The following is a 57,671-nucleotide window of genomic DNA, read 5'->3' as shown; positions in this document are numbered from 1 at the left end:
TAAAGCTATTCAAAATGGTCAATATGGATTAGGATCTGTTTTAGCAAGTTTCATGATTTTAGTAACTGTATCTATAAATCTAATTGCAATTCGTTTACTAAACAAAAATGGAGGTAAATAAATGTTTCTAGAGATAATTAATTTACAAAAATTGTACGACACTAATAATGGTGCAAAAAATATTAATTTGCAGGTTAACAAAGGTGAATTTGTAACATTACTTGGACCTTCTGGATGCGGAAAAACCACCACATTAAATATGATAGGGGGATTTTTAAAAGCAGACAGTGGAAAAATTCTTTTAGATAATATAGATATCACAAATTACCCTGCTGAAGAAAGACCTATTTCAACTGTTTTTCAGAGCTATGCCCTGTTCCCTCATATGAATGTTATTGAAAATGTTAGCTATGGAATTAGATTTTCAAGAAAAAAGAAGAAAAAAGAAGCATTAGAAATTGCAAAGCAATATCTTGAAATTGTTGGACTTTTGGGACATGAAAAAAGTAGAGTCGGTAACTTAAGCGGTGGCCAACAACAGAGAGTTGCTTTAGCTAGGGCAATGGCAACAAATCCTAAAATTCTTTTATTAGATGAACCTTTAAGCAATTTAGATGCTAATTTAAGAGTTAAACTAAGAGAAGAACTTAAAGAATTGCAAAAAAAATTAAATATAACAATGATCTTTGTAACACATGATCAAGAAGAAGCACTTTGTTTATCAGATAAAATTGTAATAATGGATAAAGGAAATATTGTACAAATCGGAACTCCTAAACAGGTATATTTTAATCCGGTAAATACATATATTTCTTCACTTATAGGAAAATCTAATATAATCAAAAAAGGTGAAAAATATATTCTTATTCGACCGGAAGATATTAATATAAAATATGGTAGCACCGCAAACTATAAAATAATTAGTAAAACCTTTATGGGTTCCCATACAGAGTACATAGTCAAAGGAGACGGAAATTCATTACAAGTTAATTTAAGTGGAATAAAAAACAGTCATTTTGAAACTGATGATAGAGTTGAACTTTTGATAAATAATGAAATAGAAATTGACCAATAATAGATGAAAATATATATAATAGAATTAGCAACATATAAGGTTACTAATTCTATTTAAAATTGTATGTAAAATTTGAAATTATAAATTGTAATATCTACTATATATTAATGTCTTCAAAGCCATTAGATTTATGTACAACAGGGCGAAAATTTCTACCTTTTACCGCTTCTATAAAATCTTGTTCATCTCTTATTGTGTTTTCAAAACGAGTAGCAAATTTGCCCAAATTTTGTATTACATGAGCATCACTTGCTCCAAAGCACCCTAAATTTAGTTCCATTGCTAAAGCATAAGCATATAGATTACCAAAAGATGTGGTACTACCATTTAATACCTCTACCCCAATGCTTTGTTCACTTACTTCTCTTATATGCTGACCTAATCCTCTATTATTATTTCTAAAAGGATGAGCACTTATAGCCACTCCTTTTACTTCATTTACCATTTCAAGTAGTTCTGATGCATTTATCATTTCCTTTGGAAGTTTCTCAAGACCAAATACTAAAACATCTCCTTGAAAGGTTAATATCTCAGCCCCCACAATGACTAAAACTCCATCTTGCTTAAAAGAAACACCTCGATCTTTTCTTAGTTCATTTGTATCATGGTCAGTAATGCAAATCCCATCTAACCCTATTTTCTTTGCCCGCTGTAATATTTCTTCTAATGAAATACTGCTATCTGCAGAATATTTACTTTCATGAACATGCGTATCAATTATCATTTTTTCTCCTTTATATTAACCTAAATTTAGTTTTTGTAAAAAATTAATAATCCTACTTTTATAATTATTTTAACACAATTATAGTTTTAGGTACTATAATATAGATTTTTTCGATACTATGAGCATTATCTATTGATAATATGCTATACCATTTAAACTCAAAAATAGCACCAAAGAAAATCTTTGGTGCTACTTTTATATACTAGGATAAATTTAGTCCTAGTTGCCCTTGTTCTATTTTTTTAAATTCAACCTGACTTCTTACTTCCATGACTACTGTCTGTTGCTTATTTCCCATAAGCTTTTTACCTAGTTATCTAAATTAACCTTTAATTCTCTAACAGTCTTTAAATCCTTGTCCAAAGAAGATAATTTATTTCTAGATTTGCACATTCTAGTTCCATATTTTCCATCTGTTAACTGCAAGTTTATGTTGGTCTACTATTTGTTTAAACAAAATTACATCTTAACAAGTAAAGGAATTTTTTTAATATTTGTATCGGTGTCATCTTTATAAGCAAGTTTTAAGAGCATAGGTGTTAAAAGAGTCGTTGTTATGACTACAATAACGACTGGAACAAAATACACTTTATCCATCAAACCAGCCACCTCACCTTTGCCCGCTATTATAAGGGCTACCTCACCTCTTGAAATCATACCAATACCAATTTTAAGAGAATCCTTATTCGTAAACCCGGTGAGTTTAGATCCTAGGCCACAACCAATAATCTTTGATAAAATTGATACTAATAGTAAAACAGCAGTAAAGCTCAAAATGTTACTGGAAATACCAGTAACATGTGTTTTTATCCCTATACTTGCAAAAAATATAGGTGATAGAAGCATATATGATAGAACCTCAAACTTACCTAATATATAATCAGATTGACCTACATTTGAAATAATAATACCAGCTAAATAAGAACCTGTTATATCTGTTATACCGAAGAATTTTTCTGATACATAGGACAATACCAAACAAAATACCATTCCATATATGGGTACTCTTCTCTTTTGTGCATATTTATTACTGAGGTGCTTAAATACATAATTAAACACAATAGCTGTAATAATTGCAAACACAAAAAATAAGAGAATTCTAACTAATACACCCTTTACACCAACAGATTCATCTGCAAAACCTAAAATGATTGTAAAAACGATTATTCCCATAACATCATCAATTACAGCAGCACCCAATATAGCTGTACCCGTTGGTGTTTTCAGTTTTCCCATTTCTCTTAAAGTCTCAACAGTTATACTCACTGAAGTTGCGGTAAGAATGACCCCAATGAAAATATTCTTTAATAATTGCATTTGAGTCATGGCACTTAATGGAGTGTCTGAAAAAGCAATAGCCACAAGAAAACCACCACCCAAAGGCAATAAAACACCCAAAAGTGCAATGACAAAAGATGCTCTCCCACATTTTTTCATTTCATTAACATCTGTTTCTAATCCTGCAATAAACATTAGACCTATAACACCCAGCTCAGCCATTTTATCAATAAATGCTGTTTCATGAACCACGTTTAAAAGTGTAGGACCAAGTATCAAGCCAGCAATTAAAGCCCCAACAACCTGTGGCATCTGAATTTTTTTAGTCAAAAGACCCAATACTTTTGTGCTGATTAAAATAATTGCCAAATCTAATAAAAAATTAATATCTAACAAGTCACTTACCTTCTTTCAAATTTAGTATTTAACTAGAAAATAGACCATCTTATGTAGGTATACGGTTACATATTAGTCTTCTTATATGGTTCTGTCAAACTAAAATTATTATATACGTATGAGGTATAAACTAAGATCAATTAATTGCATTTCCCTCCACACCTTTTACTTGAATTTATGTTATAATTAGCATAAATTTATGTGTTAGCAATCATTTTTATAAAATATATTTACGGATTATACACCAATGAAAGGGGTTAATAAATAATGAGAATGACTAAAATAATATGTACCTTAGGACCAGCAGTAGATGATGAGAATTTATTAGAAGAATTAATGCTAGGAGGTATGGATGTAGCAAGATTAAATTTTTCTCATGGTACTCATGAAGAGCAAAAGGCAAGATTGGACAGAGTAAAAAAAGTTAGAGAAAAATTAAACATCCCAGTTGCATTATTGCTTGATATTAAAGGTCCTAAAATTAGATTAGGTAAATTTGAAAACGATGAAGTAATATTACAAAATGGAAATGAGTTTGTACTTGTAAATGAAAATATTTTAGGAACAGAAGAAAAATCAACTATTACTCACAAGGATTTATATAAAGATGTTAAGGCTGGCACTATAATATTAATAAACGATGGTCTTGTAGAAATAGAAGTCCAAAAGGTGGTAGGCAAAGACATCCATTGTAAAATATTAAATGGTGGAGTTGTAAGTAATAACAAAGGAGTAAACGTTCCCGAAACTGACACACATTTGCCTGCAATAACATCGCAGGATATTGAAGATATAAAGTTTGCTATAGAAAATGAATTTGATTTTATAGCTTGTTCTTTTGTAAGAAAGGCTTCAAATGTAACTGAGATGAGGGAAATATTAAAAAGTTATGGTGGTCAGGATATAATGATAATTTCAAAGATTGAAAATAGAGAAGGGGTAAACAATTTTGATGAAATACTAAATGTTTCAGATGGTATTATGGTAGCTAGAGGGGATTTAGGGGTAGAAATACCTACAGAGGAAGTTCCAATTGTTCAAAAAATGATAATAAAAAAATGCTATCAAAGTGGTAAACCAGTAATAACCGCAACTCAAATGCTAGACTCAATGATTAAGAATCCAAGACCTACTAGAGCTGAAGCTAGCGATGTCGCAAATGCTGTATATGATGGAACCAGTGCAATTATGCTTTCAGGTGAAAGTGCTATTGGTAAATATCCTGTTGAAAGCGTAAAAACTATGGTTAGGATTTCTCAAATGGCTGAAAAGTCTATTTATTTTAGCAATAAACTCTCAATGCAATTTAACCTGGTTGAAACTGTTACCAATGCTATAAGCTATGCCACTTGTGCCATTGCACAGCAGTTAAAGGCAGCTGCAATAATTTCTGCAACTGAATCTGGACAAACCGCTAGAATGATTTCTAGATTCAGATCATATTGTCCCATAATAGCAACTACATCAAATCCAAGAGTTCAAAGACAGTTATGTATTTCCTGGGGTGTAGTTCCATTACTAGTTAAAGAAGCTTTAACTGTTGAAGAAATGTTTGAAATTGGAGTTAAAGAAGCTTTAGAAATTAAATTAGTTAAACAAGGAGATGTTGTTGTAATAACAGCTGGAGGCCCAGTAGGAACAGCTGGAACAACTAATCTATTAAAGGTCCAAACAGTGATTTAATATAGTGCCACCCACGTGGCAAGTGGCATGTTTCACTTGTACTAACACAAATTGAATCTAATTTTTTAATTTCTAATAAAAAAATACCGAGTAGATAGTTATTTTAAACTGTCTACTCGGTATTTATAATACTCTATTTAAATCATTCCTTGTTTTCTCTTTTTATTAAATCTACTTTAGTTACATACAAAGTTAAGTAACCACCTAATACAATTTTACTTGTGAGAGCATTGGATTTCCATCGTTATCTAACAATACTGTGACTCCTCCAGCATAATCTTGAATGTTAATTAAATAGTTTATTCCTGTTTTTGCATTTTCAATTATTTTACATCGCACAGCTAGCAAGTAACCTTCATTCGTTACGATTTTAAATGTTCTATTTTGACTCTTATAATTTTTACTAAACATTTCTTCCTCCTATATTTCTGTGACGTAATATTATACAAATTAGTCTTAAATATTATACCTCAAGATTTAAAACTCTTCTTAAGCATGTCCACGTTTAACAAATTTTAATCACAAGTTTCATAAGTTTCATAAATTTCATAAATTTCATAAGTTTAATTAAATTTGTTTTGCTATTAATGAAAAAGTTATGTATTGTTAATATAATGTTTGATTTATACCCTTAAATTCAAATATGATGATTACAATATACTATTGAATATTCATACAAAGGATGTGATAAAAATGAATACTACAGGACAAAAACCTGGAAAAGGCGATTATAAATGTACTACTTGTGGTGAAATAGTTCATTTAAAGCTTGATTCTGATTTTTTACCTTTATGCCCTAAATGCCGCAGAACTACCTATGAAAAATTGTAGATATCAAAATATGGAGGTGTGCAAATGGATAAAATAAAATTAGGAAGAACAAATTTAATGGTTACACGAAGTGGCTTTGGAGCATTACCTGTGCAGAGGGTTTCTTTTGAACAAGCCAAAAATATTCTACGAAAAGCTTATGATAATGGAATAAACTTCTTTGATACTGCAAGGGCATACTCTGATAGTGAAGAAAAAATAGGGTATTCCTTATCAGATGTGAGAAAGAACATCCTAATTGCTACAAAAAGCCATGCAAAGGACAGAAAAACACTACTTGAACATCTGCAAATAAGTCTTAAAAATCTAAAAACAGATTATATAGATATCCTTCAGTTACATAACCCAGATATTCTTCCAGATCCTGAAGACCCAGAAGGTCTCTATGCCGGTCTTCTTGAAGCTAAGGAAAAAGGACTTGTTCGTTTTATAGGAATTACAAATCACAAAATAAAAAATGCAATGGATGCTTCTGCTTCTGGACTATATGACACTGTACAGTTCCCTTTAAGTTCACTATCTGCTGATATTGATTTAAAGTTAATTGAGGAATGCAAAAGAAGAAATGTAGGACTTATTGCAATGAAGGCACTTTCTGGTGGTCTAATAACTAATGCAGCCTCAGCCTTTTCATTTCTAAGACAATTTGATAATGTTGTGCCTATATGGGGAATACAAAGAGAAACTGAGTTAGACCAATTTATTTCTCTTGAGAAAAACCCACCACTACTAGACAAGCCTATGTGGTCCATTATTAACAAGGATCGTGCTGAGCTTTCTGGAGATTTCTGTCGTGCTTGTGGATATTGTCTTCCATGCCCTGCTGGAATTGATATTCCTACATGTGCAAGAATATCACTTCTTCTTAGAAGAGCTCCCTATGAAGGATTCTTAGAGGATAGCTTTAAAGAAAAGATGGAACTTATAAATAATTGCATAGAATGTGGGCACTGTAAAAATAACTGTCCTTATAAACTTGATACTCCAAATCTTTTAAAAAGAGAACTGAAAAACTATAATGAGTTTTATGTGAAACATAAGAAAGCTTAACTAATTATAAAACTCTAAAGGTATAGCAAAATATTGCTATACCTTTACTAAACTCATTCATCCAAACTTTACCTTCCACAAAGATTATTTAAACTTCTTTAAAACTTGAATAAATGTTTCTGTGGGAACACTCCAAAGAATCCACCGGTATGAATAAATAGAATATTTTCACACTCTTTAAAAGTTCCCCTTTTAATTTCTTCCACCAATCCATACATGGCTTTACCCGTATACACAGGATCTAAAATAATTCCCTCTAATTTTGCAAATTCTTGAATAAAGTGAAGTTCTTCTGGCCTGCTAAGTGCATACCCTCTTCCCACATATCCATCTATAATATTAATTTCATCTTTTGAAAAATTAAACTTCACATCCAAGTATTCCATACTTTCATGTACTATTTTATAAATCTCATTTTTAAAGTGCTTCGCGTCATCACAAACGTTGACCCCATATATTTCACCAGTATACTCTAGTATTTTACTCCCTAGAAATAGCCCTGAGTGAGTTCCACCAGATCCTACTGCCATTACGATTCTATCAAAATGCACCCCTAGTTCCTTTTCCTGACAAATGATTTCCTCCAAAGCATTATAGTATCCAAATCCACCAATTCCATTGGAAGCACCTTCAGGTATAATATAAGGTTTAAATCCCTGTTTCTCTAATTTCGCCTTAATTTGCTCCATAATTTCAGCTTTATTATTTTTATATTCTTCTGGAGTAATAAAATGAATATCCGCCCCCAAAAGCTTATCTATAAACAAGTTACCATCCAATTCTGTTTCTTTATCTCCTCTTAAAACAATCACTGATTTCAATCCAAGCCTTGAAGCCACGGCTACGGTGGCTCTACAGTGATTAGATTGAATTCCTCCACAAGTAATAAGTACATCAGCTCCCTTATCAAGAGCCTCCTTTACAGAAAATTCAAGTTTTCTTATTTTATTACCTGACACTTCTGTTCCTGTTTCATCGTCTCTTTTGATATAGATATTAGGTCCACCAAGTTTTTGAGACAATCTTTCTAATTTTTCTATCTTTGTTGGTAGACTTGCAAACATTATTTTTTCTGGTATTTTAATCATTTATTTATTCCTCCTTTGAATATAATCATATTTTCAAATACACTTGTTTTATAAGCAATAACTATGCCAATGTATAAATAAAAATGCCCTACTTTTAAAAGCAGAGCAACATTTATATGCATATTTTAATTTTTCCTATTCTTCTTTCTTTAACTTCTTCTATTTTAAATGTTACATCACCATATTGAATAGTTTTGTTTTCATTTTTCTTTGGAATGCACCCCAATAGACTAACTAAAAAACCGCCTATTGTATTATAATTTTCTGACACTAAATTCAAATCTAGATTATCATTTAAATCGTCTATTGAAAGTAGTCCATCAACTATATAAGTGTTGTTATCAACTTTTCTTATATCCGGTTCGTCATAATCATATTCATCCTCAATATTTCCCATAACTTCTTCTATAAGATCTTTAGTGGTAACTATCCCTGTAAATCCACCATACTCATCTATAAGTACAGCCATATGGTTTTTAGTTTTCTTTAATTCTCTAAATAATTCATCTATATTTTTACTCTCATTAACAAGGTATGGAGAATGTAATATCTCCTTAATGTTTACATTTTCAAAACCATTTGTACGAGCCGCTATTATAAAATCTTTCATGTGGAGTACTCCTATTATATTATCAACATCACCATCATATACTGGCACTCTAGAATACTTTCCATCTAATAGTTCGTCTAAAAATTGCACAATTGGATCATTTATATCAATCAAAAACACTTCGGTTCTTGGAGTCATAACTTCTGTAGCTGATTTATCATCAAATTCGATAATATTATTTATCATTTTTTTCGCAGTTTCATTTATAGTACCGCGTTCTTGTCCCACTCCTATAAGCGATTTAATTTCTTCTTTTGATATTTCTTGTTCTATTTTCTTACTGCTAAGGCCAGTAATCTTAACTAATAAATTAGTAGATGCTGAAAGTAACCAAATGAAAGGAACAACTAATTTAGATATATAAAGAATAGGAACTACTGAAAACATTGCAATAGCTTCTGATTTTTGCTGCGCTATTCGTTTTGGAAACAATTCACCAAACACAAGCATTACATAAGTTAATCCAATTATTATTAACACTAAAGCAGTTTGCCTACTATAAGGTATATTTAAACTATTTAAAATTCCTGCAAAACTATTAGATATACCCGTAGCGGTAGTAGCAATAGCAAAAAACCCAACAACTGTAATTACAATTTGAATAGTTGATAAAAATTTTGTTGGTTCCTCGATAAGTTTTGCTAATATCTGGGCTTTTCTATTACCTTCCTGCGCAAGCTGTTTAATTTTATTTTTGTTTAATGATACTAATGCCATTTCTGCTGATGCAAAGAATGCATTAATCAGTATCAAAAAACCAATTAGTAAAAATTGCGCCATTATATTGTTGGGCGCGGGGTCTGGGCTTGAATCCATTAATAATTCCTCCTCTTAAATAAAAAAACTTTATATTATATATTATATCACTAAATGTGATTGTTTTATTAATATTATGAAAATTATTATATTATTACATCTAATTAATTCAATATATATGGTAGCAATAATATTGTGATTACAACACCACTTGCTAATAATATACCTTCAGTTATTCCTAAATTAACTGTCCACCCAACACCAAATCTTTTTTCTATAAAAATTGTTGGATCTTCCTTATTTATATAAAAAATTCCAAACCTCCAGTACTTATCATCATTTCGATCTAACATCTTACCATGAGTTGTTATATTATCTTTTATTTTTAATCTAAATCTTTTATTTCTCTCTCTTGATTGTTGTGGATTTGAAGCATTTAACTGTTTACTACAGCACCTTTTCTTCTATCTATTGAAATAAATCCTTCCGCTTTTAGTTCATTATATGTTTTATTTACGGTATGCATGTTAATACCGATATCCTCTGCCATTTGACGTACTGAAGGCAACCTTTCCCCCTGTGAAAACTCACCTTTTGCCATACCAAGAATTATTTGTTTTTTTAATTGAACATATATTGGTATTTCACTTTCAAAATCTATTTTTATAATCATTATTTTCACCTGTCTTTAGTTTATTTGGCAAGATTAGGAGATTTGAAAAATATGCCTTCTACAAGTATTTTACCATCATTTTCTGTAAAACTGGCAGTAATCTGAACATCTTTTTCTTCCTTGGAGTATTTTGAAGTGTATATTACAGTTTTAAATATCTTTTCATCTTTTTTCTTTTCAGCTGCAGCAGTAAATTTCTTAGACTCATACTTTCCTATTTTTTCACTAAAGGAAGTGCAAAGTGTTTTAAAACTTTCCTCTGTAATAGCTTTTTTTAATTCATCACTAAAGTCTTTTGAAAATTGTGCATAATCACCTTTTTCCACTGCCTGAAGAATATTTTCAGTTATTGGTCCAGCATATTCTACTTCTTTTTCAGTTAGCTTTTTAGTGCACCCGGTAAATATAGAAGCAATAACAAATACTGAACATAAAATTACAAATAGTTTTTTAAATTAATTATTCATGATATTTCCCCCTAATTATATATTTATCTTAGTTCTACTGATGGTCGTAACTTTTCCTCAGCTTTAAATTTGTTTTTGAATTTTAAAATTATTGTTATAGATATTAAAGCCATAATCATTACATAAAGCTCAATAAATATAGTATCCACTCTAAAATGCATCACTATCCCCAAAGGACTATCTAATAGAGCATGAAAAAGTATTGCATAAAGCAAATAAATATTTTTTCTATACTTTACGGCATAAAGTACCATTAAGGTCATAGCTATATGAATTATTATAGCAAATACTCTCTCTAATCCTGTGATAAGGAATAAATAGGATTTAGTGTTAACTAAAGATGCTTTCATTTGAACTATGACATTGGATGATATCCCACTTTTAGTTAACATAGCTTCAAACTTACCACTATCTATTGATAGTGAATAAATTAAATTATTTATGCAAACAGGGAGTATAAAAATTATAGCTTCTATCCCACCATGACCAGCACCAAAGGCTATACCGTTGTACCATTGATATTTATTTTTTAAGAAAAACTTAAAACAAATAAATCTAGCTGTTTCCTCAAAAATGCCTGCAGTTATGCCTAAAAAAAGAAAATACAGCATATAATCTTGCACATAAAATAATGCTAATAATAATAAAAGAACAAATTCTCCCTACAGTCGAGTATATATGTTGTCCACAGCAACGTCCGCAATCTGTTTGCTATAACCGTAGTAGCTTGTTTATTAAAAGGAAGCACTGCTGATACACCCTCAAAAGAAATCCGTACTTTTTCTACTCTTTTACCGAATCTTAACACTCTTAGAACATGGCTTGAAGAAGAGCAGTGCACTCATATTGCTATGGAAAGCACAGGGATATATTGGCAACCAATATATGCTGTTCTTGAAGATTTATTTAACAGTACCGTTACATTAGTTGTTACAAAGTGATTTTTTCCGAATGTATCTCAAACATCAGTCATCTCCAAAAGGGTATTTACTGACTAATAAAAAAGGGATTACTCACTTATCTTGTGAGTAATTCTTTATAAATCTAAGTAATCTATATTCAGCATTTTTAGAATCAACCCAGAAGTCAGGTAAAACTCCTAATCCATCTCTCCATTTTAAGTCATTATCTACAAAAGGAGTATTTCCAAAAAAAACATCAATCTTAGAGTTTGGTAAAACATATAGCCCTAAATTTCCAACATTACTCATTCCACTTGTGTTAGTACCTATAAAAAATGTGTTACTACAACTTCTTAATGTCTTTACAAAGCTTTCAGCTGCCGAAGCTGTACTCTTATTCATTAAAACAAAAATTAGCTTTTCATTATTAATATGAATTGATTCTTCATGTTTTACTTGTGACCAACCCATATATTCTGGTTCACTTTTTACCTTCTTATACATATCATTAATCTGCTGTTCAAGCTTAACATAGTCCTCTGATGATTCAGTCATTTTTTTACCTGTGTAAAGTAATGCTTCTTTTGAATTTTTGGTAAGTAATGTAGAACTAAAGCCTGGTGATTTATACTCTTGTTTTGTAAAATTTTTAATCCAATCGAAAGCATAGGCTTCGCTTCCACCAGAATTACCTCTTAAATCAATTATAACCAAGTCTTTCTTTGATACTTTTTTACCGTCTTCAGCAAACTCTTCAAGCTCTTTAGATGTTACAAAAGAATTTAAATCAATTACTGGTATATTATAAATTTCTTCATATGTATAACTGTTACTACTTCCCTTATGCACGTAATTTCTTGATGTATTCTCTAAATTAATGCTTATATTTTCCTCATTATTACCATCTTTAAATTTTATGTTCATCGGCAGTATATCTTCATTTCGCTCCTCTAATGCACACAATCTATATATAATATTTCCATTTTCATTTATAGACGGTTTAATATATTTTTCAGGATGCTCATTATTTATAGTAACAATATATTTCACATTATTTTGCAATTTCAGAAAATATGAATTATCCACTTTTTCCACTTCATATTCTTCAGTAGTGTACATAATATAATCCTTACAAGGCCTACAGGACCCTATTGAAAAATGTCCGTCTTGAATAAATTCTAATTTTTTACATATAACTTGTTCCAATGTATTAATTACAATTCCAAAATTTTCTTCCTTTAACTGCTTAATTTCTTTTAAAATGTTTTCTTTTGCTTTTAGAAATTTTTCATCTCCTCCAAAATAATTGTTTATAACCTTTAGCATACATTTTTACTCCCCACCCCCAATATTTTTCAATTCCTCTATATTAAAATACTTTGGAGATTGCATATGCATATTTAAAAAACAAGGAGTACTTCCTTTATTACCAGATAAATCTTCTGTTAAAACATTCAAAGGAAAACTATAAGCATTGTTTTGCTTTATAAGATTTCCCTTAAAATTAAATCCGTAATTTATATAAACTATTTCACCCTTTTTTAAATTCATAGGAAACTTAATGTCAGAAAGTAATTTATTATTAACTTTAATTTCTAATATATCTTTAACCTCTTTATTAAACTTATCATCTATTCCTATAATCTTTAAATCTTTATCCGCTGTAAAATTAGAACTGCCAGTATTATCACTGGATGATGAGGCACTATAAAATTTAAAATCACTGGCCACTAGCTCATCGCTAAACAGATATATCTTACCCAAATTTACATTCATGGTTTTCTCATCTGAGAATTCAATAATGGCTTTAGTAATAACCTTATTCTTATATTCCTCTGATATAACATTTCCATTGCCATTTAAAATATTAATTCTTATGTTTTTTAACATGTAATATCGCTTATCGCTATTAACATCAGTATCTGTAAAATTCATATGCTGCTTCCCTATTTCAGGAAATATAATACTGGTTATTACACTTTTTGAACTTAGATTTTGAATATAATATAGATCAAAAGTATTCATACCTTGTGGTATATCATAATAATGATTTATAAACAAAGGCTCTTTAATAACTTTATTTTGGTAATAAACAATATTTAAAGTCCAGCACAGCACTAAAATGGCCGACCCAAAAATCATGTATTTTTTATTGAAATTCATACTTATGACCCCTCTAGTTGTAAAACATTCTACTAACTCAATTTAACAAGAATATGCTATTCCCTTTTTTAAAAATGCATAAAAAAGTAAAACCACTTCAATCCAGTTAAAGTGGTTTATTACTTTAATTTTAAAATTACAGTTATAATGCTATGCAAAACTCTTTGCAAATAGTATCTGTATTTTATAATTCAATTAATATCTATAGGTGTACTTGAATTAGCTCTTGCAGCTATTTAATATTCTCCGTATTCACAGCCTGCATTTTTTATTTTGATATGATCAATTAAGGTCATTTTCTTTCTCTGCTTTTGATACAGTTTAATTTCTCCATAGCCTGTACCTCCATTCCATAACCTATTGTGCAGTTTTTGTCCACTAGGTGATTCATAGTTTATTAATAGCATTTCATCTTTAGGACATTCTAGTGTGAGTTCCATAATAGAATCTTTATTACTTGCATTTACTTTCCAAGTGTTTAGCTTTTCGCCCTCACAAAACTCAAAATCCACTTTCGATTTTATCCAAAATTCAGAAAAATTATACTCATACATCTCCCCTTCATAATACATTCCTATTAGAAGCTTTCGACCTAATGATAAACCTAACACCTTAGGTCGCCCACCTCCAACCCCAATAGCCGAATTGTTTAGAATCTTTCCATTGATCAGACTTTGCATATTACAACTGCTAATCCAAAGCCAGGGCGAAGTAAAATCACTGCCCCAGTTTTTATCGGCATACCCATAAGATTTTCCAGGAATAATATCATAGGTTACTCCATCAAAAACAACCGCACCCTGATACTCTGTTTTGATACCTTCTGCGTGCCAAAACATTTCAAATGCATTCATATCACGAAAAAATTCAGATGCTCCATATCCAACATTGTATGCAATTTTTTTATTTATAGCGATTTCCCAGCTCATCTCACCAGCATCACACATATATTCTGGATGCTCTAATTGTTCCTTAGCTGTAATAGCACATTTCCCTTTCATATATGTTTCACTCAATGTGCATTGTCCCATTTTCACATTCATGGCATAACCGCTGCAAGAAAAATCAGTTATTGAATAAAAATTATGAATCTGCTTGGCATTTTTTCCCCATGCACCTACCTTAACAAGTGCATATGATGGCTTTATGTGTTTAGCTTGATTCTCTGGGAGTTGCCCTAGGATAGGCTCATTTCCACCTAAATCAGGATTGCATACAAAATATTCGATAAAAAAGGTCTTTGCCTCTCCAGTTTCCTTGTTATATCCTGTAAAGTTGTGCCACCACCAATCATAGCCTTTTTTAGATAAAGCTCCTTTAAGCATAAACCTGTCACTATCTAAATCACTCTTATTCAACTTTAGCTTCCCCCTAACCTTAATTTATTTACTTCATTTACAATTTCATCAATTTCTTTTCCAGTATTTGTCACCAATTTATAATATATGCTTAGAACTTTCCCGGTCATATACCCCTAGGTCTATTTTAGTATTCATTTTATTCATATGTAGTTATACACTCTTATTAATTTTATCTCTTGATCTTAGTAATTGCAAGGACTCACCTTACTACATATTTCATTTTAAGAGGATGCCCACTTGCCAAGTGGGTGCCACCTATCTAGTAAATAATGATATAATATTATCATTAAACAAAAGAAATGATAATTATGTTAAAAGAAGGAGAACAAGCACCTAACTTCACATTAAAAAGCGAGCAAGGTCAAGATATAACTTTAAGTGATTTCAAAGGTAAAAAGATAGTTCTTTACTTTTACCCCAAGGATGATACCCCTGGCTGCACAAAGGAAGCCTGTAGTTTTAGAGATGTGTACGATGATATCCTTGAAGCCAACGCGATTGTAATTGGCATTAGTAAAGATAATGCTAGCTCACATCTAAAATTCAGAGACAAACATAATTTGCCTTTTTACTTATTAAGTGACCCTGACCATAAAGTTATTGAGTCTTATGGATCATGGCAGGAAAAAAAGATGTTTGGCAAAATATATATGGGAATTACCCGCTTAACCTATGTTGTTGATGAAAATGGCACTATAATTAAGGCTTATCCGAAAGTTAAACCAGATGAACATGGTGAAGAAGTACTGAAAATATTAAGAGGATAATGCTAAAAAAAGAGTCATAGGCTTTATAAGCCTATGACTCTTTAATATTGTTTTAAATTATTTTAGCAAAGATTTTATTGCAATTAATTCTTTACTTAGGTTATCATCCTTCATCATTTCAAGTGCAGAATTAAGTAGTACACGAACATCGTGTTGACCTTTATAAATAGGAGTAAGTCTCTTATTTAGATTTAAGAATTTATAAACAGCAATTTGTGCACCTCTAACAGAATAATCCATAGTAAATACTACATCATCTTTTATTTCACAGAATTGTCCAAGTAATGCTAAATTAGTTGAACCTTCTGGAATATTTTGAGGTCTATCGCCCTTTGCCCTAGTTAAAAACTGTGCTGTTGTAAAAGGTAATATACATGGTATACAAATAGATGTTTCAATAATCTTCTTCATATCTTCCTTAAAGTTTAGGTGATATAATACCTCAGCTAATATTTCCGCGCCGCTACAATCAACCATTCTCTTCTTTATAAAATCACCTTTTGCATATGGGAACAGTGAATAGCCCCATATAATTTCTATATCTTCAGATTGATTAAGAAAATGTGGTTGATTATGCAAAACTATTGTCATAAGCCATGAAGAATCTCTAAATGTCATATGAGCCCCAGTTCCTGGCTGATTCCCTGAGAATTCTATTATTTTCTTATACATTGTTGGATCTTTAAGTGTCACTGTGAAAGACTCCCACATCGACTGCTCAACTCGATCATCAAATACTTGTGGACTCCCAAACTCAGGACGACCGGCTGCAATTTTTTCCCATAAATCCCATGCTCCGCCTACATGTTTATCGTTAATTACTGGAGCTGTAGTCATTGATCCAAGACTTGTACCCGCTGTTAATGAACCGATAGTAGCAAAAGCAAGGTCTCCCTCTCCCACTTCTATTCTAGTTTCTTTTCCATCTTTTATACATCTGAATGCTGTAACTGTAGTTTCGGTATCTGATGGTTTAAATTCTAAATCAGTTACTCTTGTGTTTAATTCAAAATTAACACCTTGTGATTTTAACCATTCTGTCATAGGTAATAACATTGAATCATATTGGTTGTAAGGTGTACGACGTATTCCAGATAAATCTTTAAGTCGTGGTAATTCTTGTATAAACCTATGAAGATATCTCTTAAGTTCAACAGCACTATGCCAAGTCTCAAATGCAAAAAGCGTAGTCCACTGAAGCCAGAAATTTGTTTTAAAGAATGCTTCTGGAAAACAATCTTCAATAGATTTTGTTCCTAGTGAATCTTCAGAATTAATCATTATATCCATTAATGCCATTCTATCTGCACGGTCAAGTCCTAAAGTCGATACATCTAATATGTTAGCATCATTATCTATTAATCTAGCTTTTGCATGAGTATGAATTTTTTTGTTAAAAGCATTAAATTCATCAAGTATTGAAACTTTAGGATCAGTTAATGAGGGAATGCTTTCCATTATTCCAAAAGTACAAGCATATGCTTCTCTATCAAACATTCTTCCACCACGGATTACATAACCATCCTTAGCATTACCATTTCCATCCATACTTCCACCTGTGATGTTTAATTCTTCATATATATGAATATTTTTTCCTGGAACATGTCCATCTCTAATTAAATATATTGCAGCTGCTATTGATGCAAGTCCAGCACCAACCATATAAGCATTTGTTTTTTCTACATCAATTGTTTGATCAAAATTAAATCTCATTTTTAATACCTCCATTTGAAAATATACCATAAGCTATTAACCTACAGAAATTTTATATTTATTAATTTTACTACTTACAATAACTTGCAAGCACTTGCTATATGTATAATATAAATCCAAACGTCGAGAAGGTATACAATCACTTTCATTAAAATGTCTTAAAACCATACATATAGCTTATAATGTATAAATATTTTTACAAATAAATAGCTATCACCCATATGTCCAGTAGCTAGTTGCAAGTTAAAAAAATTTCCCCTAAAGCATGTCCAGTTATGCCTTAGAGGATAATTAAAATATTAATTATACATTCATTGGTCTATTTTTCCTAGTAGGTGCAATCCAAACTTCTCCGGTTCCTTGGAAGGTCTGTAGATATCCTTCGCGTTTTGATTTTTCTATTTTTGTTTCTATTTTACCTCTTATGACAATTGAAAAATTACCATCAATTTTTAATGTCTCATTATTTAGCTCATAAATTAGAACTTCATCAAAGGGAACCTCACTCTCTAAAACTGCGATACCACTTCCACTTAGTTTGGGTTGTCTAAATCCGTCTCCGCTTACTAAACCTGTAGCAATGTTTTTATTTGTATGTACCGAAAGTTCAATGCTGTCTTCACAACAATAAAACATTCCATCATCTAAAATAAGCTCTTCATTAGATAATTCTAAAATATAAAAATACTTATATGAAGGATCTAAATATATTTCACCATATTTACCATAATATTTTGAGGTAAATGAGGCTTCTCCTGTACCAACATTCTTGAAAAATCCCTTAGAGGCAGATGGTGCATTTTTTTGAATCTCAATTTGGATTGGTCCCTTCATAAATTGAAGCTCCCCAGGTTGTACAAGTACTCCTCCACCATTAATATTAATTCTAACTTGACGAAGTTTTTCCCCACCATATTGTGTAGGTATAGTATTTGTCGAAGCAGCATTAAAAACACCACCACTTCTAGGTTTTTTATATTCGAGTACTTCGAATATGGTATTATTATCGCTTGTTGACGTATCTATTATTCTTACTGCATCTGAAAAGTCAGGATTAAACATAATTAATTTCCTCCGCTATTGTATTTATTACTACCGTTATTCTTGTTTATTTTACCATTGCAAACACCATTTTTCAAATTTTAGGCAGCATATGGTATATAATAAGATGGTGTGATTAACAATAATACTGAAAATACCAGCATGTAAATGCCTCTATTTGAATAAGTTTATAAAAAACTTTATAGCAAGAATAATAAGCCTTTCGAAACAAAAACATATATTCTTTTACGAAAGCCTCATAAACATTAGTTTATGGGGCTTAAAGATTGAGGCATGATAATTGGATTATCCATATCATCTACTAAAAAAGAGTTTCTGCTATTTTAGTTAAACTTTGAGATAGATTGTGCAGTTTATCACTGCTAGCTGATAATTCTTGAGCTTGAGCAGCCTGCTGCTGGCTAATTGCGCTTGTATTCTATTAATCTCACTATTCATATTTTGTGAACTGCTAGCTAATTCCTCTGCAGAGGCAGCGAATTGGTTAACAGAATTTGATAATTCTTCTGAAAATGTTTGTAGTCCTTTTGAAGAGTCTACGACAGACCGCTCCTTTGCTTGTGAGATTCCAACCCCCTATGTTTTATTGCATATAATTAAAATCTCATTCCATAAAATTTAAGTCAATGTATATCCACCATCAACTAAAATTGTTTGACCAGTAATAAATCCACCAGCCTCAGAGCAAAGCATATTTGCAATTCCTTTGAAGTCTTCAGGGAATCCCCAACGTCCTACTGGACATTTTGCAGCAACTACTCTATCCATCATTAATTTTTTCATTGGTGGGTTTGCAGTCATTTTAGTAAAAATAGGACCTGGGGCAATTGCATTTACAGTAACTCCATAAGGAGCTAGTTCAAGTCCGAAGGATCTAGTAACTCCTCTTATTGCATGTTTTGTAATTACATAAGGTGACATTCCAGAACGCATTCCTAAATAACCAGCGATTGAAGATACATTCAAAATTCTTCCACCATTGCCGGCTTTAATGAAGTATTTTCCTGCTTCTGCGGTAAGTGCAACAACTTGATTTAAATTTATTTGCAAACAGCGTTGATATTCTTCTTCGCTGTAAGTATCCCCAACAGGATTATGTGATTCTACTCCTGCGCCATTTATTAGTATATCAATTTTTCCATATTCTTTTAAAGCTGCAGGTATAATAGTACCTACTTGTTCTGGTTTTCCTACATTAGCATGTATTGGGAAAAACTTTTGTCCCGCAGCTTCAACAAGAGCTTTTGTTTCTTCATATGATGTACTTGAATATGTGCCGGCAATATCTACCCCCGCTTCTGCTAGGCCTACTGCGATTGCTTGACCAATTCCAGTTGCTGAACCCGTAACTATAGCTACTTTTCCCTTAATATTTGATAGAACGTTTACATTTTTCATAATTTATTACCCCCACTTATAATCTATTATTAATATAGCATAGTGTATCATGATGAAAAATCTGTTGCTATATTAAATAATCCAAAAACTATTGTCTTAGTTGTGCGAAATGCACTATAATAGAATTGAGGTGAATTATGAGTATAGATTTTAATGGCTTACGTGAATATTTTTTTAAAAAAACCAAAGAAGTTTACTTTGATATTGAACCCGAAATCAGTTTTGTTGATACAGAGTTAATTACTGATGAAACAACACTTTATTTGGAAGATTATATATATGTTGGTTGCACTTCTATGTTCAAGGGTAATATATATAAATTAACCAATGCATGCTTTATTTTGATAAATGATGATTGTACAATATTAGAAAAATGTATTAACAATAACTTAAAAATAATTGAGATAAAACCAAATGAAAATATATTAGAAATTTTTAATGAAGTAAAAGCTTTCTTTCGCAGAGACATAAAATATAATCAATTTAAACTATCATTATTAGAAGCCTTTCTTTCAGGTGAAGGCCTATGTAAAATAATAAATATCGCTTCAAAATTAATTGGAAATCCTCTGATTGTTATTGACCTCAGTTTCAAAGTGTTAGCTAGTTCACCAGTAGAAAATATTACTGATTTATTGTGGATGGATAATGTGAAAAAAGGATATTGTTCTTATGAATTTATTGCTGAATTAACAAAATTAGAAACTTTAAAAAAAGGAAGAAAAACAAAACGTCCCTTTGTTGTCACTTGCCCTCTAAGTCCTATCAAAAAAATCGCATTCAAAATACAAATAAACGATAAAACTATAGGAAATATTTTATTACTTGAATGTGAAAAACAAACTGATCCTGATGACTATAATTATTTGATATTAATAAGTGAAATAATATCAAAAGAATTAGGAAAGAAGCAATTCTATAAGAATACGAAAAATGTTCTAAGTGAGGAAATATTATATGATCTATTAGAAAATAACATAAAAAACCGAACACTAATTGAAGAAAGATTGAAAAATTGCACTTTAGTATTTAGTAAGCATATTTTTGTGTTAGTAATTGATATATCCAATTTTGAACTTAAACAATCCGTATATTCCAGGTATTTGAGTTCTACACTATTAACCCTTTTTCCAATGAGCAATTCAATTTATTATAATGGTGCTATTGTAATAATAGATGATAGAGAAGAGTTTGTAGAAAAAGAAAATAAAACCCAACTAGTTAAAAATTTTTTAGTAGAAAACAATTTAAAAATGGGAATTAGTAGTGAATTTTCTTCAATAGAAGATTGTAGTATTTATTATCATCAAGCAATAAGGTCCTTAGAAATAGGAACCATCATTGGCGAAGAACAATATATATATAAGTATGAAGATATTGAGCCTTATAATTTTATTTATATGTCAAAAAATCAAATATTAAAAGAAGACTTTTATAATAATTCAATATACATACTAAAAAGGTTCGATGAAATAAATAGTTCAGAATTGTATAAAACATTATGCACATATTTGAAAAACAATCATAATATGACAAAATCATCAGAAGAATTATTTATACATCGGAATACTCTAAGGTATAGATTACAAAAAATTGTAGACCTTATAGGGCTAGATTTAGATGAAAATGATAATAGCTTTAAACTATATTACGCTTGCAAATCAATAAATTTTTATAAGAAACTTATTAATTCACAGAGTGTTGAAAAATAAATAATTCCACTATAATCTCTGATTTTTCAGGGATTATTTTTATTTATTGCATATAATTTTACTAATAATATGTGCTATAGTGCATAACGCACAATGACTATAATGGTTTTTGGATTTCCATCCATAGTAAGCTATTTTCTACAATGTTATACTTCAATTAATATAAAAGACCAGCAATAATTTATGGGAGGGTAATATACAATGAAATATGGAAAGCTTTTCAGCAAAGGTAATATAGGTAGCTTAGAAATAAAAAATAGAATAGTAATGCCTGCAATGGGAACGAATTTGGCTTCCTATAATGGGGAAGCATCCAATGAAATCATTGCTTATTATGAAGAACGAGCAAAAGGCGGATGTGGTCTCATAATTACTGAAATTACTAGAATAGACGATGAAACAGGAGCAGGAATGCCCAATCAATTGTGTTCAATGAACTTAAAACAAATTCCAAGGCTAGAAATGCTTTCTAGTAGAATGCATAAATATAACACAAAAATATTCTTACAATTACATCATCCAGGTAGAGAAAATCACGCTATGATGATAGATGGTCGTCAGATAGCTGGTCCAAGTCCTATAATGTCATCAGCTATCGGCGAAATGCCTAGAGAAATGACAATAGCCGAAATCGAAGGGTTAGTTGTAAAATTTGTAAAAGGTGCTGTTTTTGCACAAATGGCTGGTATCGATGGAGTAGAAATTCATGCTGCCCATGGATATCTTGTTGCACAGTTTTTGAGCCCACAATCCAATCATAGAGAAGATAAATATGGTGGTAGTTTTGAAAAAAGAATGAGATTCATAACTGAAATAATCATGGGCATACATGCAAAATGTGGTGCTAAATTCCCAATATCAGTAAGAATTGATGGAAATGAATTTGTTAAAGATGGCATAACTTTAGAAGAAGCTATTCAAGAAGCCGTTTATTTAGAAAAATTAGGAATAGATGTTATTAATGTAAGCTCTGGAACCTATGAATCAGTTACTACAATAATAGAACCGATTTCATACCCTCAAGGTTGGAAAAGGCATTTAGCAAAAGCTATAAAAGAAGCAGTTAAAATTCCTGTAATCGCTTGCGATGTAATTAGAAAACCTGATATGGCAGAAACTATATTAACTGAGGATAATTTGGATTTTGTTGCACTGGGTAGAGCACAGTTAGCAGATCCAGAATGGGGCAAAAAAGCAAAAGAAGGTCGCGAAGACGATATCAGACCTTGCATATCATGCCTTAACTGTATAGAAAGTGTTATGAAATGTGAAAACATAAAATGTGCAGTTAACCCAAGGGTTGGACGCGAATTAGAATATCCTGATTTTCCAAAGACGGGAGAAGGTAGGAAAGTTGTAATTGTTGGAGGTGGTCCTGCAGGAATGGAAGCTGCAAGAGTTCTAGCATTAAAACAATTTGTCCCTATAATATTTGAAGAAAAAGAATATTTAGGTGGAAATGTATATCTTGCCACTAAGCCTCCACTAAAAGAGAAGTTGGATTGGTTTCTTGAATATCAAAAATTAGCAATTAAAAAGTTAAATGTTGATATAAGGTTAAATGAAAAAGCAACTTTAGCAAAAATTAATGAAATTAAACCATATGCAGTATTTATTGCAGCTGGATCAAATTCTATAATACCAAATATTCCAGGAATAGACCAAAGCTTTGTATATACATCAACTGATATTTTAGAAGGTAAAGCTGTATTAGAAAATAAAAATATAGTAGTTGCAGGTTCTGGAATGACTGGTCTTGAAATAGCTGAGCTATTAACTTCTAAAGGAAATAAAGTAACTGTAATTGAGATGGCAGATAAAATCGGACCTTCCGGATATCTACCTAATGTAATAGATATAAGTATGAGACTTGCAAAAGCTGGAGTGTCACTTATGCCTTGCAGCAAACTTATAAATATTAAAGATGGCGAAATAGATATTGAAAATACTAAAGATCAAAAATTGACTGTGCTAAAAGCCGATGCAGTAGTCTTATCTTTAGGTGTTAAATCCAATAACGAAATAGTACACGAAATCGAAGAAAATTATGATATTGTTGAATTATTAGGTGATGTTAATAAACCAGGCAGAGTTGTAGATGCAGTTTTAAATGGATTTGAAAAAGCATATGTGCTTTAGTAAGATATAGAATTATATAAAAATAAAACTAATTAATTGAGGGGGCTTATATTATGTATAGTTTTACAAAGACAATGGATCAAATTAAGTCATTACAAGGAAATCAGACAATATTTTACGGGGCAGAAGTATTAAATACAGTTTGGGAAACAAAACCAGAAATTATAGCAAAATTACTTCCAGCTCCACTTAAACCAGTAAAAAACAAACCATTAGTTTCGACTTTTGTAGCAAATTATCCTAAAACAAGCTTTTGTCCTGCATACAAAGAAGCTGGATTGTTTATCCTTGCAGAATTGGACGGAGTAGTAGGTAGGTATTGTTTATCTATGCCAATTACCGATGGAATGGCAATGTCAATGGGAAGAGAAGTATGTGGACTTCCAAAAAAAATGGCAAACATAGATTTTGAAGTAAAAGATGGAAAAGCAGTAGGTAAAATTAGCCGTAATGGAATAGAATTTTTCACAGTTAATGCTGATGTATCAGGAAAATTAAATGAAGGTGGTAAAGTTTCCGAACTCAATGAAGCTATAAGTGAATTTATGTATAATGTAACCTATGCAAAATCAGCAGATGGTTGTGGTTTTTTATTAAGTCCTACTTTAATAAAACAAAAATTAGCAATAGCTGATATAACAGAAGATAAATTAGCTACATCCACTGTAGTTATGACAGATTCTCCACATGACCCTTGGGCAGAACTTGAAGTAGTAAGAATGATAGGTTCTCAATATATGGTTAGTACAAATACATTAGAACCTGGCGAAAATATGTATTTCAACAAAATTGATCCTATGGGATTTGTTCCATACTCATTCACTAAATGGGATTGGTGGTCTAAATAGTAACAAATATCTAAATGATTTTAATATAAAAGGAACCTGTACCACCTACTTGTAGGATTGGTACAAGTTCCTTTTATATTTAAAAAGCTGAAACTTTATCCACATTATAATGTCTTTAGTTATGAGTTATCAACAACCAATCAACTTTCATTAAGATCCTGTAGACTTATAATTTCTAACTCCAAACTTCCATACCCCATAACTAAGCCCCAAAAATACAATAGTATATAAGGGTGTTAACGCTAACCCTATATTATCTGTTTTACCTAACAAATAAAGCAAGGGATAATACTGAACACAAGCTAGAGGCACAATATATGTGAAAAACTTTAATATTGCATTTCCATATATATTCATAGGGTACTTCCCAAATTCTCTACCTCCGTCAGTAAAAATATTGATAAACTCCAATCCCTCTATAGTAAAAAAGCAAAGTGCTGCGTATATTATATATAGTCCCATAAATAGGAACACACCTCCTAATATCATTCCAATATATACAAGTACTTTTTCTAAATTCCACTGGACTACATCCCTTGAAACTGCATAAATCAAAACAAGCAGTGCTTGTATAAATCTCCCAAATGAAGTGAATTCTATGGTTGATACAAATACGAGAAAAATTTCATTACAAGGACGTATCATAATCAGGTCAAACCCACCACTGGATATGGTAGATGAAAATGTTTTAAACCCATAAGCAAAACATTCTGCAATAGAATATGCCATTAAGACTACGGAATAAGAAATCAATACTTCTTCAAAGGTAAAACCTTGCACACTATCAAATCTAGCAAATAAATAATATAATCCTAAAAATGACGTAAAAGATATGAAAAACTGACCTATAGTCGTTAATATAAATGAAATTTTGTATTCCATCGCACTTCTTATATGCATTGATAAAAATTTTAAATATAGTTTCATTTAATTAACCCCCTTGTACCACAGCATTGTTAACTGCACGTTTCATCAAATATTTGCCCAGTATAATAAGTACAATTAGCCAAAATAATTGTAATAAGATACTAAATAGCACTTCCCTTCCCTTAATATTTCCACTATAAATACGAAATGGTGTATTCTGCATAGAGGCAAAAGGCAATAGTTCTACAATATTCTGAATAGACTCTGGTAAAAAAGGAATTGGAATTATTCCTCCAGATAAGAATTCCATAAGTGATAGTGCCACCACTCGAATACCTATAGGCGACAGTGTAAAAAATGTAATTACATAAATTAGCATTGAAAAGGCTACAACTACACCAAATCCTAGAATCATTGAGATTAAAAAGGTGACTGTTAAATTTAAGCTTGTTATCATACTTAAGTTATAAGGTTTTGGTAGTAGCGATGCTACCACTAAAATTGGTACACAACGAATTGCTGTTTTAGAAAAACGACTAGACAAGCTTTTTATGTACCACATATTATACAAATCAAGCGGTCTACAAAGTTCATATGCTATACCTCCTGATGTAATTGACTCTAGAATATCCGCATCCAAAAACCAAGTCATGAACAAATTCATGAAGGCCTGCTGTAGCCAAAAGTAAGAAGATAATTGTGCAAGTCCCATAGGAAATGCTTCTGGGCTAGAAATATAAAATGCTCTATATATTAATATTTGCATTAATCCCCATATAAATTGTGTTACAATCCCCGCCAGTGCAGCAGCACGGTATTGTATCCCACAGTTAAAACGAATCTTAAAAAAGGAAATATATACTTTTCCATCATCAACTTTATTTTTAATCTTATCACCAAAACATGGTTTTAAAACTTCATTTTCTATTTTCATACTGCATATTCCTCATATAAGGATAGGACAATTTCCTCTGCACTTGTTCCAGTTATAGAAATATCCATAACCTCTAACTTACTACATAAGAAACTGATGGCATGTGAAACACTTGTAATCTCTGTATCTACAGTAATAAACAATCTTCCTCGCATATGCTCTAATATTTGAATTCCCTTTAATTCTGCTTTGTTTTTCTGTTGAAAGAGCTTCAGTAAAATTTCCCCCTTATAATACACTTCTATTTTTTTACTTTTAGAATATTTCTGCTTTAGCATATCCATGGTTCCATCTAACAAGACGTTCCCTTTACCAATAAATATAATGCGGTTGGTCATAGCTTCAATATCTTGCATATCATGAGTTGTTAATATAACAGTTGTTTTATATTCTTTATTAATTTCTGAAATAAAATTTCTAACTGCAATTTTAGATACTGCATCAAGTCCTATGGTAGGTTCGTCTAAAAATAGTGTTTTAGGATTATGTAGCAAAGAAGCACCAAGCTCACATTTCATGCGTTGACCTAAGGATAACTGCCTTGCAGGTACCTTTAACAAATCTCCAATATTTATTAATTCTGAAAGTTCATTAACTCTTTTGTTATATTTATTTGTATCAATATGATAAAGCTCTTTTAATAGCAAGAATGTATCACCCACGGGAACATCCCACCACAATTGAGACCGCTGTCCGAATACAACACCAATTTCTCTTACATGATTCACTCTGTCCTCCCAGGGAGTCCTTCCATTAATAACACAGCTTCCACTATCCGGTCTTAAAATCCCGCCCCAACAAGCAAAATAAAATAAAATAAGATATTAACCAATGACATTTTTTTGTTTTGTAATTTAATAGGTTTCATATCTATTCCTCCTTACCCGTTCTTGTAAATACAAACTGAATAATAGTTAGTATTAATATCATAATAAATAAAATAAATGCAGCCGCCGATGCTGTTGCAAATTCCCAGTGGCGATAAAATTTATCAAAAATATAATAAACTATGGTCAAACCACTTTGTAATGGTCCAGGCTTCTGGCTATATAAAATATAAACCTCATCAAATAATTTAAAGGCACCAATAATTGATGTAATAGATAGAAATACCATAGTAGGCTTTATAATAGGAATGGTAATATTCCATATTCTGTGTAATTTAGAGGCTCCGTCCATTCTAGAAGCCAACTCGTAACGTTTATCCACACTTTGAAGCCCAGCTAAAATAATAATAATTTTATAACCAAGACCCTTCCATATACTTAAGGCTACTAAAATAGGTATAGTCATATTAGCATCTGTAAGCCAACTTATCTTAGCCATACCAAACATACCTAAAAATGCATTTGCAAGTCCATAATCTTTATTAAGCATCCATCGCCATACAATTGATACAGCTGTTGTTGAGGTAACAAATGGCAAGAAATATGCACTTAGAAAAAACTTTTTAAATCTAATATTTGTATTTAATATCAATGCAATAATTAATGCTACAATAATTCCAAGTGGAGCGGCGAAAAACGCAAAAATACAAGTATTTCTAAGTGCCAAATGAAAGTCTGGATCCTTTAGAACATAAATGAAATTGTCTAAACCTGTTTTGTATACTGTATCTGTTAAATAGTCAAACTTTGTGTAAAATCCCATGGTAAAAGACTTGAAAATAGGATAAAACTGAAATACCCCAATTATAACTAAGGCTGGCATAAGATAAAGAAGTGCTCTCATATTATTATTCTTTTTCAAATTGAATTTTTTCATATTACACACTCCTTGAATTTAGATACTATATACAACCACCAATAAATATTTAGAGTCTTTTATTTAAATATATGTACACGTTTTATCGTAAAATCTACATGGTCACCAATATCATAATTATTATCCCAACTTACACAAGCGGTTAAAATTATATTCTCTACTGAAAATTTAATATGTACCTCTTTCCCAAGAGGTTGCATACTTACAATTATTCCAGATAAATCACTCTTATCCTCACATAAAATTAAATCCTCTGGTCGAATTCCTAATAGGTGGTTACCGCTGACATAGTTTTTAGAATTATAAATATAATCTGCTTGTATCTCACGTTTTTTATCAACTAGTGTTATGAAGACCTTTTTCTCCACTAACATACCATTTATAAAATTCATTGGTGGATTACCTAAGAAACCTGCTACAAATCTGTTCTTGGGTTCCATATACATTTGTTTTGGTGATGAATACTGCTGTAAGTTGCCCTTATCTAACAACAAAATCTTATCTGAAATGCTAAGGGCCTCTTCTTGGTCATGGGTAACAAATATAGTTGTAATCTTTAGTTTTCGTTGTAAACTCCTAATTTCATCTCTAAGCTCAATACGAAGTCTTGCATCTAGATTGGATAGTGGTTCGTCAAGTAATAGTATTTTAGGATCTTTTACTAAGGCTCTTGCAATTGCCACACGTTGTTGTTGACCTCCAGATAATTTGGAAGGCCTACGGTTTAATAACTCTTCAATTTGCAAAATCTTAACTACTTCTAGAACCTTATCTACTCGGCACTTCTTTTTCCACTTACGCATCTTTAATGGAAATTCGATATTTTCCATAACCGTCATATGAGGATAAAGTGCATAATCCTGAAACACCATTCCAATATCCCTAAGCTCTGCCTCTACATCATTCACGTTTACTCCATCAAAATATATATTGCCTGCTGTGGGCTTATCTAATCCCGCAATCATAGCCAATGTTGTACTTTTACCACAACCACTTGGTCCTAAAAGGCATACTAAGCTTCCATCCTCAATATCAATATTTAACCCGTTAACCGCCAGCACGTCTTTATATTGTTTTGATATATTTTCTAATCGTATTTTCATGGGTTTGCTCCTCTAATCGATTCCAATTATTTTCTGCAATGCATCCTTTAGCCCTACCATCCGTAAATATATTTCATTTTTCTTCATCATTTCTTCTAATACTTCCATAAAAACACCTTTTTCACTTTTTACATTAACCCTTTGTATTACTTCATTAATGTCCTCTAATCCAGAAAACTCTCCTCCCCATTTACCACAGCAAGTAATGTTCACTCCACAACTCGGACTTCCTTCAATGCCGATAATACCAAGGACTTCGAATTTGTCTGTCTCATTTACATATTCCTTCATCTGTAATATGATGGGCTCTAACATTTTTCTGCAGTTATCTCTAAAAAAAGGATTATCAAATTGGTCTTTTGTATGACCCCAACGATTAGAACCATACATTTTAAATTCCGGACAAGGTAACTGAACAAAATGTATATCCTCTTTAATTGCTTCACATAAAAATTTTTTTCTGTCCATTTCTTCTTCCGTAATATCTTTTCTATTATAATAAACGACCTTTGATGCAGTATTTAACACACAATGACTTACAAAAACGATTTTCTTTTTATCCATTATTTTCCCTCCATATATATTAAATTACATTTTAATTTATTACATTAAATCTAAATATACCACATTCTATTTATCATTAAAAATTCAAAATGCTAATAGATATGGCAGCAGCGATAGAAAATAACTATAAGGTAAAATGCTTATTTTCCAAAGTAATTAATAAGCTCACCGTTAATTTATGTATAAATTAATTCTATCTATTATAATGAAATGTAACATATTGCAGTATTATGTAATATATTGTGGTATTATGTTAGAAAGGATAGTTGTATTAAAATTAAAATACAATCAAATTATAATAGAAGTTTTTTGAGAATCGAGGTTAATTATTATGTGTAAAAATAAAAGTAGACGAACTATGGTATTGGGGTATTTTTCTATTGCTTGTTTATCACTAGTTATAATATTATTTAGTATTTATAGTATGAATAAAGTATGTATAGAGTCTGATTTTATTATAAAAAAAATACTTCCAGCAAAAACATTTTCAACAGAAATTCTAACATCATTAATTAACCAAGAAACAGGTATAAGGGCTTATATTATTTCAGAAGACAAAAGTTTTTTAGAGCCATATTATTTAGGACACAATCAATTGCAAGGATATTACAATTCTCTTGGTAATTTGAAACATACGGCAGTAGGAATGGACACTGCTAATCAACTTGATGCTCAGATGAAATCCATCGAAGCATTTTTTAAAGATCAAATATCCTTAGTTGATAATGGAAACTCAGCTCAGGCAAAATCCAACTTAATTAAAGGTAAAAATTTAGTTGATAAGTTTAGAGTCACTGATAATCTACTGATAAACAAAATTAATTTAGAGGTAAATATATCTCGTAACAAAGTTGCAAATACTCAAATAATTCAACGATGCCTATTAGCCTTCTTAGGTTTTATACTTGTTGTGTGTAATCTTCTCTTTGTTAGGTATATATGGAATTACACCTATGAAGAAGTTAAGAAAAAAAATGAAATCAATAAAGAATTACAAAAATTACTTATATCACATGAAGAATTTACTGCAAACATTTCACATGAACTTAAAACACCATTAAATGTAATTTCTTCAGCTATACAACTATTTCAAATGTATTGCAATAATGGTTCATTAGACCAGCGCAAAGACACAATAATTAAATATCTTGACTCAATGAAACTAAATTCTTATAGGTTATCAAAACTTATAAATAATATAGTTGATTCATCAAAAATTCAAGCAGGATTTTTCAAATTAAACTTATCCAATAACAATATAGTGGAAGTTGTAGAGGACATAGTGATGTCCGTAACTGATTTTACTGATAGCAAAGGTTTACATATTGTCTTTGATACAGATACAGAAGAAAAAATTATTGCTTGTGACCCCGAAATGATACAAAGAATATTATTAAATCTTATATCAAATGCCATAAAATTTTCAAAGGTTGGGGATGAAATATTTGTAGAAGTTGTTGATAAAAATGAGTTTGTTGAAATATCCGTTAAGGATGATGGAATCGGTATTGAAAAAAAGAACTTAGATATAATATTTGATAGATTTAAACAAGTAGACAAATCGCTATCAAGAAATGTAGAAGGCACAGGTATTGGCTTAAGTTTAGTTAAGTCTATTGTAGAGTTACATGGTGGTAGTATATGTGCTGAAAGTGAATTTGGAAAAGGAAGTAAGTTTATCGTTTCACTACCTTCAGCCAAGGTAATTGGGGAAAATAATCTATATAATAGCAAAGTAAAAAGTGAAGATGAAAGTATAAAAGTAGAACTTTCAGATGTTTATTCCTAATTGCTTATAAGCTTAATATACACTAATAACGTTAAAAGTGAATATGTTACTATAAATGGAGGATCACGAGTATGATAAATGCATTACATATTAAATTCAAGTGTCTAAATACCATTACTATTTTTTTATTTAGTATTAGTATTGTTGGTTGTAGTTCTGCAAAAATTGTACCTTTAAATAATACTACGCAGCAAACATCAATAAGTGTACAGGTTACGGAGAGTACAGTTATTACATTCCCAGATAAGAATTTAGAACAAACAATAAGAGAGGAAATACAATGCCCCACTGGAGATATTTTAAAGGATGATGTTGATAAGATAACAAAACTTCAAAACACTGAGGGCAAACATATTGCGAATCTTTCAGGTATAGAGCATTTAACTAATTTGTCCTCGTTAGATTTAGGTAATAATCAAATCAGCAACGTAGGTCCTTTAAAAGATTTAACTAGCTTGACTAATTTAAATTTAGCTACTAACCAAATAAGCAACATAGAACCTTTGAAAAATTTAACTAACTTAACTAATTTAGATTTAGGTACTAATCAGATGAGTGACATTGAGCCTTTAAAAGGTTTGACTAACTTGACTAATTTGAATCTAGCTGCTAATAAAATGAGTAACATAGAATCGTTAAAAAATCTAACTAAGTTGACTAATTTGGATTTAGCTACAAATCAAATGAGTAACATAGAGCCTTTAAAAGGACTTACTAACTTGACTAATCTAGATTTAGCCACTAATCAAATCAGCAATATAGAATCTTTAAAGGGTTTAACTAACTTAATTGATTTAGATTTAGCTACTAATCAGATGAATAATATAGATTCCTTAAAAGGTTTAACCAACTTGACTAGTTTAGATTTAGCTACTAATCAAATGAGTAACATAGACCCTATAAAGGAATTAGATAACTTAATTGAGTTAAATTTAGAAACTAATCAAATTAAAGATTACTCTCCGGCTGTAGTTTATTGTAAAAGCATAGTAAATATAGACATTGCCAACACAGACATTGCACCTAAACAAAAGATAATAAGTGGTGGTAATCAAGTTACAGATAGTCCAGTTATTACATATCCAGATGATAATTTTGAAAAATCAGTAAGCGATACAATACAATCTCCTATTGTAGATATTTTGAAGGGTGATGTTGATAAGATAACAATCCCTCAAAGCAATACTAATATTTCAGGCATAGAAAATCATACTGAGTCAGATTTAGATACTAACAATATCAGTAATATAGATCGTTTAAATTAACCTATTATTTAGCCTTACTTAACGCATCCTGAGCTGCACTAATAATTCCTTCACAGCTATAAGTAGCTCCTGATATTGTGTCTACTGAAGTGGATTGAGTTGAAATTATTTCTGAAATTATTCCACTTTCAACCCTTTCATAAAATCTTGGAGTATCTTCATTTGATACTGTTTTAACATTAGTAATTGTATTGTTTTTTATTGTAACTGAGATTTCAGTTGTACCACCTTTAAAACCGGAACCAGTTCCTATATAGGTTCCATCCTTATAATTGTTTTGATTTATTGCAGTTGAGCTGTCGCTGTCACTTATGCTAGTAGTACTTGATTCTTCAGAACTATCAGCTGCATTATTAGAAGTTGAATCTTCAGAAGTGTCAATTGTATTATTAGTAATTGACTCTTCAGAACTTTCAGTTGTACTTGTAGAAGTTGTACTCTGTGATGAACTTGTTTCTGCTTTACTTAACGCATCCTGAGCTGCACTAATAATTCCTTCACAGCTATATGTAGCTCCTGATACTGTATCTACGGTGGTTGATTGAGCTGAAATTATTTCAGAAATCATTTCACTTTCAACCCTATCATAAAAATTTGGAGTATCTTCATTTGATACTGTTTCAACATTAGTAATTATATTATCTTTTATTGTAACTGAGATTTCAGTTGTACCACCTTTAAACCCCGTACCGCTACCTGTATAAGTTCCATCAGTATATTTTTGAGAGGCGCTATTTGTACTAATACTTTCGTTGGTACTAGTTGCTGTACTTAATCCACTTTGAGCTAATGCAGCTCCCCCTAAATTATTAACAGTATAAAGGCCTACCATAGCAGCTATCGCTAAAGAACTAGCAAGTTCAGGATTTATATTTTCTCCAAGAACATTTACCTTAGTATTATTTCTAGGGCACGTTTCAATGCATTTAAAACAGTTAATACAATCTCCACCACGCACACTTTCAACTTCATAAAGTGATAACCCCATTGAACAATTATTTGTACACAATCTACAACTTCCACATTTATCAGTTGGCTTTTTAATCTTTAATATACCTATTCTAGAAAATATATTAAAAACAGCTCCTAAAGGACATAAATATCTGCAGAAAAATCTCTCTACGAAAAACGCTCCTATAGATATTAGAATTAATAATATAACTCCTATAGTATAATCGGATAATACCTGTGGAAAATTCGTTATTTGCGCAAAAGCATCCCAAGGACTACTTGTATCCAAAACTTTGCTTCCCATGGTCCATACAACAATTACAAGTAATAATAACACTATATATTTTACGTATTTTAGAGCAGCATCTACCTTTTTATCTACTTTAAAGTTAATTTTAAATACATTTTTAGATAGCAAATGAAGTAAATCATTATAGGTTCCAAAAGCACAAATCCAGCCGCAGAAAAATCTACCAAGCACAATAGTTATAACAATTGCTGTTATGAATTCAATTAAACTAGGAAAGGCTGCAATAAGATTAAAGTCACCTTTAATAATCATTTCATAAATACTTTTAAGTCCTGAAAAGGCTAATATAAATAAGCCCGGCGATAAAACAAATAGAATAAGTTGTGTTATCAGTCTAAATATTTGTATTTTTTGTATTTTCTTTTTCATCTTTATATCCCCTTAAAAACCATATTTTTAAACGTAAATTCCTTATTATTAAGTGTAATATTTTCTCTAATGCCTGACGTAACATAAATATCTTTATTTTTAGTTATAAATATGGCATCTACACCCTCTATTTCCTCTATTAATTTAATAGCCTTCTGTGTCCCCATAATATACACACCTGTAGATAATCCATCACCGTCAATAGAGTTATCAGAAATTACTGTAGCACTGACAATATCACTTTCTGATGGGAACCCGGTAATTGGATCTATTATATGATGAAATCTTTTACCATCCTCTTCAAAATATCTTTCATAATTACCGGAAGTAACCACTGCTTTATTAATTACATTTATGCTTAAGGCAAATTCACCACGTGTTTTAAATGGATTTTGAATACCAACACCCCAAGGTGTTCCATCCTTTTTTTTACCAAGAGCCAATATATTTCCGCCAAGATTTATGAGAGCACTTTTAATACCATTTTTCATTAAGACATTTTTTACTTCATCTGCTGCAAAACCTTTTGCGATACCTCCAACGTCAATTTCCTGATTTTTCTTCTTTAAGAATATTGAGCTAGTGTTTTTTTCTAAAACTATATCCTTGTAATTTACAACTTTGAGTTTCTCTTTAACTTCATTACTGCTTGGAATCCTTGCATCCTTTTTTCCAATACCCCATAATTCAACTATTGGTCTAATTGTTATATCAAATGCTCCTTTTGAAATGCAACAGTATTTTATAGCCTTTTGAATAACATAATAAGTATCCTCACTAACTATCTGTGGCTGATTGCCGGCATGTTTGTTTATTTTTGAGATTTCGCTCTGCTCTTTAAATACTGACATTTTATTATCTATTTCACAGAGCTTTTCAATTGATTCTCTAATAGCCTTTTCTGCATTTTTTCCATATACTTTTAATTCATTTAAAGTTCCAAGAGAATAAAATTCTCTAGAAATATAAGGTTTCTTATTATCGCCTGTTATAAATATTAAAATTAAAATAATTACTGTTAGTACAGACATTATAATTAATAAACTATCAGTAGTAAGCACCATAGCTATCAACCCTCCCTTCAATCTTTTAAATTCAGAATTACTGTATATAATTTCTATGTTTTAATTGTATCTGCAGTTAATGTCAAAGCGGTGTCAATATAATGTTAGTTTTGTTTGTTTTGTGTATTTTTTGTAACTTTTCATAAAATGGAATTAATTTTCAATCAAAAAAAGTACCTATTAGGCACTTTTTTTCTTCATACATTCTTTTATGATTTCTCATTTTTAATTTTCTTTTTATCTTCATACATTCTTTTATCAGCAAGAGCAATTATGGTATCAATATTTTCTTCAGAACAGCGTCTTATTGCATATCCAAATGCTGCAGATATTTTAATGGTTTTATTTATATTAACTATTAAGCTTTTTTCTGAAATAATCCTTTTAACCTTTGATATGTAAATGTCTACTTGCTCTTCATTTATATTCTCTAATATTAAAAGGAATTCGTCACCACCCATTCTTAAAATAAGGTTACATTCAGAAAAAGCTTGTTTCAATATATCAGCAAAACATTTTAATAATTCATCACCAATAATATGACCATATTTGTCGTTAACTGTTTTTAAATCATTTACGTCAGAAACAATTATTGTCTGAGGATATTGACAAGTATCTAGTTTGTCTTTTACTTTATCATTATAGTAATTTCTATTGTAAATGTTTGTTAATGTGTCCGTATATAAAAGGTGTTCCTTTTCCCTAAGCAAAGATGTTTTAATTTTTTCACTTAACAACTCTTTAAATAATTTAATTACAAACAATATTATTAGAAATATCAAAGCAGCTAGACCCAGAATTACAAAAATAAGGCTTTTATATTTTTCATTGCTTGTTTCATGAGGTACTTCAGCATAGCCTGCATTGAATAATTCATCCATATCCATAAGAGGAATAACCTTGTCAATTATACTTGCAAGTTCAGGAGTATTTTTTGAAATTCCATAATATAAGTATGAATCTGTACTTGTTGTTCCCTTTTGAACAATATCATATAACTGCATATTTTCAATATAAAAACGAAGTACACTTGGATTTTCTATAAGATATTCAACTTTTCCTTCTTGAAGTAGCTTTAGTGATTCCTGAATATTGTTAGTTTCTATAATATTTACACTGGTAAGGTTTTTCCTAAGATATTCATTGTGCCAAAAACCTTTTATAACAGCAACTTTTTTTCCTTCAAGCCCAAAAACATCATGAGCATCTTTGCTTCCTGTTTTGCCCATAATTATATCTCTTTCAGTGCTGTAAGGCCTTGGGTATAATATGTGTTTTAGTCTATCATCAGTTTTGGCAATATTTAAAACATTTATTTCACCTTTCACAAGCTTTTTCTCAAGTATATCAAAATTATCATAAACATAATTAAATTTTACACCAGTTTTAGCTGATATATCTTTTATAATTTCTCCACTTATGCCTCCATAAATACCATCTTTATAATAATCAAAGGGAAGGTAATCCTTTGTAATACCAATAGTTGCCGTGCCATTATTCTTTAGCCAGTCCGATTCACTTTGTGTAAGTTTCATAATTTTTATGTTATACTCAACTTCGCTTTCCTTCATCAATTTAGGCAGACTCCTAACCAATAATTCATCAACTTCTTTATCCAATATTGAAGCTAGAATCTTGTCCACTTTTCTTGTAGAAAGTGTTCTATCAGAGGTTATTTTATCTAACTTAAAAACATACTTTAATTCTGGGAACTCATAAATATAATCATATACTGCATCACCGCCTGATGTAATAAATGCATCAATTTCATTATTCTTTAAGGCTCCTATCAAGTCTTTTTCAGAGTTATATGTTTTTGAATCATACTTTATATTCTTATAAAGTTGAGGCAGTAGTTCCATTACAATATCATTTTTAAGAAACCCTATTTTCCTTTTATCAATATCACCTATGGTATGTATATCTCCGCCTTCTCTAGCTATAAGTGCATAAGGAGACTTGCTTAAAGGCTTAGTGAAAACCATGAGTTTATCTCTTTCAGGAGTTTTGTTTGCTCCAAAAAGAATATCAACACTACCATTTTGAAGTCCTGAATAAACCTCTCCCCAAGTCTTTGATGCTTCAAGTCTTATATTTATACCTAAATCTTTATTAATAATTTTTATTAGATGGATTAAGTATCCTTTTTCCTCACCATTATATTTGAAATATTCACTTCCAGAATACGGATCTATGCCAAGAGTTAAAACTCTATTTTTATTTTTAGCTAGCCATTGTTGTTCTTCACTAGTTAACGATATTGCGCTACTTGAACTAGAAAATACAATGTTTCCAGCCAAAACCACTATAATTAAAATAAATAGCAATTTTTTTAAAAAATATTTCAATTGTATCACACCCCAAAAGTAATTAGTTATAATGTTTACTATAGTTCTATAAAATAATTGAAATTCCTTTTAAAAAGATAAGTTTACTAAATCCTATAATATTTAAGCTACATTTTTCACAAAAAATAATTTATGGAAAGTCATTTTGGCTTTCCATAAAAATTGTAATAACATTAGTGTAGCATCTGAATACCCACTTAATGATATACTCTCCTGTCCAATAATTGCAGTATAATAAAAAAATAAGGCAAATTTAAAACTAGCCTTCTTTCATCCTTATTTTTTATTTGTTTTCTTTTGTCCTTCTTCTTTTTCTCTCTCTTCTTTTTCAAGTTTTCTAGGAAAAACAAAAGTAAAGTAAGTAAATCCTACAATTAGTATCCCCGCTGTAAACATTACCATTATATCTTGACCAGTCATATGATTACCTCCTCGTATTGGTTGTGGTGTCAGTGTTTATGTTAATATTTGTAAATGGTTTTATCAAAAAATAATAGAGTGGAAACCTCAAATAAGAGTTTCCCACCCTAGAAACAAATTTCTTGGAATCAAACCTAAGTTTGTCCAACCGATAAAAAATATTATATTAACATAATACTACAAAATCTACATTAATTCAATTTATAATGTGATTTCACCCACATGCAATTGGTGTATGAGTGACATTTTTGCAACTATTTCAATAATTTCTTCTGTTTGAAGTTACTGAATTTGAGTTATATATTATGAAACTTGAAATTATAGGTAAAACATAGTAAAATTAAACCAAGTTATTACAATAAACAATACAAAATTACATTCTTTTTCCATAAAAAAGATGCTTTAACAGAGATTAATCTCAGTTTATACTAGGAGGGAAACACTGATGAATGTATTAATAGTAGAAGATGATGAGCTGCAGAGAAAAAATTTAAATAATATGGTACAAAAAATAGATAAAAACATAAATATATATGAATGTGAAGATAAAGATGAAGCTCTAAAAATAACAAGTTTAAATAATATAGATATTTTTTATGTAGATATTTCACTGAAAAATTCATCAGGATTAGATTTTGCTATAGAGCTTAGAAAAATACCAAGATACGAATTTAGTTTGATTGTTTTTTTAACAACTCATGTTGAATATATAAGTCAAGCCTTTAAACAAGTTCATTGTTATGACTATATCCTGAAGCCCTATGATATATCTGATGTAATGAATATGACAAAACGATATATATTAAATGGCAATAATATAGTAAAACCTCAAAAAGATAAACGCTATGTGGTATTTGATATTAAAAAAGGTATTAAAGTAAAGGTATTTGTTGATGAGATAATTTTCATAGAAGTCGCTCTTCGAATCTGTTTAGTACATACAGTAAATGGTGTTTATAAAATTAGTAAATTAGCTCTAAAAAACATTATTAAGCTTATAAATTGTACCAATATACTTCAGTGCCACAAATCTTTTGCTGTTAATATTAATCATATAAGAGAAATAACACATATAGATAGCAAATTGAGTGAAATTCATTTTAATGATTATGATAAAAGTGCTCTCTTAGGTTATAAATTTAAAAGTATAATAATGGATAATTTTCAATAATAATATAATATTTTAAAATACCAGAATTATTTTTAGCAATTCTTTGAAGATAATTATCCGGTTTTTAAAATATCATTAAAGCAAACTTTAAGTAAAGTAGTTTCCCCACCATAAATCAAAATAAACATGGTAACCTCCAGAGTTAACAATTAGATTTCTTTTCATGTTATTAAATAGATGTTTTATGTATTTATACTTGTATTAAATAAAACCTTACAATAAAATTAATAATGTATTTAGCTTTATATTGTTATAATTTTAACAAATTTATTCATTAAAGGAGATTAATCTATGCTTATCGTTCAAAATCTAAGTAAAAAATATTCTAAAGAATTAGTTGTAAATAATATTAGCTTTCAAGTTAATGAGGGTGAAATTGCTATTCTCTTAGGTCCAAATGGAGCTGGGAAAAGCACCACAATAAAATGCATTACTGGACTATTAAAATATGATGGATATATTGAAATTTGTGGTCATAAAAATAAAAGTGTTGAAGCAAAAAAACAATTTTCCTATGTTCCAGAAGTTCCAGCCATGTTTGATTTACTCACAGTTTATGAACATATAGAATATATGGCTGCAGCTTATGGCATTGGAGAATATAAAGATCAAGCGGAGGAATTATTAGAAAGATTTGATCTAAGTGATAAAAGGGCTAAACTTGGGAAAGAACTATCCAAGGGTATGATGCAAAAGGTAAGCATTTGTTGTGCTTTAATAACACAACCTAAAGTAATATTATTTGATGAGCCCTTAATAGGACTAGATCCTAAAGCAATAAAGGAACTAAAAAAAGCGCTGATAGAACTTAAAGAAAAAGGAGCTTCTATTTTAATAAGTACTCACATAATAGACAGTGTTGATGAAATTTGGGACAAAGTATTGATAATGAAAACCGGGAATATAGTTCTATCCGGTACAAAGCAAGAGCTTATGAACAGGAATGAGACCTTAGAAGAACTCTTTTTTGAAGCCACGGAGGACAAACTATGAAGCCATTAATCTATATACTAAAAAAATCCGTAAAAAATCGTTTGCTTGAACTAAAGCGAAAGCCAGCCAAGATAATTGGCTATGTTATAATTTTTATACTTTTATCTATAACCCTTATTTTCAATGGGGGTACTAAAGGAAAACAAAAGATTTTAGATCCAGCCTTATACAATGCCATTGTAGGAGTGGTTATTATACTTTTTACTGCACCAGACCTTTATTCCTCAATAAATAATGGAGCTACTTTTTTTCGCGGTGCAGATATAAACCTAGTGTTTACATCTCCTGTTAGTCCTCAGAAAGTTTTAATATATGGATTTATAAAACAAATATATACTTCTTTTATAGCAGTATTTTTTGTTTTATTTCAAGGCCCTACACTTTATCGTTTTAGTAATATCAAGTCCTATGGAGTTATTGTAGCTGTCCTTGGCTTATTCCTTATGCTTATTTTTAACTCAGTTCTAAAAATATTATTATATTCAGTAGCTTCTAAAAACAAGAAAAATAAGCTTTTATTAAAATCCACTTTTAAAATTTTAGGAGCAGCTGCAGTTATAGCCTACTTTATAGAATTGTATATAACTAAATCACCAAGTAAAGCTATTATAACCACACTTAATATTCCTGCTATTTCCTATATTCCTGTATACGGCTGGGTAAGGTCAATTATAATGTCTTCAATGACTGGTATAGGTCCAACGTTCTTTGTTTATATAGCTCTAATTATGGCATTTGGTGCTCTTTGCAGTTATATAGTTTACTCTATTAAACTCGACTATTATGAAGATGTGTTAGCTTCGACGCAGTTAAAAGAAACAGCCATCTCTGCCACGCGTAATGGTGAAAAAATATTTATGCAAACTGGTAAAAAAACTAGAGTAAGAAAAGTTCTCTACAATAGAAAAGGAAAATTTGCCTCTGCTATACTTTGGAGACAAATATTAGAGTATAAAAAGACTGGTTTTGCATTTATTAACATAGGATCTATTATGTATACAATTATAGCAATAACTGCTGGATTCTTTAGTCCTTTAAAAGATTTAAGATTGATCTTAGGTGGCATGATATATCTTCAATTAATTTTTACCTTTGCTAGTAAGTGGCAAAAGGATTTATCAAACCCATATATTTATATGTTGCCAGACCATGCCTTTAAGAAAGTTATATATGCAACAGCAGTAGATAATTTTAAAAACTTTATTGATGGAACTATAGTGTTTGTAATAACTGGATTATTATTTAAAAGTAGTATCCTTCTTATTTTTCTTAATATAATAGCCTTTGTTTCAATAGGTTCTCTTTTCATCTATGGTGGAATTCTCACTAGGAGAATTTTAGGTAGTGGTAAAAACCTAGTCTTCACTGCTTTTATACGAATGGCAATCTTAATTCTAATATTAGCACCAGGAATAGTTCTTTTGGCAGCATTATATAATTCTGTTGGAATGCTCATTGCCTACATTACATTTATAGGCTATAATCTTATATTTAGCAGCTTGATTTTATTTTTGGGCAAAGGAGTATTTGAGAATATTGAACTATGAAATAAAAAAATCAACCTTAACTGTCCTCTGTCAATTGTCAACTATTGAAATGTTATCCACATTATTTTCCGCAAGCTGTTTCCTATATAATAAAAAAGTACTAATATTAGATGGAGGTATATATATGAATATATTTAAAAAATGGTATAACAACTTTATAAAAGATATGGAAAAAGCCAATAAAGAAAGTTTTGGTGATAAAAAATTAGATTGCTGTGGCTTAAATGATAATAAGAAAAAAAAGGTCAAAAGTAATTCCACCTACACAACCAATGGAAGTCAAAAAATCCTTAGCTTAAGCTAAGGATTTTTGAGTTTTTACTCTTTCCATTTAATAATTGAAATTTGCGATATATTTTAGTAACTCTTTAACATTTTCTCATGTAATAGGTATATTTGCTTCATTATAATTTTATCAGCTTGAACTTGCGTTATTGTTCCATTATCTACAAGCTTAATTAATGGATTTATATAACTTATATTGTTGCTATCCTTATGTATTTTAGGATCTTGCTCAGCCATAGTTTTAGTCTTTTCTAAATTTATTTTCACTTTATCTTGAGGTTTAGTAATTATAGCCTTAATCTTATTTGCTTGATCTGCAGTTATAGTATTAGGAGCTACAGGGTCTACAAAATTTTCATCTAAATCCTGTTTTATATTAACTTTACCTAGTTTATTCTCATTTGTTAAAAGTGACCTTCCGTATATGTTTAGTGGTTGCACAGTTACTGCAAAAGTAGTACTAACAGATGATAAAAGTATACCTCCTGTTATTAATCCTGCAAGGATCTTTGTTCTTGAAAATATATTTATCATTTTAATCTCTCCTCCTTTATTTATTTTTATTGATTCTAATTCTAAATTATATACAATAAGAATGTCAAAAAGGTGTCAATATTATGTTAGTTTTGTATATTTTTTATTAATAATGAGACTTACCTCAATTATTTTTATAGTTACTCTGTAATATAGAAATTATAATCTTTACCACCCTTTTTCTTAGTAAAATACATAGCATTATCTGCATTATGGATAAGATCTTTCATATTCTCTGAATCATCTGGATAAATGGCTATTCCTATGCTTATATCTACATCCAAATTCACATTATTCCACTGCACAGGTTTAGCTACATACTCAAGCATTCTATTGGCAAGATTTGAAGCATCATCCTTGGTCTTTATAAAAGGTTGAATCACAAGAAACTCATCTCCTCCAAGTCTTCCAATTATATCAGCTTTTCTTACAGTCTCTTGTAATCTTTTTGCTATGTTTTTTAACACCTCATCCCCTGCATTATGTCCGTGTATATCATTAATTAGTTTAAATTTGTCTACATCAAAAAGCATCACTGCAAATTTGAACTTATTTCTTTTAGATTGCTCTAATGTTTTTTTGAATTGCTTCATCAAAAATCCTCTATTGGGAATATATGTTAAAGCATCATAGTTTGCAAGGTACTTAATCTTTTCTTCATATTGTTTTCTTTCAGTAATATCACGAATAATATGAATTCTAATCAATTCACCGTTTATCTCTGTAGTCCTGGAGCTCACTTCTACAGGAAAACTTGAACCATCCTTTCTAACATTGACACATTCATATACTATTCCATCTGAAGCTGACATTTCCATTTGCCCTTGATAATCTTTCATAGTTAAAGGATGTCTTAATTGTTGTAATTTCATATTTAAAAACTCTACGCGAGAGTAACCATATTTTTCTACCGCAGTTTTATTTGCATCAATAACTCTTTCATCTGCATTAATATAAAGTATTATATCCTTCGCATTCTCAAACAGTATAAAGTGTTTTTTTAATATTTCATTGGCTTTCATAATATCTGTAATATCATTAAATAGAATAATAACTTGGCCTTTAATTGGACTAATAATATTAACTTTGAAGTACTTGTCTATAGTTTTAAAGTATGTATTTCGTTGCATTCCTTTACCGCTTGAAACAACTTCACCACATGCATCAATCCATTTTGAATCTATATCAGGGTATAGTTCCTTAATTGTTTTACCTACAATATTTTCTCTACTAATTCCAACCATATTTATAAAATAATTGTTTAGCTCTAATATTTTAAAGTCTAGCAGGATTCCATCACTTCCATAAATAACCTTATTTAATAGAAACCCTTCCTCCAAAGAATTAAACAACTTATTAAAATATGCCTCACAATCACCATTACAGACGTAACGTTTAAACATTTATACATATCCACCCCTTAAATGTTAAATTAGCAACTTATTATACTTCAAACAAAATAAAGCCATGAAAACCTAATCATTTCACAATTAAAGTCCCTGACTTTATATTAACATTAATTTTCATCTAAGTTATCTTTTATTTTAAAGTCTTTTTATGATTTATGACATGCTAACCAATATGAGATACAAAATCTTTCGTACTTATAGATAAGTTAACTATATTATTATCATCCGCCATTACAAATAAAATATTTGTTTATACGCATTTGATTTATATCAAATTATCTTTTAGTCAATTATATTTTTACTCAGCATCTATTGTTATGTAATACCCCCTGTTAGTATTGCTATAAGAATTGTTAAGTTAAATAAAGATTCCCCCAAACTTTTGGTTTGAGGGAATCTTTATTTTTAGTTCATATATACTTTCATAGTTAAAACAAATCAGCCTTTTTTACTTCCACCGACATGCCACTTGCCACGTGAGTAACACCGATTATTTTAAGTTTATCAGCAGTTCTCCAGCTTTTACCTGCTGCCCTTCCTTAACAACAATAGAGTCAACCACACCAGCTACAGAGGTGCTTACTCTGGTCTCCATCTTCATAGCCTCCACAATCATTAATGGTTGATTTTCAGTTACTATATCGCCCTGCGCAACTAGAATGGCAGAAACAGTTCCTGGTATTGGTGCTCCAATCTCTAATGGATTTTCTGCATCCGCCATTTCTGACACCTCAAACTCTTGCAACGCTTTACTATTTCTATCTTTTATTTTTATTTCTCTTCTATTTCCATCTACTTCGAAGGCAACAACTTTGTTGCCTTCAAAATCAAGTTTACCAATTTTAAGTAACTTTATCATGTAGGTTTTCCCATCAGCAATTTCTGCTTCACAGGTTTCACCCTCATATAGACCGTGGAAATAAACATCACTCCCAATTCTACTTAAATCACCAAATTCCTTAGTGTATTTTAAATAGCCATCGAATACCTCAGGGTATAATGAATAGCTTAGTACATCTTTTTTATTTGGGACAAAATCAAATTTTTCTATTAAATGTTTTTCTACTTCATCAAAATCTTCATCAGGAAGTAATTCACCAGGCCTTGTGGTAATTGGATCCACGCCTTTTAAAACTAATTTCTGAAGTCTTTGCGGAAATCCTCCCATTGGTTGACCCATCATACCTTTGAAATATGATACAACTGAATCTGGGAAAGACATATTAATTGCTTTATCGTATATGTTTTCTGGTGTTAGTTCATTTTGAACCATAAATATTGCAAAATCTCCAACCATCTTAGATGATGGAGTTACTTTTACAATATCACCCACCATATCATTTACCACTTTATAGGTTTCTTTAATTTCGCTAAATTTATGCCCAAGACCAAAACTTTCAACCTGAGGTTTAAGATTTGAATATTGACCTCCAGGAATCTCATATCTATAAATCTCAGCAGAACCAGATTTGAGTCCCGATTCAAATTGATAATAAACTGGTCTTACTGCATCCCAATAATCTGAAATACCTTGAATTCCCTTGAGGTCTATACCTGTATCTCTATCAGTATTCTTAAGTGCTGCAACAACTGAGTTCAGAGCTGGTTGACTTGTAAGTCCTGACATACTATTGAAAGCAGTATCTACAATGTCAACACCAGCTTGCGCAGCCATTAAAACTGTAGCAACTCCATTGCCCGTAGTATCATGGGTATGAAGATGTATAGGCATTCCTACTTCTTTCTTTAGTGCATCTATTAACTTAAAGGCAGCATGAGGTTTAAGTAGGGCAGACATATCTTTTATTCCTAAAATATGAGCTCCTGTTTTTTCAATTTCCTTCGCTAGCTTTATATAATAATCTAAATTATATTTATCTTTTTTATCATTTAAGATATCTCCAGTGTAACAAATGCAAGCTTCTGCAACCTTACCACTTTTAAGAACTTCTTCTATCGAAATTTCCATTCCTTTTAACCAATTTAGAGAATCGAAAATTCTAAAAACATCAATGCCTGTATTTGCAGACTCTTTAATAAATTCACGAATTATATTATCCGGATAATTTTTATACCCAACTGCATTCGCTCCACGTATAAGCATCTGGAAAAGTACATTAGGAATTTTCGATCGTAGCTGAGTTAACCTTTCCCATGGGGACTCATTTAAATAACGGTAGGCTACATCAAAAGTAGCTCCTCCCCACATCTCAAGTGAAAATAAATCTCCTCCATAAACAGAAGTAGCACTTGCTATCTTTAACATATCCTTTGTTCTTACTCTAGTTGCCATTAGTGATTGATGAGCATCTCTCATAGTGGTATCTGTGAGCAATAATTTGTTTTGACCTTTAACCCATTTTAAAAGGCCTTCTGTTCCCTGCATATCTAGTATCTGTTTTGTACCGTTCAATTTTTCTGGCATTATAATTTTAGGAACTTGTGGCACATCATAAAACTTTTTAATGCCATTGGTTTCATTTACCACTTTTTCTCCAATGAAATTAAGTACTCGACTTTCTTCATCTGCCTTAGGCGCAATTGATATTAATTCAGGATTCTCTTCAATAAAATCTGTATTGCATTCTCCCTTTAAAAAAGTAGGATGATTCAATACATTAATTAGAAAACCTATATTTGTCTTTACTCCTGTAATTCTGGTTTCCTCCACAGCTCTTATAGACTTCTTTATAGCATCTTTAAAAGTTCTAGACCAGGATATGTTTTTTACTAGTAGACTATCATAATAAGGACTGATTACAGCTCCAGCAAATCCATTACCACCATCTAGCCTTATTCCAAAGCCAGAACCTGTTCTATATTCTTCTATTTTCCCAGTATCCGGGGCAAAATTATTAGAAGGATCTTCTGTTGTTATTCTACACTGAATAGAATAACCGTTAACTTTAACATCATCTTGACATGAAATCCCAATATTTTCCGAATCTAGAGCATAATCTTCCGCTATGAGTATTTGACTCTGAACTATATCAATACCTGTTACCATTTCTGTAACGGTATGCTCAACTTGAATTCTTGGATTCATTTCTATAAAATAATGATTCCCATGAGTATCAACTAAAAACTCCAAGGTTCCAGCACTTCTATAATTTACTGATTTAGCTATTTTTATTGCATCATTACATATTTCATTTCTTTTCTCCTGGGATATTGAAAAAGCAGGAGTGAATTCTACAACCTTTTGATGCCTTCTTTGGATGGAACAATCTCTTTCATGCAAATGAACAATATTTCCAAACTTATCTCCAAGAACCTGTACTTCTATATGTTTAGACTTTTCAAGATATTTTTCAATAAAAAGATGGTCAATACCAAAGGCTTTCTTTGATTCACTTTTAGCGCTTCTGTAAGAAGAGGACAATTCCCCCTCATTTCTTACAATTCTCATACCTCGTCCACCACCACCAGAAACTGCTTTCAGCATAACAGGATATCCACATTTATCTGCAAGAATCTTTGCCTCTTCAAATGTTTCAATATTTTTTTCATCACCAGGTATAGTAGGAACTCCCACTGCTTTTGCAACAATTTTAGATTTGATTTTGTCTCCAAGTTTATCCATCATTTCCGCGGTAGGTCCTATAAATTCAATACCTGCACTGGTGCATTTTTTCGCAAATTCAGGGTTTTCTGATAAGAAACCATACCCTGGGTGAATGGCATCTACCCCTTTTTTAAGTGCAAGACTTATTATCTCTTCAATATTTAGATATGCCTCAACAGGACTTTTGTTTTCTCCAATTAAATAAGCTTCATCTGCCTTAGTTTTGAACAATGAATATTTATCCTCATTGGAATAAATGGCTACTGTACGAATTCCAAGTTCATGACAGGCTCTAAAAACTCTTATGGCAATTTCGCCTCTATTTGCTACAAGTACTCTTTTAAATTTTTTCACTGTTGTTCCCTCCTGTATTAAGCTTTTGTACTCTTTATTATTCATTATTCACTACCACAAGAATACAGGATTTTTAATAAAAATGCAATTTTATTTTGTCTAAGCCGTCATATTTAGGAATATTATTAAAAAATAAAGAAGGTATCCATAAGCAATTTTGGTGTATTGATACCCCTTATTTAACATGCCACTTGCCACTTGGGTGGCACCTCATTTCAATTCATTTAAAGTCTCTAATAATTCATTAAAATTCTTCTTAGCTATTATTTCTCTATCCTTATAGGTTCCCATCTTTTGTTTTTGGAGCTTTTCATTTTTGTCTAGATTTGCTAGTTCCTCAATTATAGTTTCTTTAAACCTTGGAATGATGTTTATTATTTTTTTTATTCCATAAACATATTCATCATCATAAAGCTTAAAACATTGAAATAGGCCCGATGTAAGTCTCCCATCTGAAAACATATAAATATATCTATCACTCATTTCATCTGATAAATCAACTTCAATTTTATGCTTATACAACCTAAAAATAACATCATCCTTCTCGACAAAAATAGGAAATATCATAGAAAAAAGAACCGTTATTTTCTTTTCTTCCTCAACTAATCCTGAAAAATCATTTTCATTTAGTTTCTCACTTATATCATCTGTAAAAATACGCTTTCGTATTTCTTTTCCCAATTTGCTTCTTAGTTTTTGTTCTTTCTCATCAGATAATAGGTTATCTATTGAATTAAATAATTTATTTAGTGGACTTGCAGCTTCATTTTTTTCCATAAACTACCTCCTTAATTGAACACATTATATTTATAGTCATAATTAAAATCCTCCAAAAATATAATATACTTTAAAAAATTATTTTAACAACACAAGAAACATTTTCCATAACTCAGGATACAAAAGAACAGCAACAATTCCTGAAATAGCCATAGTTATACCACTCATTGCTCCCTCTGTTTCCCCTATTTCCATAGCCCTTGCTGTGCCTAATGCATGGGAAGAAGCACCCATAGCAATTCCTAGCGCAACACTATCATTAATCTTAAACACACTGTATAAAAGCGGTCCAACAATTGAACCTATAATCCCGGTAATTATTATAGCTACAACAGTAATTGATGAGATTCCACCTAACTGATTTGATAATGCAATTCCTATAGGTGTCGTTATAGACTTAGGTAGCAATGATTCAATAAGCACATGGTCAAATCCAAATAAGTTTGAAAGAAATACCACGCACAAAAAGCCTACAATAGCGCCACTAAAAATTCCTACAAGTATTGCAATAGCATTCTTTTTAAATAGTGCAAATTTCTTATACATGGGCAGTGCTAATGCCACCGTTGCAGGAAATAAGAAAAAGGATATTATTCCACCACCCTTATTGTAGTCTTCATATTTAATATGAAACTTTGTAAGAAAAAGTATTAATATAATAATGGCTATCATAAGTGGATTAAAAATTGAAAGTTTCCCTTTCTTCTTTATGTAAATTCCGATTTCATAAGCCATAAGGGATACTATTACACCAAAAACTGGTGAACTAATTAGATCATTCATATTTACGCCCACTCCTTAGAAATTTAACTACAAAGGCTGTTACACTCCAAACTAAACACGTGGAAATAACAACTATAATGATAAATGGTATCCATTTTCCTTTTAGCACGCCAAAGGCTGTCATTAGACCTACTCCGGCAGGTATAAAGAAAAAAGACATGTTTGATAGAAGAAACTCGCACAGTTCTTCTATCATTTCAACTTTGATTATTCCTATTTGCAGTCCTAAGAACAGTAATATAAGTCCAATAACTGCTCCTGGAATTGGCAAATTAAATGTTATTTGCAATACTGTACCAATAAGATATGGAATCAAAATAATCATCAATTGTCTTAAGTACTTCATTATCTCACCTACTTGTTATAGATTATTTTGTTTCGCAAAACGCAGAAATGTGATCTTATTATATATGATTATAAAAATTCTACCTATTTATACATGTACTCTCTTGTGGGAGGCAAATCATTATTTACACCTTTAGCAAATAATATCTGATGAAGATTGATATTACTGCAATTAAAAGATGCGGCACAGGAATTTAAATATAGTCTCCACATTCTTATAAATGTTTCATCTTTACTCTTTTCTATTTCTGGAAGAGCATTTTCAAAATTCTCAGCCCAAAGCTCTAAAGTTTTTCCATAATGTCTTCTAAGATTTTCTATATCTACTAATTCAAAGTTTTGCTCTGCTATATCAGTAATTATATTTTTAATTGCAGGTATATGCCCACCAGGGAAAATATATTTATCTATCCATGTATTTGTACCACCTTCATTTACTCCCGTTATACAATGAACTAGAGAAAGCCCTTTATCTTTTAGTAAACTATTTACTATCTGGAAATATTCGGCCAAATTATCCTTTCCTACATGCTCCAGCATTCCTATACTAACAATCCTATCAAAACTCATATTTTTCAATTCCCTGTAATCAAGTAGCTTAACCTCAACTAAATCCTCCAATCCCTCTGCTTTTATTCTTTCATTGGCCTTTTGAAGTTGTTCTGAACTTAAGGTGACGCCTATTGCACTTACTTTATATTGTTTTGCTGCTTCAATTATAAGTTCTCCCCAGCCACAACCTATATCAAGTAAGCATTGACCCTCATTTAAGTTTAATTTTTTTAAGATATAATTTGTTTTATTTTTTTGAGCCTTATTTAAAGTATCTGTTTCACTTTCAAAATATCCACAGGAATAAGTCATATTATCATCCAACCATAATTTATAAAAATCATTACCTATATCATAATGAAATTCTATATTATCTTTACTTCTTTTTATTGTACTTTTAAATATTTTTATTAACTTTAGATATTTTTCACTTTTTCTTAAAAAACTTTCCTTGTTATTATATATAGATTCTATAACATATTGTAAATTACCCTCAATATCTATTTTTTTAGTCATGTATGCTTCTCCTAAGGCTATTGATGGGTTATTTATAATGTCAGCTTTTGCTATTGGTTCATTAACAATAAATTTAAATAAAGCTTCCCCTTCACCACAATTTTCTATACTTCCATCCCAAAATACAAGTTCAAATGGATCAGAAAACATGTTCTTTAATAGTGTTTTATAGAACAGTTTATCAGCAACCAAAATTTATCACTCCTTAATTAAATATTAATAATACAAATATTAAACATATCCCACTAATAATTACTTATGCACATCATAACTATAATAACTAGTCCCTTTAGGTATACCATTGTTTGACCAAGTAGTCAAAATCAAAACATTGAAGTTTATGACGCAGTAAACGATAATCATAATTTCATAGATATAGGAATGTCCCATTTACTTACTTTTCCTAAAAAAAGGTGCCATCCACATGGCAAATAGCCTTTAGACAGCACCTTTTTTTTACAACACTTTCTATTATTAATACAGCATCCAACGCATATAAAAGTGGAAATATATCATAATACATTAATTGATAATCATCCTCAGCTATATCAGAATTATCAACAACACCTCCAGGTGCCACAAGTTCTTCTAGTGGCATACTTGCTATATCCCTACCATGAGTACAGAAATGTAGTGAACCATAAATATGGGTACCAACATGATTTGAATGAGTAAGAACTTGCCCATTTGAAGACTTTGAGCTATTATATTTTTTAAATCTGTGTTTCCTTTTATTTCTAAAGCTTCTTTAAGTATCGGTGCAAATATATTTTCCATCCAGTTAAGTCTATCAATGACTTATTGCATAAACAAGTCTAACTATAATTTGTAATCATAAAATAGATTACAGTTTTTTTGAACTTTTTGTACCCTTGTACGTTTAATAATTGTGAGGTGAAAAAAATGAATGCAATAAATATATCGAATCTTAAAAAATCTTATGACGGAAAGACTAATGCACTAAATAATATAAGTCTGAGCATACCAAAAGGTGAAATATTTGGCTTTCTTGGTCCTAACGGTTCAGGAAAAACTACTACTGTTAGGGTTCTCAATGGAATTCTTTCATCAACCTCAGGTCATGCAGAAATTTTAGGGAAACCTGTAAATGAACATAATCTTGAGCTTCATAGATTATGTGGAGTTATGACCGAAAGTTCTTCTTGCTATGAAAATCTTACTGCAGAGGAAAATCTAATATTCTTTGGAAGAATGCATGGTATGGAAGAAAAGCTGCTAAAGCAGCGCGTAGATTTCATTTTGAAAAGGCTGGAATTACTAGATATAAGAAATAAGAAAGTCAAAGCTTTAAGCACAGGGATGAGGAAGCGAGTGTCTCTATCTATAGCTCTTATTCACAACCCACAAATTTTATTTCTTGATGAGCCTACTTCAGGCCTAGACCCAGAAAATGCACTTAACGTCTCAAAACTTATAAAAGAACTTGCACGAGAAAATGAAGTTACAATCTTTCTTTGCACTCATCAGTTAAAATACGCTGAAGATATTTGCACATTATATGGTTTTGTAGATAATGGTAATGTTCTTGGTTTTGGTACTTTTGATGAACTTGCGTCAAAGAAAAATGCAATCCTTGAATTAAAAATCAGAGGCAAAAATATTTCTGAAAAATTTGGACTTATTTATGAGGGGAATAATCTATATGGTAAGTCTATTTCAGGGGATGATGAAGTGAATGCTATTATACATAATATAGTAGCAACCGGTGGGGAAGTTTATGAGGTTCTGCAACAGAAATGGTCCCTGGAGCAGCTATATTTTAAATATATAAAAGGCACAGTAAGTGATATAACCTTGTAATGATGGAGGAATTAATATGAATACAATTGAAAGAGCATTAATTGAAAAAGATTTAAACGAGATAACAAATTCAAAACAGGTAATTCTGCCAATGACTTTTGTACCCATTCTTCTCACAGTACTCATACCTTTGGCATTAATTATCGGTGTCAATTATATTGGGGACGCTTCAGATATTCTAAGAGGGATTGGACCTCTTCTAAAAAAGCTGCCCTCCGAATATAAGTCATATAGCGCTGCACAGCTTGTAATAAAAATTGCTGTAAATTATATGTTTCCATCATACTTTCTTATAATTCCCATAATGTGTTCAGGAGTTATTGGCGCTAGTAGTTTAGTGGGCGAAAAAGAACATAAAACCATGGAGACACTACTTTATACACCAATATCCATGGAACAACTGCTAAGAGCAAAGATTTTAGGTGTTTTTATACCATCTTATATTATAACTCTTCTATCATTTATAGCTTTTGGTATAATAATCAATATAGGTGGCTTCATATATTTTGGAGGACTTATCTTTCCAGATATAAAATGGCTCATTATAATACTTTGGATTTCACCTGCAATTAATATGTTATCCTTAACCTTCACTGTAATGGTATCATCAAAATCAAAAACCTTCCAGGAAGCACAGCAGGTAAGCGGACTTCTTGTTCTTCCTGTAATTCTTCTATTGGTGGGTCAAATGACAGGTATAATTATGCTCAATAATTTTATTATGTTTACAGCAGGTGCTGTTCTCTTGATAATTGATTATATATTAATAAAGAGAATTTCTTCTAAATTTACTCCTGAAAAATTGATTTAATGTTAAATCTGTGAAAAACGTGTCTTCACTATTTATAATCTGCCAAAACTTACTCCATATTTATGTGAAATTTTTTTATGTCTATATAGAATCACAATTAATAATTTTTAAGATTAACTGTTTTTTCTTAGATTATGCTAACAAAAGTACATATTGCGTAGAATGCATCTGAACAAGCCCTAGTAATTCAAATTTATTTTATTTGTAGCTGCGTGAAAAAATTCATGTTTGAGCGATAGCGAGTTTGAATTTTTTAGCAGTTACATATAAAATAAATTTAGAATTACTTGGCGCAGTGAATGCATTCCAGCAATATGTACTTTTCGTTATAGCATAATCTAAGAAAAAACTTTTCAACTATTAATATTTAAGTTCACGGCTCAAATACTCACCCTGTCCACCCATAAATACACCATCTTTAACTACAAATTTACCCTTAGCAATGGTTGAGCAAACCTTTCCGGTTACCTCCATATCACTGTACATATTGTAATCCACATTTGAATGATTATCTTTTATAATATAATGTGCATTCTGATCAAACACAACTATATCTGCATCCGTTCCTGGAAGTAAAGTTCCTTTACTGGGATACAATCCATGTATAATGGCAGGATTTTTCGTAAACTTATCAATTATTTTTTCCCCAAACTTAGCATACATTAATGGAAAAGAATATTCCACTCCTCCTACCCCCATAGGGATTTCATCAACAAATTCTCTGTTTTTTTCAGTGGAATTAAATGGGCAATGATCCGTGCCTATTGTAAAAATATTATCTATTTGATTATTTAATTTTTTCACTTCTCTATCACTTCGAAGAGGTGGTGTCATTGTGTATAAATACCCATTTCTCTGTAGATACTTAGCTGAAGAAAAAATAAAGTAATGCGGACAACTTTCAAGAATAAAATCCTTATTGAGAATAGACTTATAGTTTTCCTTAAGTCTCTCAACAGTTGTCCCACAATTTGTATGCACAATATACATTCTTCCATCTCTATATTTAGTCATTTCAGCAAGCTTTATAACCTCACTTATTTCTGCTATTGCAGGTCTTGCACTTTCATGCTGCATGACATGTATTTTCTCACCTTCTAGTATTATCCCATCATTTTCTGAATGTGCTAGTAGAAGAGTCCCTGTTTCTTTAGTGTTTCTTAAAAGCTTGTCTATAGTTCTATCATTTGTACGTCTACCCGAACTTGAATAGGTGGTAAATAGTTTTATTGTAGGGATTCCGAGTGTTTTAGCTTCATTCATAAAACTAACGGGTTCTTCATCTAATCCAGCAATAGTTGCATGAAATGCATAATCAATGACACTATCCTCAGCCAATGATCTCCTTAGAGTGTAAGCCTTTTTTAAGGCTTCATTATTTTTTACTGGATCTAAAAAATCAATATATGTTGTAATGCCACCAAAAGCTGCAGTTTTTGAACCATTATAGAAATCATCTACTGAAGTGTTTTTTCCGCAATCAAGATCAAAATGCACATGAGGATCAATAAAACCTGGTAATACATCCCTTCCCTTTGCATCATATTCTTCTTTGGCTTCTAATGCTACGCGAGAAATTGTTGATATTTTATCATCTTTAATATATAGATTTCCTTCATACCATTGCCCTTCTATATATATTCTTCCATTTACAATACCTAAATCAAACATCTACTACATCTTCTCCTCTCTTTATAATGCTATTTGTTTATATGTGGCTCACAATCAAGACATGGCAATTCATACATACCATCCCAAAGTATATCTCTATAATTTACAGGATCCGTGTCTCCTTCTGTACTAAATAATAATACAATAGAATTTTTATCTAATTTAAGCTGTTTTCTTATAGACTCTGTATATTTTTTTTGCATAAGAATAGACAATAAGCCTGTGCCAACAGCCCCAGATTCTCCTGAAACAATCTTTTTATCTTGTCCTAGGGGACTCGCAAGAATTCTCATACCTCTTGCAGTTACATAATCAGGACAAGTACAATAACAATATGCAAAATCCCGTATTATTTCCCATCCCATAGGGATAGCTTCACCACAAGCAAGTCCTGCCATAATAGAGTGAAGGGATCCTTCTACCTTATGAGGTTTACCATCATTAATAGATGCAGACTTAAACATACAAGCCGCATTTGTAGGCTCCATAATTGTTACTATAGGATGCTCTCCCTTATATAAATTAACATATGCTCCAAGTACCCCTCCAGCCATAGCTCCTACCCCTGCCTGTAGAAAAACGTGAGTTGGTTTTTCAATTCCTAAATTATGCAGTTGCCCGAAAGCCTCATATCCCATAGCAGAGTACCCCTGCATTATCCACATTGGTATTTCAGTGTAGCCTTCCCAAGATGTATCTTGAACCATTTGCCAGCAATTATCCAGAGACTTTTGCAAGGCATATCTAACAGTATCATCATAGTTTAAATCTGTTACTATAGCCTCTGCACCTAAATCTTTAATAGCTTGTACCCGTCTAAAGGCTGTACCCTTTGGCAAATATACTACTGCCTTTTGACCTAGTTGTTTAGCGGTCCATGCTACTCCCCTGCCATGGTTGCCATCTGAACAGGTAACAAATGTAATTTCACCAATTTTTTTACGCAGCTCAGGAGATTTTAAATCTTCAAAACTTATATCTTCTATATCTACATCTAATTTTTGGCATAAAAACTTACCAATAGCATAGGATGCACCTAACATCTTAAAAGAATTTAAATCTATCCTTTTAGATTCATCCTTAACAAAAATACTTTTTACACCAAGCTCTCTAGCCAAACTTTTAAGTTCCACTAGTGGTGTAACATTGTAAGCACTAATTGTTTCATGAAAAGCTTTTACCTTTTCAAGTTGTTCTCTACATAAAAAGCCTGGATAATTCCCCTTTTTATCCGCATGCTTGTTTTTAGGAAAAATAGCTTGTATTTTATTTTCATGTAATAAATCCATGAATAGACCCACTCCTTTTGCATTATAATTTTGCATTTGCTTTTTTCACTTGTACCAATATAATATTTACAAATATTAAAAAAAATTACATAACAAAGAAAATAAAAACAAAACATATTTTAACTAAAAACAATTTAAATGAATTTTCAGACACAGTTTGACTTAAAATCCCTTTCCAAAGTTACAATTAGGATATCTACACTCTTCGCATTCCATGCAAAGACCACCATGTCCATACCTTGCAATATCAATGAAGCTCAATTTTTCCCTTGCAAGAATCCTAGGTAAAACCAAATCAAATACTGTTGTCTTGCTATACATTACGCATCCTGGAAGGCCTAAAATTGGAATATCTCCTTTATAAGCCAATAAAAACATTGCTCCCGGAAGTACCGGTGAGCCATAAGTTATAAGCTCCGCTCCCGTTTTTATAATTGCTGCTGGAGTAACATCATCAGGGTCTACTGACATGCCCCCTGTGCAAATTACCATATCGCACCCCTTGTCAATCCATGTATCCACTGCTGCTGTTATTTTTTCCTCATCGTCAGAAAGTATGACTTGTCCAAGTACTTCACAACCATATTCCTCTACTTTTCTTCTTATCACCGGACCGAAAGCATCTTTTATTCTACCGTGATATACCTCACTACCTGTAGTTACAATTCCAACTTTCATTGCTGTATAGGGAATAATACTTATAATTTTCGAATCCCCTATCAATTTCTCTGCTTTTTTTATTTTTTTCTCATCAATAACAAGAGGTATAACCCTTGTTCCCGCAACCTTTTGTCCTTTCTTTAT

Annotated in this window: 53 protein-coding genes, 1 pseudogene and 1 other annotated feature (2 of these 55 cut by a window edge); of the genes and pseudogenes, 17 read left to right on the top strand and 37 right to left on the bottom strand. The window is 30.9% G+C overall.

The genetic code is table 11. The features are described from left to right. Together ACREVU_RS10315 and ACREVU_RS10310 are read left to right on the top strand one after the other, a co-directional pair. Nucleotides 1–121 carry the 3' portion of a hypothetical protein gene (locus tag ACREVU_RS10315; RefSeq protein WP_431551511.1) on the top strand. Its footprint begins 68 nt before the window's first position, so the window shows 121 of its 189 coding nt (coding positions 69–189); its start codon lies off the left edge, out of view; it ends in the stop codon at nt 119–121. Then, nucleotides 122–1,075 carry an ABC transporter ATP-binding protein gene (locus ACREVU_RS10310; RefSeq protein WP_431551510.1) on the top strand — a complete coding sequence of 318 codons (954 nt, stop codon included), beginning with the start codon at nt 122–124 and terminating at the stop codon, nt 1,073–1,075. Between the two features lie 97 nt (nt 1,076–1,172). Here the strand turns inward: ACREVU_RS10310 and ACREVU_RS10305 are convergent, their stop codons facing one another. Together ACREVU_RS10305 and ACREVU_RS10300 are read right to left on the bottom strand one after the other, a co-directional pair. Then, a complete protein-coding gene (locus ACREVU_RS10305; RefSeq protein WP_431551509.1) occupies nt 1,173–1,799 on the bottom strand; it encodes a PHP-associated domain-containing protein in 627 nt (208 codons plus the stop codon). Nucleotides 1,800–2,258: 459 nt separating this feature from the next. After that, a complete protein-coding gene (locus ACREVU_RS10300) occupies nt 2,259–3,473 on the bottom strand; it encodes a cation:proton antiporter (RefSeq protein ID WP_431551508.1) in 1,215 nt (404 codons plus the stop codon). Between the two features lie 267 nt (nt 3,474–3,740). Here ACREVU_RS10300 and pyk point away from each other — a divergent pair, with 267 nt between their 5' ends. Next, a complete protein-coding gene (gene pyk / locus ACREVU_RS10295; protein WP_431551507.1) occupies nt 3,741–5,156 on the top strand; it encodes a pyruvate kinase in 1,416 nt (471 codons plus the stop codon). 204 nt (nt 5,157–5,360) lie between these two features. On the opposite strand, the gene ACREVU_RS10290 is transcribed toward pyk, so the two are convergent. Next, nucleotides 5,361–5,567: a DUF6440 family protein gene (locus ACREVU_RS10290; RefSeq protein WP_431551506.1), complete on the bottom strand. Its 207-nt coding sequence runs from the start codon at nt 5,565–5,567 to the stop codon at nt 5,361–5,363. 282 nt (nt 5,568–5,849) lie between these two features. Here ACREVU_RS10290 and ACREVU_RS10285 point away from each other — a divergent pair, with 282 nt between their 5' ends. Both ACREVU_RS10285 and ACREVU_RS10280 read left to right on the top strand, forming a co-directional pair. Then, complete coding sequence (locus ACREVU_RS10285; RefSeq protein WP_431551505.1) at nt 5,850–5,987, top strand: zinc ribbon-containing protein; 138 nt, start codon at nt 5,850–5,852, stop codon at nt 5,985–5,987. A gap of 24 nt (nt 5,988–6,011) precedes the next feature. Then, a complete protein-coding gene (locus tag ACREVU_RS10280; RefSeq protein ID WP_431551504.1) occupies nt 6,012–7,037 on the top strand; it encodes an aldo/keto reductase in 1,026 nt (341 codons plus the stop codon). Nucleotides 7,038–7,135: 98 nt separating this feature from the next. On the opposite strand, the gene ACREVU_RS10275 is transcribed toward ACREVU_RS10280, so the two are convergent. From ACREVU_RS10275 to ACREVU_RS10235, 9 genes and pseudogenes are all read right to left on the bottom strand, one after another. Beyond that, nucleotides 7,136–8,125, bottom strand: coding sequence for a D-cysteine desulfhydrase family protein (locus ACREVU_RS10275; protein WP_431551503.1), 990 nt, complete (start codon nt 8,123–8,125; stop codon nt 7,136–7,138). Nucleotides 8,126–8,237: 112 nt separating this feature from the next. After that, nucleotides 8,238–9,551 (bottom strand): hemolysin family protein, encoded by a 1,314-nt coding sequence (locus ACREVU_RS10270; RefSeq protein ID WP_431551502.1) that lies wholly within the window; start codon nt 9,549–9,551, stop codon nt 8,238–8,240. Between the two features lie 104 nt (nt 9,552–9,655). Beyond that, the gene (locus tag ACREVU_RS10265) at nt 9,656–9,844 is read right to left on the bottom strand and encodes a DUF5808 domain-containing protein (RefSeq protein WP_431551501.1); all 189 of its coding nucleotides are present in this window, start codon (nt 9,842–9,844) and stop codon (nt 9,656–9,658) included. Between the two features lie 86 nt (nt 9,845–9,930). Then, a pseudogene (locus ACREVU_RS10260) lies at nt 9,931–10,164 on the bottom strand (GntR family transcriptional regulator); the annotation flags it as partial. Between the two features lie 20 nt (nt 10,165–10,184). Further along, on the bottom strand, nt 10,185–10,502 hold the full coding sequence (locus tag ACREVU_RS10255; RefSeq protein WP_431551549.1) for a DUF3887 domain-containing protein: 318 nt from the start codon (nt 10,500–10,502) through the stop codon (nt 10,185–10,187). A 152-nt stretch (nt 10,503–10,654) separates the two neighbouring features. Further along, nucleotides 10,655–11,254 (bottom strand): YhfC family intramembrane metalloprotease, encoded by a 600-nt coding sequence (locus ACREVU_RS10250; protein WP_431551500.1) that lies wholly within the window; start codon nt 11,252–11,254, stop codon nt 10,655–10,657. Nucleotides 11,255–11,644: 390 nt separating this feature from the next. After that, complete coding sequence (locus tag ACREVU_RS10245) at nt 11,645–12,859, bottom strand: S41 family peptidase (RefSeq protein ID WP_431551499.1); 1,215 nt, start codon at nt 12,857–12,859, stop codon at nt 11,645–11,647. A gap of 6 nt (nt 12,860–12,865) precedes the next feature. Further along, on the bottom strand, nt 12,866–13,696 hold the full coding sequence (locus ACREVU_RS10240; RefSeq protein WP_431551498.1) for a hypothetical protein: 831 nt from the start codon (nt 13,694–13,696) through the stop codon (nt 12,866–12,868). 236 nt (nt 13,697–13,932) lie between these two features. After that, the gene (locus ACREVU_RS10235) at nt 13,933–15,054 is read right to left on the bottom strand and encodes a tocopherol cyclase family protein (protein WP_431551497.1); all 1,122 of its coding nucleotides are present in this window, start codon (nt 15,052–15,054) and stop codon (nt 13,933–13,935) included. 311 nt (nt 15,055–15,365) lie between these two features. On the opposite strand from ACREVU_RS10235, the gene bcp reads away from it, so the two are divergent. Continuing rightward, nucleotides 15,366–15,824, top strand: coding sequence for a thioredoxin-dependent thiol peroxidase (gene bcp, locus ACREVU_RS10230; RefSeq protein WP_431551496.1), 459 nt, complete (start codon nt 15,366–15,368; stop codon nt 15,822–15,824). A 57-nt stretch (nt 15,825–15,881) separates the two neighbouring features. On the opposite strand, the gene ACREVU_RS10225 is transcribed toward bcp, so the two are convergent. The 3 genes from ACREVU_RS10225 to ACREVU_RS10215 all read right to left on the bottom strand — a co-directional run bounded on the left by ACREVU_RS10225 (nt 15,882) and on the right by ACREVU_RS10215 (nt 19,997). Next, entirely contained in the window at nt 15,882–17,537 is a 1,656-nt protein-coding gene (locus ACREVU_RS10225; RefSeq protein WP_431551495.1) for an oleate hydratase, read from the bottom strand. Nucleotides 17,538–17,840: 303 nt separating this feature from the next. Then, nucleotides 17,841–18,599, bottom strand: coding sequence for an AIM24 family protein (locus ACREVU_RS10220; RefSeq protein WP_431551494.1), 759 nt, complete (start codon nt 18,597–18,599; stop codon nt 17,841–17,843). A 618-nt stretch (nt 18,600–19,217) separates the two neighbouring features. Beyond that, entirely contained in the window at nt 19,218–19,997 is a 780-nt protein-coding gene (locus ACREVU_RS10215) for an SDR family NAD(P)-dependent oxidoreductase (protein ID WP_431551493.1), read from the bottom strand. 137 nt (nt 19,998–20,134) lie between these two features. Here ACREVU_RS10215 and ACREVU_RS10210 point away from each other — a divergent pair, with 137 nt between their 5' ends. The 3 genes from ACREVU_RS10210 to ACREVU_RS10200 all read left to right on the top strand — a co-directional run bounded on the left by ACREVU_RS10210 (nt 20,135) and on the right by ACREVU_RS10200 (nt 24,696). Then, nucleotides 20,135–21,709, top strand: coding sequence for a PucR family transcriptional regulator (locus ACREVU_RS10210; protein WP_431551492.1), 1,575 nt, complete (start codon nt 20,135–20,137; stop codon nt 21,707–21,709). Between the two features lie 201 nt (nt 21,710–21,910). Continuing rightward, complete coding sequence (locus ACREVU_RS10205) at nt 21,911–23,848, top strand: oxidoreductase (protein ID WP_431551491.1); 1,938 nt, start codon at nt 21,911–21,913, stop codon at nt 23,846–23,848. Nucleotides 23,849–23,901: 53 nt separating this feature from the next. After that, nucleotides 23,902–24,696 carry an acetoacetate decarboxylase family protein gene (locus ACREVU_RS10200; RefSeq protein WP_431551490.1) on the top strand — a complete coding sequence of 265 codons (795 nt, stop codon included), beginning with the start codon at nt 23,902–23,904 and terminating at the stop codon, nt 24,694–24,696. A 150-nt stretch (nt 24,697–24,846) separates the two neighbouring features. On the opposite strand, the gene ACREVU_RS10195 is transcribed toward ACREVU_RS10200, so the two are convergent. The 6 genes from ACREVU_RS10195 to ACREVU_RS10170 form a co-directional block, all read right to left on the bottom strand. Beyond that, entirely contained in the window at nt 24,847–25,623 is a 777-nt protein-coding gene (locus ACREVU_RS10195) for an ABC transporter permease (protein ID WP_431551489.1), read from the bottom strand. Between the two features lie 4 nt (nt 25,624–25,627). Continuing rightward, nucleotides 25,628–26,497, bottom strand: a complete 870-nt coding sequence (locus ACREVU_RS10190) for an ABC transporter permease (protein ID WP_431551488.1) — start codon at nt 26,495–26,497, stop codon at nt 25,628–25,630. Continuing rightward, complete coding sequence (locus tag ACREVU_RS10185) at nt 26,494–27,285, bottom strand: ABC transporter ATP-binding protein (RefSeq protein WP_431551548.1); 792 nt, start codon at nt 27,283–27,285, stop codon at nt 26,494–26,496. The genes ACREVU_RS10190 and ACREVU_RS10185 overlap by 4 nt, the downstream gene beginning before the upstream one ends. Before the next feature lie 82 nt (nt 27,286–27,367). Then, nucleotides 27,368–28,261: a carbohydrate ABC transporter permease gene (locus tag ACREVU_RS10180; RefSeq protein ID WP_431551487.1), complete on the bottom strand. Its 894-nt coding sequence runs from the start codon at nt 28,259–28,261 to the stop codon at nt 27,368–27,370. 59 nt (nt 28,262–28,320) lie between these two features. Beyond that, nucleotides 28,321–29,364, bottom strand: a complete 1,044-nt coding sequence (locus ACREVU_RS10175; RefSeq protein WP_431551486.1) for an ABC transporter ATP-binding protein — start codon at nt 29,362–29,364, stop codon at nt 28,321–28,323. Nucleotides 29,365–29,376: 12 nt separating this feature from the next. Then, complete coding sequence (locus tag ACREVU_RS10170) at nt 29,377–29,928, bottom strand: CD3072 family TudS-related putative desulfidase (protein ID WP_431551485.1); 552 nt, start codon at nt 29,926–29,928, stop codon at nt 29,377–29,379. A gap of 331 nt (nt 29,929–30,259) precedes the next feature. On the opposite strand from ACREVU_RS10170, the gene ACREVU_RS10165 reads away from it, so the two are divergent. Together ACREVU_RS10165 and ACREVU_RS10160 are read left to right on the top strand one after the other, a co-directional pair. After that, complete coding sequence (locus tag ACREVU_RS10165; protein WP_431551484.1) at nt 30,260–31,717, top strand: ATP-binding protein; 1,458 nt, start codon at nt 30,260–30,262, stop codon at nt 31,715–31,717. 71 nt (nt 31,718–31,788) lie between these two features. Next, nucleotides 31,789–32,982 (top strand): leucine-rich repeat domain-containing protein, encoded by a 1,194-nt coding sequence (locus tag ACREVU_RS10160; RefSeq protein WP_431551483.1) that lies wholly within the window; start codon nt 31,789–31,791, stop codon nt 32,980–32,982. A 4-nt stretch (nt 32,983–32,986) separates the two neighbouring features. On the opposite strand, the gene ACREVU_RS10155 is transcribed toward ACREVU_RS10160, so the two are convergent. The 4 genes from ACREVU_RS10155 to ACREVU_RS10140 all read right to left on the bottom strand — a co-directional run bounded on the left by ACREVU_RS10155 (nt 32,987) and on the right by ACREVU_RS10140 (nt 38,444). Further along, complete coding sequence (locus ACREVU_RS10155; RefSeq protein ID WP_431551482.1) at nt 32,987–34,612, bottom strand: FMN-binding protein; 1,626 nt, start codon at nt 34,610–34,612, stop codon at nt 32,987–32,989. A 2-nt stretch (nt 34,613–34,614) separates the two neighbouring features. Further along, on the bottom strand, nt 34,615–35,676 hold the full coding sequence (locus ACREVU_RS10150) for an FAD:protein FMN transferase (protein ID WP_431551481.1): 1,062 nt from the start codon (nt 35,674–35,676) through the stop codon (nt 34,615–34,617). Between the two features lie 209 nt (nt 35,677–35,885). Then, nucleotides 35,886–38,003, bottom strand: a complete 2,118-nt coding sequence (locus tag ACREVU_RS10145; RefSeq protein WP_431551480.1) for a transporter substrate-binding domain-containing diguanylate cyclase — start codon at nt 38,001–38,003, stop codon at nt 35,886–35,888. Between the two features lie 297 nt (nt 38,004–38,300). After that, a complete protein-coding gene (locus tag ACREVU_RS10140) occupies nt 38,301–38,444 on the bottom strand; it encodes a hypothetical protein (protein ID WP_431551479.1) in 144 nt (47 codons plus the stop codon). Nucleotides 38,445–38,540: 96 nt separating this feature from the next. Continuing rightward, nucleotides 38,541–38,594 (bottom strand) — a sequence feature (sodium ion sensor (DUF1646 type); this cis-regulatory element may regulate processes involved in with the transportation of sodium ions). 295 nt (nt 38,595–38,889) lie between these two features. Here ACREVU_RS10140 and ACREVU_RS10135 point away from each other — a divergent pair. From ACREVU_RS10135 to ACREVU_RS10120, 4 genes are all read left to right on the top strand, one after another. Beyond that, nucleotides 38,890–39,615 carry a LytR/AlgR family response regulator transcription factor gene (locus tag ACREVU_RS10135; protein ID WP_431551478.1) on the top strand — a complete coding sequence of 242 codons (726 nt, stop codon included), beginning with the start codon at nt 38,890–38,892 and terminating at the stop codon, nt 39,613–39,615. A 291-nt stretch (nt 39,616–39,906) separates the two neighbouring features. Then, nucleotides 39,907–40,608, top strand: a complete 702-nt coding sequence (locus ACREVU_RS10130; protein ID WP_431551477.1) for an ABC transporter ATP-binding protein — start codon at nt 39,907–39,909, stop codon at nt 40,606–40,608. Further along, the gene (locus tag ACREVU_RS10125; RefSeq protein WP_431551476.1) at nt 40,605–42,155 is read left to right on the top strand and encodes a putative ABC exporter domain-containing protein; all 1,551 of its coding nucleotides are present in this window, start codon (nt 40,605–40,607) and stop codon (nt 42,153–42,155) included. Before ACREVU_RS10130 ends, ACREVU_RS10125 begins: the two co-directional genes overlap by 4 nt. Nucleotides 42,156–42,279: 124 nt before the next feature. Then, a complete protein-coding gene (locus ACREVU_RS10120) occupies nt 42,280–42,459 on the top strand; it encodes an LDCC motif putative metal-binding protein (protein ID WP_431551475.1) in 180 nt (59 codons plus the stop codon). A gap of 53 nt (nt 42,460–42,512) precedes the next feature. Here the strand turns inward: ACREVU_RS10120 and ACREVU_RS10115 are convergent, their stop codons facing one another. The 9 genes from ACREVU_RS10115 to ACREVU_RS10075 all read right to left on the bottom strand — a co-directional run bounded on the left by ACREVU_RS10115 (nt 42,513) and on the right by ACREVU_RS10075 (nt 52,052). Beyond that, the gene (locus ACREVU_RS10115; RefSeq protein ID WP_431551474.1) at nt 42,513–42,974 is read right to left on the bottom strand and encodes a hypothetical protein; all 462 of its coding nucleotides are present in this window, start codon (nt 42,972–42,974) and stop codon (nt 42,513–42,515) included. A gap of 140 nt (nt 42,975–43,114) precedes the next feature. Next, a complete protein-coding gene (locus ACREVU_RS10110) occupies nt 43,115–44,377 on the bottom strand; it encodes a PAS domain-containing protein (RefSeq protein WP_431551473.1) in 1,263 nt (420 codons plus the stop codon). Between the two features lie 496 nt (nt 44,378–44,873). Next, nucleotides 44,874–48,302 carry a pyruvate carboxylase gene (locus ACREVU_RS10105; protein WP_431551472.1) on the bottom strand — a complete coding sequence of 1,143 codons (3,429 nt, stop codon included), beginning with the start codon at nt 48,300–48,302 and terminating at the stop codon, nt 44,874–44,876. 210 nt (nt 48,303–48,512) lie between these two features. After that, a complete protein-coding gene (locus ACREVU_RS10100; RefSeq protein WP_431551471.1) occupies nt 48,513–49,079 on the bottom strand; it encodes a hypothetical protein in 567 nt (188 codons plus the stop codon). A 78-nt stretch (nt 49,080–49,157) separates the two neighbouring features. Beyond that, on the bottom strand, nt 49,158–49,862 hold the full coding sequence (locus tag ACREVU_RS10095; RefSeq protein ID WP_431551470.1) for an LrgB family protein: 705 nt from the start codon (nt 49,860–49,862) through the stop codon (nt 49,158–49,160). After that, a complete protein-coding gene (locus tag ACREVU_RS10090) occupies nt 49,855–50,208 on the bottom strand; it encodes a CidA/LrgA family protein (RefSeq protein ID WP_431551469.1) in 354 nt (117 codons plus the stop codon). The genes ACREVU_RS10095 and ACREVU_RS10090 overlap by 8 nt, the downstream gene beginning before the upstream one ends. A gap of 83 nt (nt 50,209–50,291) precedes the next feature. Next, entirely contained in the window at nt 50,292–51,467 is a 1,176-nt protein-coding gene (locus ACREVU_RS10085) for a class I SAM-dependent methyltransferase (RefSeq protein ID WP_431551468.1), read from the bottom strand. 211 nt (nt 51,468–51,678) lie between these two features. After that, nucleotides 51,679–51,921, bottom strand: a complete 243-nt coding sequence (locus ACREVU_RS10080) for a cyclase family protein (protein ID WP_431551547.1) — start codon at nt 51,919–51,921, stop codon at nt 51,679–51,681. Continuing rightward, nucleotides 51,879–52,052 (bottom strand): hypothetical protein, encoded by a 174-nt coding sequence (locus ACREVU_RS10075; RefSeq protein WP_431551467.1) that lies wholly within the window; start codon nt 52,050–52,052, stop codon nt 51,879–51,881. Before ACREVU_RS10075 ends, ACREVU_RS10080 begins: the two co-directional genes overlap by 43 nt. 126 nt (nt 52,053–52,178) lie before the next feature. Here ACREVU_RS10075 and ACREVU_RS10070 point away from each other — a divergent pair, with 126 nt between their 5' ends. Both ACREVU_RS10070 and ACREVU_RS10065 read left to right on the top strand, forming a co-directional pair. Continuing rightward, a complete protein-coding gene (locus tag ACREVU_RS10070; protein ID WP_431551466.1) occupies nt 52,179–53,096 on the top strand; it encodes an ABC transporter ATP-binding protein in 918 nt (305 codons plus the stop codon). Nucleotides 53,097–53,112: 16 nt separating this feature from the next. Beyond that, a complete protein-coding gene (locus ACREVU_RS10065; protein WP_431551465.1) occupies nt 53,113–53,907 on the top strand; it encodes an ABC transporter permease subunit in 795 nt (264 codons plus the stop codon). A 360-nt stretch (nt 53,908–54,267) separates the two neighbouring features. Here the strand turns inward: ACREVU_RS10065 and ACREVU_RS10060 are convergent, their stop codons facing one another. The 3 genes from ACREVU_RS10060 to ACREVU_RS10050 form a co-directional block, all read right to left on the bottom strand. After that, nucleotides 54,268–55,578, bottom strand: coding sequence for a dihydroorotase (locus tag ACREVU_RS10060; RefSeq protein WP_431551464.1), 1,311 nt, complete (start codon nt 55,576–55,578; stop codon nt 54,268–54,270). Between the two features lie 29 nt (nt 55,579–55,607). After that, nucleotides 55,608–56,867 carry a diaminopropionate ammonia-lyase gene (gene dpaL, locus ACREVU_RS10055; RefSeq protein ID WP_431551463.1) on the bottom strand — a complete coding sequence of 420 codons (1,260 nt, stop codon included), beginning with the start codon at nt 56,865–56,867 and terminating at the stop codon, nt 55,608–55,610. Between the two features lie 162 nt (nt 56,868–57,029). Continuing rightward, nucleotides 57,030–57,671, bottom strand: partial view of a molybdopterin-binding protein gene (locus ACREVU_RS10050; RefSeq protein WP_431551462.1) — the 3' portion only. It continues 381 nt past the right edge of the window; only the last 642 of its 1,023 coding nucleotides appear in the window; its start codon lies off the right edge, out of view; its stop codon occupies nt 57,030–57,032.

The organism is Clostridium sp. (assembly GCF_050717535.1).
Lineage (GTDB): Bacteria > Bacillota > Clostridia > Clostridiales > Clostridiaceae > Clostridium_AD.
The sequence above is the reverse complement of the archived record's forward strand: the minus strand, read 5'-3'. Positions and strand labels throughout refer to the sequence as shown.

Excerpts from the sequence above, each read along its gene's own strand:
- ACREVU_RS10310 (WP_431551510.1), top strand. The coding sequence starts at position 122 with ATGTTTCTAGAGATAATTAATTTACAAAAATTGTACGACACTAATAAT.
- ACREVU_RS10305 (WP_431551509.1), bottom strand. The coding sequence starts at position 1,799 with ATGATAATTGATACGCATGTTCATGAAAGTAAATATTCTGCAGATAGC.
- pyk (WP_431551507.1), top strand. The coding sequence starts at position 3,741 with ATGAGAATGACTAAAATAATATGTACCTTAGGACCAGCAGTAGATGAT.
- ACREVU_RS10290 (WP_431551506.1), bottom strand. The coding sequence starts at position 5,567 with ATGTTTAGTAAAAATTATAAGAGTCAAAATAGAACATTTAAAATCGTA.
- ACREVU_RS10285 (WP_431551505.1), top strand. The coding sequence starts at position 5,850 with ATGAATACTACAGGACAAAAACCTGGAAAAGGCGATTATAAATGTACT.
- ACREVU_RS10280 (WP_431551504.1), top strand. The coding sequence starts at position 6,012 with ATGGATAAAATAAAATTAGGAAGAACAAATTTAATGGTTACACGAAGT.
- ACREVU_RS10275 (WP_431551503.1), bottom strand. The coding sequence starts at position 8,125 with ATGATTAAAATACCAGAAAAAATAATGTTTGCAAGTCTACCAACAAAG.
- ACREVU_RS10270 (WP_431551502.1), bottom strand. The coding sequence starts at position 9,551 with ATGGATTCAAGCCCAGACCCCGCGCCCAACAATATAATGGCGCAATTT.
- ACREVU_RS10265 (WP_431551501.1), bottom strand. The coding sequence starts at position 9,844 with ATGTTAGATCGAAATGATGATAAGTACTGGAGGTTTGGAATTTTTTAT.
- ACREVU_RS10245 (WP_431551499.1), bottom strand. The coding sequence starts at position 12,859 with ATGCTAAAGGTTATAAACAATTATTTTGGAGGAGATGAAAAATTTCTA.
- ACREVU_RS10240 (WP_431551498.1), bottom strand. The coding sequence starts at position 13,696 with ATGAATTTCAATAAAAAATACATGATTTTTGGGTCGGCCATTTTAGTG.
- bcp (WP_431551496.1), top strand. The coding sequence starts at position 15,366 with ATGTTAAAAGAAGGAGAACAAGCACCTAACTTCACATTAAAAAGCGAG.
- ACREVU_RS10225 (WP_431551495.1), bottom strand. The coding sequence starts at position 17,537 with ATGAGATTTAATTTTGATCAAACAATTGATGTAGAAAAAACAAATGCT.
- ACREVU_RS10220 (WP_431551494.1), bottom strand. The coding sequence starts at position 18,599 with ATGTTTAATCCTGACTTTTCAGATGCAGTAAGAATAATAGATACGTCA.
- ACREVU_RS10215 (WP_431551493.1), bottom strand. The coding sequence starts at position 19,997 with ATGAAAAATGTAAACGTTCTATCAAATATTAAGGGAAAAGTAGCTATA.
- ACREVU_RS10210 (WP_431551492.1), top strand. The coding sequence starts at position 20,135 with ATGAGTATAGATTTTAATGGCTTACGTGAATATTTTTTTAAAAAAACC.
- ACREVU_RS10205 (WP_431551491.1), top strand. The coding sequence starts at position 21,911 with ATGAAATATGGAAAGCTTTTCAGCAAAGGTAATATAGGTAGCTTAGAA.
- ACREVU_RS10200 (WP_431551490.1), top strand. The coding sequence starts at position 23,902 with ATGTATAGTTTTACAAAGACAATGGATCAAATTAAGTCATTACAAGGA.
- ACREVU_RS10195 (WP_431551489.1), bottom strand. The coding sequence starts at position 25,623 with ATGAAACTATATTTAAAATTTTTATCAATGCATATAAGAAGTGCGATG.
- ACREVU_RS10190 (WP_431551488.1), bottom strand. The coding sequence starts at position 26,497 with ATGAAAATAGAAAATGAAGTTTTAAAACCATGTTTTGGTGATAAGATT.
- ACREVU_RS10180 (WP_431551487.1), bottom strand. The coding sequence starts at position 28,261 with ATGAAAAAATTCAATTTGAAAAAGAATAATAATATGAGAGCACTTCTT.
- ACREVU_RS10175 (WP_431551486.1), bottom strand. The coding sequence starts at position 29,364 with ATGAAAATACGATTAGAAAATATATCAAAACAATATAAAGACGTGCTG.
- ACREVU_RS10170 (WP_431551485.1), bottom strand. The coding sequence starts at position 29,928 with ATGGATAAAAAGAAAATCGTTTTTGTAAGTCATTGTGTGTTAAATACT.
- ACREVU_RS10165 (WP_431551484.1), top strand. The coding sequence starts at position 30,260 with ATGTGTAAAAATAAAAGTAGACGAACTATGGTATTGGGGTATTTTTCT.
- ACREVU_RS10160 (WP_431551483.1), top strand. The coding sequence starts at position 31,789 with ATGATAAATGCATTACATATTAAATTCAAGTGTCTAAATACCATTACT.
- ACREVU_RS10155 (WP_431551482.1), bottom strand. The coding sequence starts at position 34,612 with ATGAAAAAGAAAATACAAAAAATACAAATATTTAGACTGATAACACAA.
- ACREVU_RS10150 (WP_431551481.1), bottom strand. The coding sequence starts at position 35,676 with ATGGTGCTTACTACTGATAGTTTATTAATTATAATGTCTGTACTAACA.
- ACREVU_RS10140 (WP_431551479.1), bottom strand. The coding sequence starts at position 38,444 with ATGACTGGTCAAGATATAATGGTAATGTTTACAGCGGGGATACTAATT.
- ACREVU_RS10135 (WP_431551478.1), top strand. The coding sequence starts at position 38,890 with ATGAATGTATTAATAGTAGAAGATGATGAGCTGCAGAGAAAAAATTTA.
- ACREVU_RS10130 (WP_431551477.1), top strand. The coding sequence starts at position 39,907 with ATGCTTATCGTTCAAAATCTAAGTAAAAAATATTCTAAAGAATTAGTT.
- ACREVU_RS10125 (WP_431551476.1), top strand. The coding sequence starts at position 40,605 with ATGAAGCCATTAATCTATATACTAAAAAAATCCGTAAAAAATCGTTTG.
- ACREVU_RS10120 (WP_431551475.1), top strand. The coding sequence starts at position 42,280 with ATGAATATATTTAAAAAATGGTATAACAACTTTATAAAAGATATGGAA.
- ACREVU_RS10115 (WP_431551474.1), bottom strand. The coding sequence starts at position 42,974 with ATGATAAATATATTTTCAAGAACAAAGATCCTTGCAGGATTAATAACA.
- ACREVU_RS10110 (WP_431551473.1), bottom strand. The coding sequence starts at position 44,377 with ATGTTTAAACGTTACGTCTGTAATGGTGATTGTGAGGCATATTTTAAT.
- ACREVU_RS10100 (WP_431551471.1), bottom strand. The coding sequence starts at position 49,079 with ATGGAAAAAAATGAAGCTGCAAGTCCACTAAATAAATTATTTAATTCA.
- ACREVU_RS10095 (WP_431551470.1), bottom strand. The coding sequence starts at position 49,862 with ATGAATGATCTAATTAGTTCACCAGTTTTTGGTGTAATAGTATCCCTT.
- ACREVU_RS10090 (WP_431551469.1), bottom strand. The coding sequence starts at position 50,208 with ATGAAGTACTTAAGACAATTGATGATTATTTTGATTCCATATCTTATT.
- ACREVU_RS10075 (WP_431551467.1), bottom strand. The coding sequence starts at position 52,052 with ATGGAAAATATATTTGCACCGATACTTAAAGAAGCTTTAGAAATAAAA.
- ACREVU_RS10070 (WP_431551466.1), top strand. The coding sequence starts at position 52,179 with ATGAATGCAATAAATATATCGAATCTTAAAAAATCTTATGACGGAAAG.
- ACREVU_RS10065 (WP_431551465.1), top strand. The coding sequence starts at position 53,113 with ATGAATACAATTGAAAGAGCATTAATTGAAAAAGATTTAAACGAGATA.
- ACREVU_RS10060 (WP_431551464.1), bottom strand. The coding sequence starts at position 55,578 with ATGTTTGATTTAGGTATTGTAAATGGAAGAATATATATAGAAGGGCAA.
- dpaL (WP_431551463.1), bottom strand. The coding sequence starts at position 56,867 with ATGGATTTATTACATGAAAATAAAATACAAGCTATTTTTCCTAAAAAC.